55 protein-coding genes and 1 pseudogene (1 of these 56 running past the window's edge) are annotated in these 57,671 nt (G+C 54.4%); 14 read left to right on the forward strand and 42 right to left on the reverse strand.

Annotated elements, in window-relative coordinates:
* Positions 1-413: 413 nt before the first annotated feature.
* The 14 genes from EV700_RS15915 to EV700_RS15980 all read right to left on the reverse strand — a co-directional run bounded on the left by EV700_RS15915 (position 414) and on the right by EV700_RS15980 (position 14,688).
* Entirely contained in the window at positions 414-1,601 is a 1,188-nt protein-coding gene (locus tag EV700_RS15915) for a hypothetical protein (protein ID WP_130415646.1), read from the reverse strand.
* A gap of 256 nt (positions 1,602-1,857) precedes the next feature.
* Entirely contained in the window at positions 1,858-2,403 is a 546-nt protein-coding gene (locus EV700_RS15920) for a JAB domain-containing protein (RefSeq protein ID WP_207224705.1), read from the reverse strand.
* A gap of 57 nt (positions 2,404-2,460) precedes the next feature.
* Positions 2,461-3,045: a hypothetical protein gene (locus tag EV700_RS15925; protein ID WP_130415648.1), complete on the reverse strand. Its 585-nt coding sequence runs from the start codon at positions 3,043-3,045 to the stop codon at positions 2,461-2,463.
* 2 nt (positions 3,046-3,047) lie between these two features.
* Positions 3,048-6,275, reverse strand: a complete 3,228-nt coding sequence (locus EV700_RS15930; protein ID WP_130415650.1) for a conjugal transfer protein TraG N-terminal domain-containing protein — start codon at positions 6,273-6,275, stop codon at positions 3,048-3,050.
* A gap of 22 nt (positions 6,276-6,297) precedes the next feature.
* The gene (locus tag EV700_RS15935; RefSeq protein WP_130415652.1) at positions 6,298-6,636 is read right to left on the reverse strand and encodes a hypothetical protein; all 339 of its coding nucleotides are present in this window, start codon (positions 6,634-6,636) and stop codon (positions 6,298-6,300) included.
* Positions 6,633-7,994: a conjugal transfer protein TraN gene (gene traN, locus EV700_RS15940; RefSeq protein ID WP_130415654.1), complete on the reverse strand. Its 1,362-nt coding sequence runs from the start codon at positions 7,992-7,994 to the stop codon at positions 6,633-6,635. Before traN ends, EV700_RS15935 begins: the two co-directional genes overlap by 4 nt.
* Positions 7,991-9,193 (reverse strand): hypothetical protein, encoded by a 1,203-nt coding sequence (locus tag EV700_RS15945; RefSeq protein WP_130415656.1) that lies wholly within the window; start codon positions 9,191-9,193, stop codon positions 7,991-7,993. The genes traN and EV700_RS15945 overlap by 4 nt, the downstream gene beginning before the upstream one ends.
* 188 nt (positions 9,194-9,381) lie before the next feature.
* On the reverse strand, positions 9,382-10,092 hold the full coding sequence (gene trbC / locus EV700_RS15950; RefSeq protein ID WP_130415658.1) for a type-F conjugative transfer system pilin assembly protein TrbC: 711 nt from the start codon (positions 10,090-10,092) through the stop codon (positions 9,382-9,384).
* 8 nt (positions 10,093-10,100) lie between these two features.
* A complete protein-coding gene (locus EV700_RS15955) occupies positions 10,101-11,117 on the reverse strand; it encodes a TraU family protein (protein WP_130415810.1) in 1,017 nt (338 codons plus the stop codon).
* Entirely contained in the window at positions 11,101-11,718 is a 618-nt protein-coding gene (gene traW, locus EV700_RS15960) for a type-F conjugative transfer system protein TraW (RefSeq protein ID WP_130415661.1), read from the reverse strand. The genes EV700_RS15955 and traW overlap by 17 nt, the downstream gene beginning before the upstream one ends.
* Complete coding sequence (locus EV700_RS15965) at positions 11,715-12,410, reverse strand: DsbC family protein (RefSeq protein ID WP_242610296.1); 696 nt, start codon at positions 12,408-12,410, stop codon at positions 11,715-11,717. The genes traW and EV700_RS15965 overlap by 4 nt, the downstream gene beginning before the upstream one ends.
* A 97-nt stretch (positions 12,411-12,507) precedes the next feature.
* The gene (locus EV700_RS15970) at positions 12,508-12,864 is read right to left on the reverse strand and encodes a hypothetical protein (protein ID WP_130415665.1); all 357 of its coding nucleotides are present in this window, start codon (positions 12,862-12,864) and stop codon (positions 12,508-12,510) included.
* A 13-nt stretch (positions 12,865-12,877) separates the two neighbouring features.
* On the reverse strand, positions 12,878-13,903 hold the full coding sequence (locus EV700_RS15975; protein WP_130415667.1) for a ParM/StbA family protein: 1,026 nt from the start codon (positions 13,901-13,903) through the stop codon (positions 12,878-12,880).
* Entirely contained in the window at positions 13,900-14,688 is a 789-nt protein-coding gene (locus tag EV700_RS15980) for a hypothetical protein (RefSeq protein WP_130415669.1), read from the reverse strand. The genes EV700_RS15975 and EV700_RS15980 overlap by 4 nt, the downstream gene beginning before the upstream one ends.
* Positions 14,689-16,005: 1,317 nt before the next feature.
* On the opposite strand from EV700_RS15980, the gene EV700_RS15985 reads away from it, so the two are divergent.
* Genes EV700_RS15985 through EV700_RS16005 form a run of 5 tightly spaced genes read left to right on the forward strand, consistent with a single transcriptional unit; the run spans position 16,006 to position 19,346 of the window.
* Positions 16,006-16,512 (forward strand): lytic transglycosylase domain-containing protein, encoded by a 507-nt coding sequence (locus EV700_RS15985; RefSeq protein ID WP_242610297.1) that lies wholly within the window; start codon positions 16,006-16,008, stop codon positions 16,510-16,512.
* Positions 16,509-16,796, forward strand: a complete 288-nt coding sequence (locus EV700_RS15990) for a hypothetical protein (protein ID WP_130415671.1) — start codon at positions 16,509-16,511, stop codon at positions 16,794-16,796. Before EV700_RS15985 ends, EV700_RS15990 begins: the two co-directional genes overlap by 4 nt.
* Entirely contained in the window at positions 16,783-18,144 is a 1,362-nt protein-coding gene (locus EV700_RS15995; RefSeq protein ID WP_130415673.1) for a GspE/PulE family protein, read from the forward strand. Before EV700_RS15990 ends, EV700_RS15995 begins: the two co-directional genes overlap by 14 nt.
* The gene (locus tag EV700_RS16000; RefSeq protein WP_130415675.1) at positions 18,122-18,727 is read left to right on the forward strand and encodes a DsbA family protein; all 606 of its coding nucleotides are present in this window, start codon (positions 18,122-18,124) and stop codon (positions 18,725-18,727) included. Before EV700_RS15995 ends, EV700_RS16000 begins: the two co-directional genes overlap by 23 nt.
* A 4-nt stretch (positions 18,728-18,731) precedes the next feature.
* Positions 18,732-19,346, forward strand: coding sequence for a 3'-5' exonuclease (locus EV700_RS16005; protein ID WP_165391522.1), 615 nt, complete (start codon positions 18,732-18,734; stop codon positions 19,344-19,346).
* Positions 19,347-19,749: 403 nt separating this feature from the next.
* On the opposite strand, the gene EV700_RS16010 is transcribed toward EV700_RS16005, so the two are convergent.
* The 25 genes and pseudogenes from EV700_RS16010 to EV700_RS16125 form a co-directional block, all read right to left on the reverse strand.
* Positions 19,750-19,974, reverse strand: a complete 225-nt coding sequence (locus EV700_RS16010; RefSeq protein WP_130415679.1) for a hypothetical protein — start codon at positions 19,972-19,974, stop codon at positions 19,750-19,752.
* Positions 19,971-20,909 carry a ParB/RepB/Spo0J family partition protein gene (locus EV700_RS16015; protein WP_130415681.1) on the reverse strand — a complete coding sequence of 313 codons (939 nt, stop codon included), beginning with the start codon at positions 20,907-20,909 and terminating at the stop codon, positions 19,971-19,973. The genes EV700_RS16010 and EV700_RS16015 overlap by 4 nt, the downstream gene beginning before the upstream one ends.
* A complete protein-coding gene (locus EV700_RS16020) occupies positions 20,906-21,625 on the reverse strand; it encodes a ParA family protein (RefSeq protein WP_165391523.1) in 720 nt (239 codons plus the stop codon). The genes EV700_RS16015 and EV700_RS16020 overlap by 4 nt, the downstream gene beginning before the upstream one ends.
* Before the next feature lie 240 nt (positions 21,626-21,865).
* A complete protein-coding gene (locus EV700_RS16025) occupies positions 21,866-23,152 on the reverse strand; it encodes a replication initiation protein (protein WP_130415685.1) in 1,287 nt (428 codons plus the stop codon).
* A gap of 1,257 nt (positions 23,153-24,409) precedes the next feature.
* Complete coding sequence (locus tag EV700_RS16030) at positions 24,410-25,339, reverse strand: ArdC family protein (protein ID WP_130415687.1); 930 nt, start codon at positions 25,337-25,339, stop codon at positions 24,410-24,412.
* Positions 25,340-25,495: 156 nt separating this feature from the next.
* On the reverse strand, positions 25,496-25,786 hold the full coding sequence (locus tag EV700_RS16035) for a hypothetical protein (protein WP_130415689.1): 291 nt from the start codon (positions 25,784-25,786) through the stop codon (positions 25,496-25,498).
* A 228-nt stretch (positions 25,787-26,014) separates the two neighbouring features.
* Entirely contained in the window at positions 26,015-27,685 is a 1,671-nt protein-coding gene (locus EV700_RS16040; protein ID WP_130415691.1) for an ATP-binding protein, read from the reverse strand.
* A gap of 166 nt (positions 27,686-27,851) precedes the next feature.
* Complete coding sequence (locus EV700_RS16895; protein WP_165391524.1) at positions 27,852-27,989, reverse strand: hypothetical protein; 138 nt, start codon at positions 27,987-27,989, stop codon at positions 27,852-27,854.
* Between the two features lie 75 nt (positions 27,990-28,064).
* Positions 28,065-28,301: a WGR domain-containing protein gene (locus EV700_RS16045; protein ID WP_165391525.1), complete on the reverse strand. Its 237-nt coding sequence runs from the start codon at positions 28,299-28,301 to the stop codon at positions 28,065-28,067.
* Positions 28,276-30,420 carry a DNA topoisomerase 3 gene (locus EV700_RS16050; protein ID WP_130415696.1) on the reverse strand — a complete coding sequence of 715 codons (2,145 nt, stop codon included), beginning with the start codon at positions 30,418-30,420 and terminating at the stop codon, positions 28,276-28,278. Before EV700_RS16050 ends, EV700_RS16045 begins: the two co-directional genes overlap by 26 nt.
* Positions 30,421-31,986, reverse strand: coding sequence for a conjugal transfer protein TraH (locus EV700_RS16055; protein WP_130415698.1), 1,566 nt, complete (start codon positions 31,984-31,986; stop codon positions 30,421-30,423).
* A complete protein-coding gene (locus EV700_RS16060; RefSeq protein WP_165391526.1) occupies positions 31,986-32,855 on the reverse strand; it encodes a conjugal transfer protein TraF in 870 nt (289 codons plus the stop codon). The genes EV700_RS16055 and EV700_RS16060 overlap by 1 nt, the downstream gene beginning before the upstream one ends.
* Positions 32,856-32,892: 37 nt before the next feature.
* Positions 32,893-33,453 (reverse strand): signal peptidase I, encoded by a 561-nt coding sequence (gene lepB / locus EV700_RS16065; protein ID WP_130415703.1) that lies wholly within the window; start codon positions 33,451-33,453, stop codon positions 32,893-32,895.
* A complete protein-coding gene (locus tag EV700_RS16070; protein WP_130415705.1) occupies positions 33,450-33,788 on the reverse strand; it encodes a hypothetical protein in 339 nt (112 codons plus the stop codon). The genes lepB and EV700_RS16070 overlap by 4 nt, the downstream gene beginning before the upstream one ends.
* 64 nt (positions 33,789-33,852) lie before the next feature.
* Complete coding sequence (traC, locus tag EV700_RS16075) at positions 33,853-36,285, reverse strand: type IV secretion system protein TraC (RefSeq protein ID WP_165391528.1); 2,433 nt, start codon at positions 36,283-36,285, stop codon at positions 33,853-33,855.
* Between the two features lie 13 nt (positions 36,286-36,298).
* Positions 36,299-36,700 (reverse strand): hypothetical protein, encoded by a 402-nt coding sequence (locus tag EV700_RS16080; RefSeq protein ID WP_130415709.1) that lies wholly within the window; start codon positions 36,698-36,700, stop codon positions 36,299-36,301.
* A 13-nt stretch (positions 36,701-36,713) separates the two neighbouring features.
* Complete coding sequence (locus EV700_RS16085; RefSeq protein ID WP_130415711.1) at positions 36,714-37,271, reverse strand: TraV family lipoprotein; 558 nt, start codon at positions 37,269-37,271, stop codon at positions 36,714-36,716.
* Positions 37,268-38,536 (reverse strand): TraB/VirB10 family protein, encoded by a 1,269-nt coding sequence (locus EV700_RS16090; RefSeq protein WP_130415713.1) that lies wholly within the window; start codon positions 38,534-38,536, stop codon positions 37,268-37,270. The genes EV700_RS16085 and EV700_RS16090 overlap by 4 nt, the downstream gene beginning before the upstream one ends.
* 2 nt (positions 38,537-38,538) lie before the next feature.
* Positions 38,539-39,432 carry a TraK domain-containing protein gene (locus EV700_RS16095; protein WP_130415715.1) on the reverse strand — a complete coding sequence of 298 codons (894 nt, stop codon included), beginning with the start codon at positions 39,430-39,432 and terminating at the stop codon, positions 38,539-38,541.
* Positions 39,429-40,034 carry a TraE/TraK family type IV conjugative transfer system protein gene (locus EV700_RS16100; RefSeq protein WP_130415717.1) on the reverse strand — a complete coding sequence of 202 codons (606 nt, stop codon included), beginning with the start codon at positions 40,032-40,034 and terminating at the stop codon, positions 39,429-39,431. Before EV700_RS16100 ends, EV700_RS16095 begins: the two co-directional genes overlap by 4 nt.
* Positions 40,031-40,312: a type IV conjugative transfer system protein TraL gene (gene traL, locus EV700_RS16105; RefSeq protein WP_130415719.1), complete on the reverse strand. Its 282-nt coding sequence runs from the start codon at positions 40,310-40,312 to the stop codon at positions 40,031-40,033. The genes EV700_RS16100 and traL overlap by 4 nt, the downstream gene beginning before the upstream one ends.
* Positions 40,312-40,953: an OmpA family protein gene (locus EV700_RS16110; protein WP_130415721.1), complete on the reverse strand. Its 642-nt coding sequence runs from the start codon at positions 40,951-40,953 to the stop codon at positions 40,312-40,314. Before EV700_RS16110 ends, traL begins: the two co-directional genes overlap by 1 nt.
* Positions 40,954-41,216: 263 nt before the next feature.
* Positions 41,217-41,476: pseudogene (locus EV700_RS16115) on the reverse strand (DDE-type integrase/transposase/recombinase); the annotation flags it as partial.
* A 333-nt stretch (positions 41,477-41,809) separates the two neighbouring features.
* Entirely contained in the window at positions 41,810-42,508 is a 699-nt protein-coding gene (locus EV700_RS16120) for an SRPBCC family protein (RefSeq protein WP_130415723.1), read from the reverse strand.
* 210 nt (positions 42,509-42,718) lie between these two features.
* Complete coding sequence (locus EV700_RS16125; protein ID WP_207224707.1) at positions 42,719-44,326, reverse strand: GMC family oxidoreductase; 1,608 nt, start codon at positions 44,324-44,326, stop codon at positions 42,719-42,721.
* A gap of 318 nt (positions 44,327-44,644) precedes the next feature.
* Between EV700_RS16125 and EV700_RS16130 the strand changes: the two genes are divergently transcribed.
* From EV700_RS16130 to EV700_RS16155, 6 genes are all read left to right on the forward strand, one after another.
* Entirely contained in the window at positions 44,645-45,613 is a 969-nt protein-coding gene (locus EV700_RS16130; protein ID WP_165391529.1) for an alpha/beta fold hydrolase, read from the forward strand.
* Between the two features lie 17 nt (positions 45,614-45,630).
* The gene (locus tag EV700_RS16135) at positions 45,631-46,500 is read left to right on the forward strand and encodes a metal-dependent hydrolase (protein WP_130415727.1); all 870 of its coding nucleotides are present in this window, start codon (positions 45,631-45,633) and stop codon (positions 46,498-46,500) included.
* An 88-nt stretch (positions 46,501-46,588) separates the two neighbouring features.
* Positions 46,589-47,209: a TetR/AcrR family transcriptional regulator gene (locus EV700_RS16140; RefSeq protein ID WP_130415729.1), complete on the forward strand. Its 621-nt coding sequence runs from the start codon at positions 46,589-46,591 to the stop codon at positions 47,207-47,209.
* Positions 47,206-48,204 (forward strand): BtrH N-terminal domain-containing protein, encoded by a 999-nt coding sequence (locus EV700_RS16145; RefSeq protein WP_242610298.1) that lies wholly within the window; start codon positions 47,206-47,208, stop codon positions 48,202-48,204. The genes EV700_RS16140 and EV700_RS16145 overlap by 4 nt, the downstream gene beginning before the upstream one ends.
* 40 nt (positions 48,205-48,244) lie before the next feature.
* A complete protein-coding gene (locus EV700_RS16150; RefSeq protein WP_130415731.1) occupies positions 48,245-48,706 on the forward strand; it encodes a PaaI family thioesterase in 462 nt (153 codons plus the stop codon).
* The gene (locus EV700_RS16155; protein WP_130415733.1) at positions 48,703-49,110 is read left to right on the forward strand and encodes a PaaI family thioesterase; all 408 of its coding nucleotides are present in this window, start codon (positions 48,703-48,705) and stop codon (positions 49,108-49,110) included. Before EV700_RS16150 ends, EV700_RS16155 begins: the two co-directional genes overlap by 4 nt.
* A 130-nt stretch (positions 49,111-49,240) precedes the next feature.
* Here the strand turns inward: EV700_RS16155 and cypR are convergent, their stop codons facing one another.
* Positions 49,241-50,344: a transcriptional regulator CypR gene (gene cypR / locus EV700_RS16160; RefSeq protein WP_242610299.1), complete on the reverse strand. Its 1,104-nt coding sequence runs from the start codon at positions 50,342-50,344 to the stop codon at positions 49,241-49,243.
* A gap of 180 nt (positions 50,345-50,524) precedes the next feature.
* Here cypR and EV700_RS16165 point away from each other — a divergent pair, with 180 nt between their 5' ends.
* The 3 genes from EV700_RS16165 (at position 50,525) to EV700_RS16175 (ending at position 53,606) form a co-directional block, all read left to right on the forward strand.
* Positions 50,525-50,845 (forward strand): 2Fe-2S iron-sulfur cluster-binding protein, encoded by a 321-nt coding sequence (locus EV700_RS16165; protein WP_130415735.1) that lies wholly within the window; start codon positions 50,525-50,527, stop codon positions 50,843-50,845.
* Between the two features lie 61 nt (positions 50,846-50,906).
* On the forward strand, positions 50,907-52,373 hold the full coding sequence (locus EV700_RS16170; RefSeq protein WP_130415737.1) for a cytochrome P450: 1,467 nt from the start codon (positions 50,907-50,909) through the stop codon (positions 52,371-52,373).
* 6 nt (positions 52,374-52,379) lie between these two features.
* Positions 52,380-53,606: an NAD(P)/FAD-dependent oxidoreductase gene (locus EV700_RS16175; protein ID WP_130415739.1), complete on the forward strand. Its 1,227-nt coding sequence runs from the start codon at positions 52,380-52,382 to the stop codon at positions 53,604-53,606.
* A gap of 754 nt (positions 53,607-54,360) precedes the next feature.
* On the opposite strand, the gene EV700_RS16180 is transcribed toward EV700_RS16175, so the two are convergent.
* Together EV700_RS16180 and EV700_RS16185 are read right to left on the reverse strand one after the other, a co-directional pair.
* Positions 54,361-57,660, reverse strand: coding sequence for an efflux RND transporter permease subunit (locus EV700_RS16180; protein WP_130415741.1), 3,300 nt, complete (start codon positions 57,658-57,660; stop codon positions 54,361-54,363).
* A 9-nt stretch (positions 57,661-57,669) separates the two neighbouring features.
* On the reverse strand, positions 57,670-57,671 hold a 2-nt sliver of the coding sequence (locus EV700_RS16185; protein WP_130415743.1) for an efflux RND transporter periplasmic adaptor subunit. Its footprint extends 1,081 nt past the window's final position; only 2 of the gene's 1,083 nt are visible here; the start codon falls outside the window, past its right edge; only part of the stop codon is in view: it crosses the right edge, with 2 bases visible at positions 57,670-57,671.

Below are 57,671 nucleotides of genomic sequence, written 5' to 3' on the forward strand. Positions count from 1 at the left end.
TCATTCATCGTTGGGCTACCAGACGCCTGTCGAAAAACGAGAACAGGCCTTGGGGACTCACTTTGTCGGTGGTATCAAAAAACACTAGCAGGTCAACCCCTCTCATTTCACACCGCAACATTCGAAGTTGTTACAGGAGGGGGCGTTGAAGCCATTAGGGAGGACTCATGCAGCCCCATAGGGCTTTAGCATGCTAAAGCCCTATGTCATCTTCATCGGTTCTATTGTGGTCACCGGGGACAGGGACTCCTTGGTGATTTCCAAGCGCTTTGACACCAGCGGCATACCAACAAACCAATTCTCCAGGGCGTGAGGGATTAAAACGAGTCCACGGGGCTGATCCACAGGCTGATGGACAATGATCGTTTCGCTCTGTTTCACATCCGCCTGCGAATGGACATTGAGTTGGACGGTTAATTAAAGCTGCGGTGGAAACAGCGGAGCCGGCGGCGGTAATATGGAGCTGACTGAAATGCATCGCCGATTGAAGAGCGCCAAGGCAAACTCATCGATCTGTCGTCTTTTGCAATCTGCCCTGGACCAATCCAGTACATTTCCAGCAATTTACCTGGCTTACTCTGGATAACAAGGCAATCAAGCATCCCTCCTATGCAATTTCTAAACTCTTCAGAACTCATCGTTCGAGACAAAAAAGCGAACTCAGGAGCTGATGAATTTTGACGCAATTGCACGCCAGCTTCAGCTAGCCTCATATACTCACCCATGGCAGTCCAGATGACGTCACCTTTGCTCAGATCGTCACGTTGTTTGCGCAGCAAGGCAAGCACTTGCTTAGACTCGTCAAGGCAACTTTTATTAGCCATAGCTAATACACTATCAAGGGATCGAGCTGTGTTTTTAAGTTCGCCACAGATTGTTACCAACAAACGGCCTGAGAACTGGCTGGCCAACGCAGCGACTCCAATCGCGATTCTGTCATGAGCATCCAAATCGCGGCCAGACCAACTCCGAATAAGTACACGGTAGGCAAGGTAAGGAAAAATTCTGGTTTCTGAATCTAATTCGCTTTCAGCCATCCCATTTAGATGACGTATCTCGCGATCCACTTCATAAGCAATGCCCTCTGTTATAAAGCCCAGCCCAATGTTCACGCTTTGGCTTCGAGACTCATTTCTCCCATTTCGGGCGCTGAAGGTTGCCACTACAGAAGGGATACCATCATATTCGCTTATATCTGGAGGACTACACTCCCAATTCGAAACATCCTTGCAATCTTGTAGTTCTCTCGCAAATGTCGCCCCAAGTTGTTCGCACATCACGGCAGCAACATAGCGTAGAGAATTGCGGCCCTCCTCAGGCATGCTATCCATGCCTAGAAAGTAGCCCTGATCGTCACAGCCGCCTGCCATTACCCGCAGTAACATGAGATTCGATAACAAGTACGCTTGACCTGCTGTGGTTGATGCATTGTGCAAAAAATGAACGTACTCGTGAGCATGCATTGCCACTGCTCCCGACAATGGAGCTCCTTCAATGGGATCCAGATCGAACAAGCTAGACATTCGAATGTAAAAGGCATTTTGTCGATAGATACCTGCGGCATCACTGCTAGGACTATCAAACTCTGGTGAGGACGTCATTTCACTGTATCTCTAATTCATCAGCTAAAATCATACCCTGTAGAAGCACAGCAACATTACGGGAGAATACATCTGGCGCCAGACCAACTAGTTGAACAGTGGCAATTTCGACCACTATGCAAAGTCCGAAACTCCAGCATACGATTTCTTCCGTTTCGTGAGCCGATCCCTGAACGAGCAAACACACGAACCTACAACTTTTCGTAGATGAAAAAAGGGAGACCCGCAAGGCGGGCCTCCCTCAGTTTTCCCGTAATCAGATCAATCCCCGCTCGGCCAGGCTCACGATGTTATCGCGGCGCCCTTCCCCAACGATCAAATGATCCAACACCCGGACATCGAGCAACTTCAAAGCCTCCACCAATCGCTTGGTGATCGCTATGTCCGCCGCTGAAGGTTCCGGATGTCCCGAAGGGTGGTTATGAGCAAAGATGACGGCAGCAGCATTGACCTCCATCGCCTTGGTAGCCACTTCACGGGGATGCACGGCACAGGAATCGATAGTCCCCAGAAACATGGGCTCACAGTAGAGCACCTGGTTCTGGGTATTCAGCAATATCACCAGAAAGACTTCCCTTTCCAGCCCCTGCAACCTTGCAAACGCCAACGCCCGTGCATCTTTAGGGCTATTGATCGCATCCCGCCTGATTACCACATACTCGGAGGCTTTTTCCGCCGCCCTCATCAATGCCCAACGTTCCTCAACGGTCAACCGGGCGACATTCAACTGCGCAAGCTCCTGAAGAAGCATAATGACTCCATACCCCAGAACCCCGAGGTGCGGGTCGATGGCGAAGGCCACCGAATCCAAAGATCCAGCGGCCGAATCGCCATTACCCTTTCTGCGTTTTCTCCTTCTTTACTGGCAATGCTCGTTGTAATAGGCTGAACGTGCCTCAGGATTGATCCCGGTATAAAGGCGTAATGCCAGATAGTCGGCTTCGTCGAGGTTCTGCTCCCGGAGCAAGTACCAACGCGCTGCTAAATCCTTGCCCTCAGTGGATAGAGTTCGCCATCGACTGCGTTCAAGCATCCTTATCAACCCGTCGTATCGTCGCGGGCTACCGCTCACCAATCCTTCCGACTTCTGGCGTAGTTCCTCTCGCAACTCGGGTTGGCGGGATGCAAGATCAGCAATATCGTGTCCATCCAGCCGGACGCCGGACAACGCAGCGGCCGTCTGCCTGAACTTCTGCGTTTGCTGAGCCCATTCCGCTGAAGCCAACGTGCCGCATGCGCGCATATGTTGAACCGGATCTTGATTCCAAACGGGGTTTTCAAGAACTTCCCTGGCCATCCTTATTTCTGCACTCAAACCGGTATTTGATGGTGGCTGTTCTAGTGACCACGCCTGCGTCGACAACCATGTCGTTCCGACAAAAACCGCTATTGTCGTGCGAGAGCTACGACCAATCGCCTGAAGGCTGGCTGGTTTGCTGCTCAAGGTTATCTGCCCTCCGGTTTTGAATGATCATTGACCTGTATCCGCCCCAAGGCACCCGTCAAATGCCGCGCCTGACTTAGATTCACAATTTGCTGATCCAAATCCTTGCCCGTGCTCTCATTGAAAAGCTTCAACTCACCGGGAAAGAGCGTTTGCCGATAGAGATCTGCTTGCAAGCGGATACGTTCTGCAACCTCCTGCCGCCGGCGATCCGCGGCGGGTGATCGATCCGGAGAGGTGTCTTTAGCCGTCAGCCCCTCCAGATACTGCTTTCCACCCGACAACTCATCCAACAAGAATCTGGCTCTGGGATCATCCTTGAGGCGTTGATGAACATCAGTGAGCCCCTGTTGCACGTCCCGGTAATAACGATCCTCCGAAGGAATCGACTTGATATTTCTATCACCCTGATCTCCGACTGCGTTCATCCCCGCCTGATGCAGGCCGCGAACCTGATGATCCCCCTGATGTACGGCGCGATCAGCTTTCCGGCTGATGTCCTCATAATGCGCTACAACATCCTCATGCGAGTACTTTGGTCCGGAGAGATGGCCAACCTCACCAGACCGCTCTCCCACCTGATTCTGGAGTGATTCCGGCATCAATACTGTCGGTTTGCGCGCATCCAGATCCACCCCGAAATATCGAGCGTCAAAGCGGAATGCCGAATCCCGGTCTGTGGCATGCAAGGCTTGCCAACGTGCAACGAGATCCTTCTGCTCATCGGAGTACCCACGCCCGGCAAAGCCATTCAACCGGTTTTGCCAGAACAAGTAATTCGGGTCGCCGTGGTCTACCAGGTCTTGAGTCTGGTCCATCAGCGCTTGCCGATAATCCGGATCCTCCTGCAGGCGGCTGACCATATTGTTCGCTGAAATCTGCCCTCCTTGTTGCACTTGCTGCTGCAATTGCCTGGCGCGTTCGGCTTGCTCACTCGCCTGCCATGTCTGTGTGGCCGCCTCCCGCAGGGTTTTATCCTGACGAAAACTCTCGCTTTGCAGTACTGACTCCGAAACTGCTTTCGCTTCCGAGTTGCTTAAGCTGTTTGTCAGGGAGCTTCCGGTGCGGGCGCCCGAATCCGCCTGGGTATTGAGCGTCTGCTTTTCCCCTGTGATATTGCGGTCCCCCTGCTGATTCTGGGACATGAAATCGGAGGAACTCTGGTGGCCGCTACTGACACGGTCCGCTTCACGGATATTGCGGGTGGTGCTGCGTTCAACACCTGCATCAAGTCCGGCAGACGCGCCAATTCCGGGAATCACCGGAACTTTGCCGCTCAAGCCCGCCCGCAACCCGATTGAGGCGCGAAGTGATTTATCCATCGAAGTCTCATCTACATGGTCAACCCCTTGGGTATCCCGTTCAGCATGAGACCGGTTACTACCGTCGCTCTGATCACTGGTGGTGCTGACTTCAGCCTGAGCGCCTTTTGCGGTAGCCAGGGCGGAATAGATTTGCGACCCCCGCTCCGCTCCCAGTGCTCGGGTCAGAACGTTTTTCACCTCAGCACCCTTCCCATGGCGGATTTCTTCCCCCAAACCCTCCATCAGCTGAAACTCACGGGTGTCTGCCATAGTCTGGGTACTCCCGACTGAATATCTCTCCATGGCCTGCACACCTCTACTGACGTCAACCGACGGGATGTCCGCCAATCCGCGTGACTCGATTGCGGAACTGAATCCTTCCAAGACAAAGAATCCGCCAGCATTGGCCACGGCATCCATCTTTACCGGTTCGGGAGAATTGACCTTTTCGTCGTAATAGTCACGACCGCCCCACCGTTCGGCAATCTTGGTCGTGGCAAACATGCTGCCGGTAAAGATGCTCATGCAGAGCAAGGGAATGGCGCCGATCATGTCGCTTGCCAAGGCCAATTTGGTCGAGACCTTTTCATAAAACAAAGGGGCGTTATAGGCGTTCAGCAATAAATCTTGGCTGCCAAAAGCCGAGATTTCATTCATCACCTGGAGCTGTATGAAGTAATTGATGACTGCCGCCACCGGCAACCACATCTGCGTGCTGATCGTGAACATCGCATAGGCACCCGCTGCCTGTACGCCCTTCGTGCCCAACAACATGATGGCAATCACCATCATCGGAAACAGCACATACGACAGGAAAATCATGATATTCATGCCGTTCACCATGATCTTCGAGAAGAAGGTTCCGCTGGCCGCCGCGTCCTCCCGCCATTGCTCGGTGGCCGACGCAAAGGGCATGCACCGGGCCAGGTCGGCGACATTCGCTGCTTCGGGAGCGCAATAGGCTGCCGCGCTGATATGCGGCTCCAGAGTGCTGAGCAGAACGAAATTTTTGGCCTGAACTGCCGTGGAATGTACAAGTGCGGTATAGGCTTTTTCATAATCCTCATACAGGAACGGCTCCTTGCCGTTCGCGCCTTTTCCGGCCCCGATACCCGCGTTCATGAAGATCTCTATTGTTTTCAGACCTTTGGGGTTACTTATTCCTGCGCTACTCGGAAATGGCTTAAAGAGTGACTCCGCATCTACCTTGATCAGGTCAGCTGCGTCAGCACAGGACTTGGCGACACCCGATGGAGTGCTATTACTGTAGTAGACTGTGAGACCGGCTACAGCTCCAGCGGCATTCAGGGCATAACTGACCGGACTCGTACTCTGCCGATATTCGTTTTCCTTGAACTCATCCCGTCCGACCAGGCAATTGATCGTCAATTCCTGCAAAGAGCGTGTCAAATAAGGGAAGGCGCCATTCACGCTGCCCGGTGCACTGCGCAAGGAGTTAAGTAGCTTCAACGGCGTAACAAAGCCGTTATCGCTGGTCATCGATGAATAATTACCATCGACTGACGCGAAAACTGTTTCAAAGCTCTGCGTGACTTGCCAAGCGATACTACTGATGACACTGCCGGGGATGGCGATGCCGATCGGGACATGATCGACCTTGGCCACCTTTCCTTCATAGACATCCTCAATTTGCACATCGGCCTTGGGCACCACCATCAGGGTATATACCAGCAAGGGCATCAGCACCGGTTTGAGATCAACCCGGCCGCTCATGGCGGCCTGATACAACGCCACTAGCAGGGCCATTAACATCCCCAGATAAACCCCGGTTCCCACGCCAAAGCTGTTGCCGGCGGACACCCATAGCCCCGCATCCGGATTTGCCGGATTGAACAGCATAGCTACCGCATTGAGCGCCGATTGGAAGACAGCCAGGTCTCCCAGCGAGTAGATCGTGAAGCTCATTGGCCGATACTCATGATTATGCTTAGGGAGGATTGCCGTCACGGCAAAGACTGATCTGGAAGTCCATCCAGAAATCACCGGTCAGACCATCACGGCGCGGAACCTGTTGCACCAGAACCCGCGTGCGGATCTGACTGCACTCCGGATTGATCGGGTGAATCAGAAAGGTTTGGATATTCACCGGACCACGGCCATGAGTAAGTCTCAAGAAATGATCCGCCTGTTCGCCTTCCAGTCTTGCCTCATGAGGCGCACTTTGCCCAACCTGCTGCCTGGCCAGCTCCATGAGTGAGTGAACAGTGGCCGCTTTTGCTGCCATCGGCAGCCCAATCATCAGCACCCCCAGCCGCCAGATTGTCATGGCTGCAGCGACCCCTGCGCGGCCGGGTCGGTGCTGACATCCGGCGTCTGATATTCACGGGCCTTCTCAAAGCGGTCCTCTGCACGCTGCTGCCAATAGCCGGCATCCTCGACAACGCCTTCCCGGGTGGTGTTCCCCGGCATGATGTCCGCGTAGAACTCGGACAGGTCCATCTTGCTGAGGTCCAGTTGCTGGAACTCTTCCAGAGAAAATCCGCCGCAGTTTGGTTCTTCGGGAGTACCTAAACCCTGATGCAACTGCCCCTTGCCCTGATAGTTGATCAATTTCGCCAATTTGGAGTTGTAGCAACAAAAAGCGGTTTTGCTCTCCAGGCAGCCGGTCACAGAATCCTTCGAACAGTATGTGCCTACCTGATAGCACAGCCCCTTGCCCCGCTTGATCCCCAACTGCTGTTCTTCCGGTTCACAACTGCTCAACTCCATGACCACCATAATGGCGGCCGCCAGGGCAAACGCCATGGGATTGAAATAGAACCCGTTACCCAGTGACGTGGACTGAACCCCCATGGTGGACGTCTCCGCAACCGCGCCCGAGGTCCAGCCAAAGCCCATGAAAGAAAAATTGAAAGCAGGCGCCGTGGCGGATGATGCCGCAGCCGAGGTGCCAGATGCCGACGTCGATGCGGCGGTCGCTGCCTGAGCACCGCTGAGCATGGCCTTACCCTGCGCCAGAATATCGTGCACATAGGGCGTTGCCTTGAATTTGGCGTAGTCATAGCCATATTCGGCAACACTCATGACGGCGGCAAAGGCTACCTGATTGGTGGTATCACCTCGTCCGGCACTCGCCTGGGTATCGACATCACAACAACCCCGCAAGCCGCCCCACCCCTCACGGCAGTCATTCCCCGTCCCGTTAAAGAATCGTCCGCTGGCCGGATCGTAATAGCGCCCCGCCTCACGCAGCGCTTCCAGATTGGCTATCGCAGAAGCTACATCGCCATCGGGCGTGTATCCGGTGTCAAAACAAGCTCCATCTGTGCAAAAGGATTGCACAGTACAGGCTGTCTCCTTGGTTCCTGCCGCTCCGCCCGAGTCACAGCGGTAGCGTTTTTCAACCGCCTGACATTGCCCGTCAGCATCCGGAAGGCAGGTGGACGCCAACTCGTAACAGCCTTGCGCTCTCAATCCGGCGCAGGCATTGTCGGCAGAAGATGATTCGCATTCATATTGCTTTTCCCACTGCCAACAATCACGCGCCACAGCATAATCACCGATCTGCTTGGTAGACGGACCGTCCACGCAGCGCTTCGACAGTAACTTGCAAGCACCTGCATGCACCATGAGGGGATGCAATACCAGTAAGGCTAAAAACATTGCCCCGCAATGGCGGCTCATGGCTTTGCCTCCGGTAAATCGGGGCACTGGCTGTTCCAGTTATCCACCATCTCCACGGTAGTACCAAACATTCGTAACGTCAGTTTGTTGGTCCAGCGCGCGCCCCAACCATTGTGTAAATAGTGAAAATCCCCCCCTGACTTCCCAAAAAGCAGTTTGACCTTACAGTGCTGGTAATCGACCTCCGCGACGGAGGCCGCGCCCACGGTGCATCCTCGCCCGCTTTCGCAGGCACCTCCGGAAGCATTCGCCAATATCCGGATATTGCTGGGTTTGACATGGGCGCATTGGAAGTCCTGGGGGGCGTCAAGCACCGACATTTCCGTTTTGCCCTGCATCTGAAGCGGATCTGCCGACCAGGACATGATGACGCCGCCATTGTCGAGCAACTGCGCATCATTGATTTCAGCGGTCTTATGTTCCAGGTCGACGGTCACCCAAATATCGGCATCGTCCTCCTCCCCCCACCACGTCATCACATGGAGAAACTCGTTACGTGGCACGATCACTCCGGAAGGAGAGGGATTGATACAGTAACAATTGCCGCTGCGGTCGCACGAAGTCCGCTCGCAACTCATTTCCTCCATCAGGCAGGAGGCTTCATATCCCCATTGGTGGCTGGCTTCCAGTCCGATGTAGCGATAGGTTTTCCCGTTTGACTGGACAATTTTATGCAGCGGGAAGTTGTAGGCACTGAAACGACCGGACTCATTATCATTGCAGAAGGCCCTCCACTTGCGGAGGTCGGTATTGAGGGTAAAGCTATAGTCAAAATCCCTATCCCGCTCCTGGGCGCTGACGGAGAGTTTATCCCGGCAGGTCTGACGGGACTTCACCAGGCTCTCCCTACACGTCAGCTCTTTGTGGGATGGATCTCCGGAAGGCTGGCCCGGTAACTGGCAGTCCATATTTCCCAGGCTGGCCGATATCGTTTCAGCCTCGTGATAGGTTTTGAAAAGCGGGTCAGTTTGACGGTCCAGCGTGAACTTCGCGGTATTCACCCGTTTAGTCAGATAGTTGATAGCTTCGCACTCCCGCCGGTCCGTTTCGGGCAATTTGCTTAGGTCGGCCTTTGCACAAGCCTGCTGGCGGGCGGTTCCCTGTGCCTTTGGCAACTGGAACGGGTCAAAGGCTCCTGCCAGCGCCGGCGTCTGGTCGTATCCCGGCAATGCGTATTCCGCAGACCGGATATTGATCATCCCCCCGGCAGCCTCCCGCGTATCGGCTGCAAAATTCTTTCCCGCCTGAAATGCCGAGTCCGATGTCAGAGGTTGTGCTGGTAGCCCCGTAGCCGGGAGTGGAGCATAGGGAAAAGCCGCTGCTGAATCTGCTCCTGGAGCCGCGCAAGCCATACCGCAAAACAAGCTGGTCAGGAGTAGTCCGGCTTTCAAGGTTGTGACCCTTTTATCAGATAACCTTTCGCCACAGCCGCCAGTTCAGGCTCCCCCTCACTGACGATCCGCTCCAGGGAAAATTGCACCGGGACATCTCCATAGACGATGGCAGATCGACCTACGACCTGGCAGCCGGAGTCTTCCGCCCCTTCCGATGGCAGGCTGACAATCAAGGCCGGAACTTCTCTGACCTGAAATCGTTCAAATGCCACCGGATTGATGTCGATTTCCGGATAGCGGTTTAATCCCAGACCTGTCAGGAATCGGCGAAAATGGCTAAAGCTCAACGGGTTGTCCCCTGTTACGCCGCGAAACACCACCTTGATGTTCCTATCCCTTGCCTGTTCCAGCAGGTTGGTCAGCGTCTTCTCAGGAATGCTGGCACTGACAAACAGCAGCACCACCGCTTCATTCCGCACTCTGACGGCATCGGCATTCTCAAAGGTATCGACCCACCGGTCGATATCGATGCCAGCGTGCTGGGTATCGGATATGGCTGGAGAGATCTCTATCTTGGGGAATGCTGTCCGGAGATACGCCTCATCAATAGATTGTGCCGCTGATGGCGATTGCTGCAGATCGCGGCGAATGATCGGCTGCAACTCACGTTGCTTTTGCTCCAGCGCAGTAAGGGTGGGGAAATCCTCTGGCCGATCAGCCGCCATCAATGGCCCCGAAGCCACTCCCAGGACAGCCAGAGTCATGAGTGCCTTCAAAACTTAATGGCTCCCTGACAACAGTCACGTTTGCGGAAGATCAGGTAACTGAAGTCTTCACCTTTCACCGGAAACTCTTTCCCGGCCTCCCAGAGAATGGTGCTACGCCCAAAGGGCTGGCAGCACTGCCCGGCAATCTTGGTGGTCTGGGGCACCGGATAGGTCATCTGGTATTTGTACTGCGTCTTGTCCATGAGGATTTGTGGGTAGTAACCGCACATACCGGCTTTGCCGGATGCCGACCACATGATCCCCTCACGGTGCATCTTGGCCAGCAGTCGTTGCGTCAGCAAAGATGAGGTTTTCACTCCGCCGGTGTGGTAAAGGTTTCTGCCCACCAAGGGGTACACCTGCCCGTTGCAACCGCCACACCAGTACAGGGCGCTGAGCGGCTTGCCCACGGTCGCTGCAATGCAATCCGCGCTACACGCGGTCACGGCGGCGATATTGCCGTAGAGAAAGGCATCGGGATTGAACAGATTGTTGAGTTCGTCATCCACCCAGGTGGGATCCGCCTCGGTCAAATAGGCCAGATCAAATCCCTTCCGCTCAATGCAGGCGTCATCCAGCAATAACTCCATGTAGTACATAACGGGGTTGATGTAGTAGTGGGCGTGGAAGAAGGCTTCCCTCTGCTCGGACTCGACCAGTGGTTTACTGACATAGCCGGGTGTATCAGCCGGTAACCCTCCGCTACCCCCACCGACTTCCACTCCGCCCAGTCCCACCAGGCAATAGGGTTTACGCGTAATGTCCACCTGCCGCACCGGCTCCCAGAATCCGATTGGAATACCGATGTTCGCGTTACAAGCGCACACCCCGGTCGGCCCACTCGCCGTATCCAACTGGCCGCCCTTATCGATTGCCTTGCCAAATAGCGTGATCGGAAAGACACAAGACCAGCAAATATCCGTAATCGGGTTCATGAACTTCCCGGCACAGCCCACGGCACTTGCTGTGGAGGACAGCGAGATCAGGCCCGCAAACACTCCGGCCCTACAGAGCGACTTCATCAATCCTGATTCTCCGGTCTTCCTGATATACCCGGCTCGGCACTGCCCTGACACCCAACCGTCCGGTCATGAATCCCTGCTGATCGAAATACACCGGGCGCTCAAGGCGTTGCCTTAACTGCAGCCAGGAACCGGCCACCAATACGGGTACTGCCCGGGGTTCCAGCTTCAGGCGCTGCTGAAGCCAAGCCACCTGTGCTGCATCTTCACCATCGATGAACAGAAGACTCTTGGTTAGTGGCATCTGGTCCAGCGGATTGATTGCTTGACCGGCGGGAATGACCAATTCCCCATCTGCACCACGGATGTCTTCTGTTGTGATGATGGTGGGGTCAAAGTAATGGCTGGCCGCTTGCTGAGCCTTGGGGATCAAAAGCCCTGAAGGATGATTGATGGACGCGATGACCCTAGATCGATACTCGTCCTCCATTTGGGCCAGCCTGTCCCCCTCAGCCCATCCTTTCAGCTTCTCCTGAATGGCCTCCAGCATGGATGGCTCCTGTACTGGATAAACGCGGCCAAAGGTTCCAAGCGAGTCGGCCCTGACCGAACCATGCAGCATAAGCGCCAGCATCAGCGAATGGGACAACTTGAGGGTCATTGCATTCTATCCAGCCAGTCATCCAATTCGCTGGCCTTGAGAGCGCCCGACGTCTGACGTCCGTCCGCACTGATAATGGTTGGAGTGCCAAAAATGCCCAGTTTCTCGGCAAGCTGACGATTCATAGCAACTGGGTTGTCGCACATGCCACCCGCTGGCTGAATATGATGAATAAGCAGATCACGCCAGGATTGCGCCCGTTCCGAGCTACACCATACCGAGATGGCCTTCTTCATGGCGTCTGGATGTAGACCGTCCAAGGGATAGGGATAGAGATAAATGGTCACGTTGTCGAGTTTGGCCAATTCCACTTCCAACTGGCGGCAGTAAGGACAATCTGGATCTGAAAACACAGCCATCTTTCGCTGGCCATTCCCCTGCACATAAGTAATCGCCGAATCGGTGGGCAGTGCATTGAAGTCGATTCGCTGGAGCGCCTTTTTTCGATCAGCAGTGATGTCTCGCTGGTTTGCCATATCCATGACATGACCAAAGAGGAAAAAATCTCCCTTGGCATCGGTATAGGCAATGTTCTTGCCCATAACGACTTCGTATATCCCATCTAGCGGTGAGGCATTCACGGCGGTGAACCGGGTTTTGGGATACCGGCTCTGAAGACGGGTCAGTAGATTATCTGAAGCGATGTCCTGAGCCTGCACGCTGCTCAAGCTGCCAGCCAGCAGCGCGAGCAACCATAATCTTGGTTTCCGCATTAGCCTTCTTCAATGTATCAAAGTGTAATAATTATATAGGCCGCAAAAACATAAATAAACTGATATTGTTACATTGTCATGCAGGCTTGTAGCGCCGGATGACGAATGGCTCATGAGCGACAACCGTAGCCTGGGATTCCCTTGCCTCAACTTGCGCTGATGAGGCCGCTACCTCGCGCGCCGGCACGACATCTGCCGCCCCCTTCGGAAGTGCGAACGCCGCACCACCACCCCTGACCAGATCCAATCCGTTTTCCGTCAGAACGCCCTGAGAATGTGCCAATTCCAGCAGATCCTTCACCACCTTCGGGAATGCACCCCAAGGCAAACCGGCAGCCCACGGAAAGAGCGGATCGTGCGGTTTGAATATCAACTGGAAGGTAATCTTCTTCGATTGCAGGACGCTGTCCTTGTTGGATAGCCATCGACTCATCGCCCAGACACCTCTATTTGCGGGGTAAGCGGGTCAGCCCCCATCGACGCATCCCTTCAGCTATCGCCATGCGGGGATCATCCGACGTCATGGTGTGAGGCCAACGCTCTTTGAGCGTCGGGTAAATAATGTCTGCACCGCCTCCGGCAAGTAAAACCGCATCCAAGCGCCGGACAACTCCTCCAAACAGTCGGGTGCCTGTGTCGACAATTTCATTCACGACAACAGCTACAGCCTCCTCAATCTCGACCTGTACAGACAACCGGTCATTAAAGTTTCGGATGTAGCCGGCACGCAGTGCCTCTTCGCACTCCAACTGGGAAGTTTGCAAGCCACGGGCATGCAGCAGTTTTTTCAGCTGTTCCACTGCCTTGTAAATACCGGCACACGACCCCGAAGCCACTTCGATCCATCGCCCTTTCTCCATCAACATGAAGTCCGTCGTGAAATGACCAACGTCAATCACAGCCCAACTGGCCAGCAATGTTCCCTTGCTGGTCAGGTGCTCGCCGTTCTCGTTGAGAACACCATGCTGATAGGCGCCCCATGGCTGCGGCACAACGACCACATCCGTTTTGAAGATATCCAGCCCTTGCATGGAGAGAGCCTCCTGCTGTTGAGCAAAAGTCACCACCGGCAGCCCCAACACGACCAGATCCGGCACGACTTGATGACTGACGAGATAACGCTGAGCCCGCTCCATCAGTACCAGATGCTCGGGTGTATTGATCCAGTCCATGGAAAGCCCTGAAGCTGCCTGCGCCCCTTGGCTGACAGCAGTCAGCCCGACGAAGTAGCGGCGGCCCATGACCTCCACCGTATCTCCCTGGGTGACGTCGGGCTGTGGATCAAAGGACAAGGGGATGGCCGGGGTAACGACCGAGGGGTACTGACGATGCCTAAGCGAACCATCAGGAGTTCTAAAGGCTAGTTTGACGGCGCTATGGCCGATGTCGATGCCTGCCACTGTCATGTGTCTGCTTCCATAATGCAAATTCGAGGTTAAAAGTGAGTCATGAAACTGGATTTCATGATTCATGATTCATGATTCATGCGTAATGCTTCAGCAATGGCCTGTCTGGCGTGGCTGTTGATGCACTGTTGAAGAAATGTCGCGGCATCCTGGATTTCCGCCTTGATCCGACTGACATAGCCGAGACCGGGGGTATCCGGAAAATCCGCATTGCTGTAGCGACTTTTCCATTGACGCCTTGCATCACCAACCAGCAGCCCTACCTGCTGGCGGATTCCCCGGAATCCGGGCATCCGGTAAAGGCTGTACAGCGACTGTGAAAGCCGCGAGGGATTTTTCGGATAGACATTGACCGAACGCTCCAGCCGGTGACGCCACTGCTCAAAACTGGCGGTATCAAGGCGCCAGGTCCAACTCTCATCACCCCCTGAGGCGCTGGAGCGACTCAGCAGCAGCAACTCGTAATCGCCGTTGATCTTGAGGCGACTACCGCGATCACTGAGCGCCAAGGGTGTTTCCAGACGCCAGATCGCGCCGCGGCCGGGCGTGATCAACAACCAGAATCGCACCTCGATCTTGTTCCACCACCACACGACATAGGTCACTGCACAACCGCCCTCCTTCCGCCGGCGGATCTGGTGGCGGGTCAGACCAGTCTCATAACTGTCCGCGAACTTCGCCCGGACAGCCTGAAACCGGGCGAGTGTCACCGTGCCGGCGACGTAGAACCGGCAGCCGCCGCGACTGACGCAATCCTGGATGCGCTGCATCGCTTCGGTTTTGGTTGTGCAATAAAACTCCACCATTTTTCCCTGACTGACGCTTTGATAAAGCACAAACCTCATTGTCATGAGGTTTGCGGGGCTTTTGAAGCATCTCCGGAAAATATTATGACGCTTTGATAAAAAGAGGTTCCTAGTTTTCGTTTCAGGCAACGAGGCACCATCGTAAGATGCGGTCTGTTGAACAGAGGTTGCCAGCCTATCCGTTGCTCGGGGGCTGCCACCCCCGTACTCAACACATGCGCTCCACCCCGGCGCCAACCGGGGAAGCGTGGCGAAGCTGCATGCCGGAGAAATTTGGCTGGTGCGGCACGCGAGGGGCGCTTGGGGGTGAAACTCCCCCAATCGATCCCATCCCTACACCCGGAAACGGGGGGTTGGGCGACGTCGAAACGGGCCTCCGGGTGACCGGAGTAACCCTGTACGTCGGGAGACGGTGAGCGTCAGCCAGGAAGGTGACGACGCGTTAAGCACCGCATGTGGCGGCTCGATCCTCTCGTAGGGTCGCCTCATTGCCAGGCAGGTGGGCTGCTGAGATCACGGTGACGTGATAGGGGTCTGAGGAGAAATCTGGATGACCCGGTACTACGGGGCGCAAGCTCGGTAGATCGCTGGATAGCTCAAGCCTGTAATTGCACCGACTGAGGCCAGTCAACGGTGCATCCTGGAGAGCAAGTACTGTAAACCCGTTGAGGCATTACCCATCCATAACCCGGTTACTTCAAGGAACCTCGACCGGGGGAAAACGGAGGCGGTGGATGATGCTGAGGGAGCAGGGTTCTGCTCGTGTAGATCCGACGTACTAAGACGGGAAGCTGTCGCGGTCGCTGGTGGGTGGCACCCCAGTCATGACCGAAACGGTGAAACCTGCCCTAGAGGCAGCGATAAGCCGTTGTACGACAGTGGGAGATCAGGTCAGTAGTGATGATGTTTTTTCGAGCGAATAAAAACGTGAGCGAAAACGGAGTGAAAGCCTGAGCTGCGCGACAGCGCATGTTGTTGAGTACGTGCAACGTTTGGCCGAGTGGCATCGGCCTCGGGGGGAGTGGCATCCCCCCACGCATTCTGTACAGCAACTTCCGTCAGGAAGTGTCAATACCGCTTGTGACAGCAAGCGTTTCCTATTTTTGAATGTCTCTGCACCTGTCAGTTCAGAGCGCGCATCCCATGGAGTCACCATGAACGCCAACTTCGTTAAGCCCGCCAGGGCAACGAATAGCTTTCCCGAGCCTGTCGATCGTTGTTGCGATAGCGGGTAAGGGTCAGCAAGCCTTCGGCGAAAGCCGATGTTGTCAACAGCAACCCAAGCAACTTCGGTTGCACAACTTGAAGCCCCCCGATCCTTGATCGGGGGGCTTTCCATCTTCATCGCCGGAAAAAGGCAAAATGAAGTACTCCAAAAGTCGGGAAAACCGGCTTGTTTTTATCAAATATCATCTCATAATAATATCTATGCGAAAAACCTTGGTTATGGCCTTGTTTGCCTGTGACGCCTGCATGGCAGCACCCTCTGCTCACATCAATGGATGCCTTACTGCATCGGCCGGTAAATATGGCATCCATCCCCAAGTACTCTGGGCCATCGCGGCTACGGAGTCGAACTTCAACCCTACTGCCATAGGCCGCAATGACGACTCACTGGATATTGGACTGATGCAGATAAATAGTGGCTGGCTGCCGCGCTTGGCCACCTTCGGCATCACCCAGCAGGACTTGCTGAATCCCTGCATCAACATCGAGGTTGGTGCCTGGATACTCGCGCATAACATCCGGCAGTACGGCTACGGTTGGAAGGCCATCGGCGCCTACAACGCCGTCACACCCGCCAAGCGGGACCGTTACGCCAGGCGTGTATGGCGAAAACTGCAACAGGCTCGACTGACTCAAACATGAAGTCCTTTTTCACTCCTGTCTTGATGACGTTGATCATCACGTATTTCGCCTATGTCATGGTGACTCCGATCGCCTGTTTGCGCGTGGAGCGCAGCACCCTCCCCGTCCGCCTCATGGGCGACCTGATCGAAGCCGCCGCCCGCCCATGGGCGACAGAAGCTACCGTACTACGCATCCGTCTCTTTACCCTTCGTGGACAATTAAAAATGGCCAACTTCATCCAGCATCAGTTCTACTTCCAACCCGCCATCACTTGTCCGTGGAATCGACATGAATCAGCCTGATCTGTTCATCTCGACAGGACGGGGTGATCAAGAGTCGGTTGAACTACTGAACGATCTCTTCGCAAAAGCCGCCGAACATGGCGCAAGCGATATCCACTTCGAGGACCATCAGGAAGGCGCCGCCATTCGCTGGAGATGCCGGGGAAGCATGGAATTAATCGGGCACGTCTCCCGTCACGTAGCGCGTAACATCCAAGACAAGATTCGGGCACGGTGCAACCTCTCGATTGTCGACAAAAAGCTTGCCCAGGACGGCCGGACATCACTTCAGTTTGCTAGCTTCGGGCTGGATCTCCGGGTCTCCATTCAGCCAACGGTCCAAGGTCATTCCGTAGTCTGCAGGTTGCTTGATCAGCGGAATGCCGGCCGCCCGCTCAACGATATCCCCATGACGGATATCGTACGATCCAGTCTGATGTCCGTTATTCATGAGCCCAACGGGCTCTTCCTCGTCACTGGCCCAACCGGATCCGGCAAGACCTCGACCCTGTACAGCATTATCAACGCCCTCAACTCCGTCGAACGGAAAATCATGACCATTGAGGATCCTGTTGAGTATCGGTTGCCATGGCTTCAGCAGGTAAATGTCGAGCAGGACAACCCTTTTGCATCGGCACTGCGTGCCGCTCTGCGTCAGGATCCCGATGTCATTCTGGTCGGAGAGATTCGAGACCGGGAGACAGCCAATATCGCCATACAGGCAGCACTAACTGGGCATCTCGTATTATCAACACTGCATGCCAACGACTCCGTCAGCACAATCAGTCGACTACTCGACCTAGACGTGGATCCGGTTGCTCTGGCGGCATCACTGCGGGGCGTACTCGCGCAACGCTTGGTCAAGCGCCTGCCCGTCTCGTCGCCCAATCGACCGGCAACACGCCTCGAACGGGATTGGCTCCTCGCCAACCGACTTCACAGCTATGTGGACCAGCAATTTGGCTCTCCCGAGGAACACGTCGCATATCAAGGAATGCTGCCAGTCATGGAGCTATTGTTGATGTCCCCCGCCATTCAGGAGGCCATGGTCCGCCGCCAGGACAAACGAATCCGTCAGATTGCGGGTACCCAGCCACAATTCGAAACCTTGGCCAGAGCCGGCACCCGGCTAGCCGCCAGCGGGATGACCAGCTTGGAAGAGATTATTGCCATATCAGGGCAATCATTGCAGCCAACAGACATGCCGTTAGGTGAGCGTCTGATTTCGCTAGGACACCTGACGAGCTTTCAATTAAGGAAGGCTCTAAACCATCAAATTTCCGGCTCGCAATGCTTGCTGGGAGAAATCTTGATAGACATGCAGTTATGCGACAAGGAGGCCATTGATGAAGCCATGGCGATTATTTAGTGCCGGCATGCTGGCTGCAACGATCGTTCACGCTGAGCCCCAGCCCTACCAGAACCTGCCCGACACACCTTCCGATCACAGCATGGTCAGAACCTTTTTTCTGTTTTCCTGCCCGCATTGCCGAGAATATGACGCCTTGCTTTCGCGCTGGGGAAAAAGCCTGCCTGCGCCATTGAGCTATGTCAAAACTCCGGTGGTTGTGCAAAGCGGAGAGTCCGTAGTCGGCGCTATTGCCTACTATACGGCGTTGGTAACGAACCCTGAACGTATCCAGACCTTCAGCGACACAAGCTATCGCATGATTCAGCAGGATGGCTATTCCGCTCAGGACCGGAAAACGTATGATTTGGCCGCACGGCAAGCGGGATATGACCCTGAACAATTCAGAGCGCATTGGGGAAATCCGGAGGTAAAACGCCTGTTCATGCAGGCTGCCATGTTGACAGCGACGTATAACATACGGATGACTCCGACACTGACGATTGGCGGACGCTATAGCCTCTCGCCCGAGGTTGTTGCAGGCAACGTAGCCTCGTTTGTGCAACTTTCCAATGCCATGGTGTCGAAGTATTTGCAGGAATAGACGCTTGGTCATTTTACCAACGCCCTCCCCCACTCGGACATGGAAATTTGATGTGAGCGTCAATAAATCAGCTCCACCGCTTCTCACAAAGGTTCTTTACCTGGATACCGAAACAACAGGACTGGACGAAGGAGCGGAGATCATTGAAATTGCCATTCTGGATGTTACAGGCAACGTCCTGTTGGACTCACTGGTCAAACCCACTTCTCCGATCTCTGACGCTGCCTCCAAGGTACATGGCATCATGATGCCCATGCTTGATGACGCTCCAAGCTGGAAGCAACTGGCTTGCAAAGTCAAAACTCTCTTAGACGGACAAATCGTTGTCGCTCATAACGCAGAATTTGATGCACGGATGATACTGCAAAGTTGCCTGAAGTACGGCGTTACCGGACCCGCCAATGTGCAGTGGATCTGTACCATGAAAATACTTACAACAACCAATGGTGGAAAATGGCCGTCTCTCAGTCAGGCAAGGGCTTTACTGAGAGACCCAATCTTGGAGTCGAATCCAGACAATCTTCACCGCGCTCGACACGACGCGGAGGTATGTCGGAAGATTCACCAAGCGCTATTGCTGGAACAGCCTGAGTTGAGTGGACTGCATCATCATTGCTAATTATCCATACAGAGGCACCAGTCCATCATCTTTAATTGATGATCTCGTCAATGACCTGTGGATGCCGCAAGGAATCATCGGTCATCAATGGTCTGCCAATAATGGTAAGGGCCTCGTGTACTGATCGCTGGCCAGATCCTGAGTGCCGCTATCTGGATTCTTTTCAGGATTTAATGAAGCCGTCACTTCCTCAGCAGATCCTAGTTATGTCCGTTGAATCACCTGCAACGTTGTCACCGGCTTCACAACACACTGTCGAAATTCGAGGCCTCCTAAAATGACGACAGCGAACTTTGTTTCCCATATTTAATTGAGCATGCTCAATTCATCAAACTCTCCTGGAAACAATGATTTTTCGGAGTCAAATGGCTATGATTTGAGGCCACATCTCAATTGAGCATGCTCAATTCGGAGAATTTTGCCTTTCTTGAATGATTTGTTCTAAATTTTCCAAAACCCAAGCCGGGCACTCCCGGGAACTCGCCCTGCCTTCATTGGCAACCCATGCCTGAACCGTTCTCAGGCTGTATTTACGCATGGTCCTCTTTTCCAACAACAAGGCAACCTGCATAGTGTCCAGTTCGGCTTTCGCCATGAGTTGGCGCAATCTTTCCTTGCTACCACTCATTTACCTGACTTCCCGGTCAAGGATTGAATCATCGCGCTGAGATCTTTAAGTCCTACAGGCAGTTCAATGTCATAACTGGCTTTACGGGATTTGAACCTGAACAAGAGGTTTTCACCCTCGTGAACAAGCTCAACACTGTCGGCTTTGATGCGATGGTGTTTATCTTGAGCATGCTCAATTTTACCTTTGCTCTTCTGAAGGGTGCTATTTACCTGCTTCCGGATACTGCCCGGCTCAATACGCCCCTCAACAATGGCTTCAACAACCCTTTTTGCTTCAGTCGGGTTTTGTTCATGCAAGCGATTGACCATGTTCAACGTCGTGATATCGCGAATCTTTCCGCCTTTAGCCAGTTCTTGAATTAACTCGGGTGACTTGAGCAAGCCCAGGGTAATGGACATCTGGCTTTCCGAAACACCGAGTTTGGTTGCTGCCTGCTTTTGAGAACCTCCCGTCAGCTCCTTGACTCGCTGATAGGCACGCGCAATGTCCATCGGGGTCATTGACTGACGATGATTATTCTCTGCAATTTGCAGGAGTAAAATGGTCAGCGGATCTACATCATTGCGGATGACCACATCCACCCGAAGGATACTGCCGATAAGCTGGCAAGCGCGCCAACGACGTTCTCCAGCAATAATTTGATAACGATCACCGACCTGACGCACGACGATGGGCTGAATCAGTCCGTTCTGTTCGATACTCGCCTTCAGCTCATTCATGGCCTCAAGGTCGAACTCACTGCGCGGCTGATTGGGATCCGGATCAATCTGATCTTTGTCTATTTGCCGAATTTCATTATTGGCGCGGGCCTCGGAAACCACCTTCCGCTCAAACGCATCCAGGTCAAAACGTTCATCAATTGCCGCAACAGCTGTCGGTGTGGATACGGGAGTAGGTTTTCGCGTTGCAAATGAAGGCTTCTTCGTGCTCATTTCGATGCCACCTTCTTTTTCCTGGATGCCTTGGTCGGTTTAAGCCCGCTCAATTCCAGCACTTCTTCAACAAAAGCATTAGCGTTCGACTTGGTTTGGGTATCACCCACATGGAAGATGCTGCTGCCATCAAATACACACTGCCGATAAGCCTGCCTAAGCTGCAATTTGGTATTCAGAACTGGTAGTTGATAGGTATTCGAAACATACTCGCCCACCTCACGCCCCAGAGTGGTTCCCGGCTGAACGCCGTTAATCAAGAAGTACACGGGCGGTTTCTGTTCGCCAAATCTTTCCCAGATGTCACGTAAAAGACTGATGAAGTCCTCGCTGCCGTCCACATCAAACGGCGATGGACCAACGGGCGTCAGGATGAGGTCGGCAGACTTAATCGCGCCCAAGATGATCTTCTGTGTGGCATCGCCCTTTTGCCCAAGGTTGCTGGCGCTGTCGATGATGATGAAGTCATAACGATCGCGTTCCTTGGCAATCTTCTCCGCAATCAGCGGAGAGTCCCATCGCTCCACCCAAGGAATATCCTGCTCATGAGGCAAACCCTCGGCACTGGCCCGCCACTTGGAAAGTGACTGCTGTGTATCCGCATCCAGCATCAACACCGAATACCCCAGCCGTTTCAGGCCGGACCCCAGTGTTGTGGCTATCGTGGATTTACCGACGCCTCCCTTCTGGTTGGCGATCAGTATGACCTTTGCCATCAGAGCTTCTCCTTTCATGTGAGCATGCCAAAATCGAGGCTCACTATAAAACGCACAAAGTGCGTCAGTCAACGCAAACTTGAGCATGCTCAAGTTTGCGATCAAAAGATGATTGATTAATGTTTCTCCGACAGCGAGTCGCCAAGGACGTATCGGGTTTGAGTCAGATATCTTGATCAGAGCTTTAGAAATTGAGCATGCTCAATTTCAATGCATGCAGGCAAATGCAAGCCGTAAACGTCAGGAGGGCATTGAATCCGGTACAAGCAGTTTTTCAATTTCGATGCGGAGGAGGGGGCGTTCCATAGCGTTTGCTAGAGTCGCATTCTTCGTTTCCAACGATTTGGCCCCCCTTGGAACATTGTTGAGAGCACGCTTAAGGTACTCCGCTTTAATGTCATCAGGAAGTTCGTTCCATATCGAGCGCAATTTCGATTCGCTAGACTTGTCTTGAGCATGCTCAATTAACGATGGCGCCTTCTGTTTGGCTGCGACAGTTCGCTTCTTTTTCTCCTGTGCATTCTTGGCCAGCAATGCTTTTTGCTCAAGATATTGCACGCCCCATTTGTTGGCGAATGCACTCTTGTAAATGGCTCCCAGGTTCACAGGCTCGTTTTTCGCCAGCTTTTCATCTGCAAAATTGTTCGCACGCTCAATGGTTGCTTGGATCAATTCGGGACTCAAGCTCTCAAGATACACATACTGCTCAGAAACCGGAATTGTAATGCGTGCTTCTGAAAAGGCAGGATGCGGCATGTCCGACAAGTCCGTCAGCGCGCCAACCGACATGGCATGCTGCTTGGGAACAACTTTGAAGTATACCCCTTCGACTTTGCGGCCCTTACGATCAAACTCCGCTGTCACGGTAATGTCGGAAAGTTCACTCCCATTGATCACACTGATCGGCTTGGAGATAGTCCATCGGTTCAACTCAGCAAACTGTAAATACTCAGTCTCCTGAAGGCCAATGTATTGACGAAAGTCAGAAATGCTCATGTATGGAGTTCGCTGAACTCCGACATAGTCTTTGCACAATTTGTAGATGATTGCTTCATACTTACCATTAAAGCTGCTGAAAATCTCCCAATGCATCAAGTGAAAAATAGCCTTGGCATCATCCAATCCCTTCATTACATCTTCCAGAAAAGTTGGCAAGCGCACATACACAGTCTTGCTGCTGACTTCCCATTCCGAGATAAAACCCATGCCACGCTGTGCCTTATGCCCATCCTTTGACAAGATGTTGATAACAATCGGCTCTTTTCGCAGTACTTCGAAATCACCTCTCAATTCCGCTTTGACAGGCTCATATCCCATGTATTCAGAAATCTTGGAAATGGGAATCTGTATCGCACCATCATGTTCGGAGTGAAGAGACTGTTTGTAGGTCTCGCGATAGAAGTGAAGTAAGAGGATCCAGTACTTGTACTGGCGAAGGGTAATACCATGACTGATGTGTACAACCGCTTGGGACGTTTTCAGCAAGGATAGACTGTTGTTGTTAGATGTTTTTTTGCTGATTGCCATAGCCAATTCACCAGACTGCGTTTACGCCAAAAGCTTTACGATAATTGCTGAAGAATAGTCCGCAATCATGTAGCTTGTCAAAGCTTGTCTCTACATGTTTGTTTCGAAAGTTAAAGCTCATTTATACCCAAGGCCAAAGCCTGATAGGCCCCCCAGGAACAAGTAACTCTTCGATGGTATGGCACTGCATTCTTAAAAATTTCAATCGTTACTGCTACAAAATTCAGGCAACGGGAAGAGGAATGACTTTGTTAAACAGGGAGGTGGATTTCTACAGGATGTCCCAGACCATCGACAAGGCAGGGGTGGATTTCTACAGGATAACCCCCAGAGCATCGGCAAGGCAGGGGGGTGGATTTCTACAGGATCCCCTAGACCATCGGCTAGACAGGGGGTGGATTTCTACAGGATCGCCCAAACCATCGGCAAGACAGGGGGGGGGGGGTGGATTTCTACAGGATCGCCAAAACCATCGGCTAGACAGGGGGGTGGATTTCTACAGGATACCCCAAACCATCGGCTAGACAGAGGGGAGGTGGATTTCTACAGGATGCCCCAGACCATCGGCAAGACAGGGGGGTGGATTTCTACAGGATCGCCAAAACCATCGGCTAGACAGGGGGGTGGATTTCTACAGGATCGCCAAAACCATCGGCTAGACAGGGGGGTGGATTTCTACAGGATACCCCAGACCATCGACAAGACAGGGAGGGGGTGGATTTCTACAGGATACCCCAAACCATCGGCAAGACAGGGGGGTGGATTTCTACAGGATACCCCAGACCATCGGCTAGACAGGGGGGTGGATTTCTACAGGATACCCCAGACCATCGGCAAGACAGGGGGGGGTGGATTTCTACAGGATACCTCAGACCATCGGCAAGACAGGGAGGGGGTGGATTCTTACAGGATACCCCAGATGATCGACAGGACAAGGGGGAGGTGAATTTCTCCATATATAGGGGGTGAATCTCTACAGGATAGGGAGGTGGATTCCTACAGGATGTTCCAGAATCTCTACAGGATTGGGGGGTGGATTTCTCCATGCAAAGGGGGTGAATCTCTACATGTTGAGGGGGTGAATCCCTACATGATTATTCCCTGTATCCATTGCGCTGCAATCGTTTCAACACTGCTAAATTCTTTAAATTTGCTAAATTCATTAAATAAAAGCAGCGCTGCCGCAATTTTTTGATGGAGACGATATAGGAAGGCTGCCCTGCAAGAGCAGGGCAGCCTTATCAAAAGTTACATGGTTCAAGCAGCAACGGCCAGGGGAAGAGTAACCGATGGCTCCGGGATACGCGCCACAAAGTGGTGAGCATCCGAAGCCAGCTTTGCGGCTTTGAAGATCAAGGTTTTATCCCGCTTCAAAGAGTGCAGCCAAGAATCGATATACGTCTCATGCTGTAGATGCTCTCCAACAATCCCATGTTCAGCACACAAGAATGCAGATCCCAGTTCTGCGACCAGTTCTTCAAATGCATAACTTGCACGAGAGTCCTGAGGGAACATGCTATCGATCTTGGCATGACGATCCAACCGCCGTACATGACCGGTCGCATGGATCAGCTCATGTGCCAGCGTCGCTGCATAGTTATCACCTGTTCTGAAGTCACCCTCAGGCATCCTGATCAGATCAAGACCAGGTGAATAACAAGCATGATTCCCGGAATGACGGAAGGTCAGCTGAGTCTGTTCGCACTGGCGGTTAACCAATGTGGAGATCGCACTAGACCTGAAGTCAGCGGAGGTAACAGCCGGCTTCTCCATGGCCGACAGATCCAGTCCGTCCACTTGGTCGACATTGAACAGGTAGAACGGAATACGGGGGCAAAAGACTTTGATGTCTTCCTCACCCGTTGACTCATTGAGTTGTCTTTTCTCCTCAACCTTGAAGAAAACACACAACTGAGACCTGGAACCCTTCCTGACTTGTCCACCAAGCTGTTGGGCTTGCTTGTATGTCAGCCAGGCATTGTGCCGAAAGCCATTCTCACAGGCTCCCAAAGCCAGGATCAGTACATTGATGCCCCGGTATTCATTACCAGTCAGGAAGTTGTAGGGAATACCCCTGTCCATCGCGGCTATGTCTGCCCAGGGCTTGATCCAGGCAGCCATGCCGCCTTTCTCAATGGCTTGAATGATGCGGTCCGTCACAACACGTTGAATATCCTGCTTGTCCATGATGTAAAACCTGCCCCGATACGTTGGGGCGCACGCGACGATGAGTGAGCATCGTCGTTATCCAAAGGAAAACGACGGCTCACTCCGTCACGCGTATTATCTCACGTCAAGAAAAGCATTGTGCGCGGCAGGTCGGCCGGTTGATGGCGAAACAGGCTAGCGGAGGCTGGGAGGGAGTTGATAGAGGCGCGGCGCGCGCGGTTGAGTGGATGCTTGAGGTCTGTTGGCATGTGTCAGTCGTTTGACGAATACCTTTACACCTTCAATTTCCTGAATTTCGCCCGTGATGACTTCGCCAAGCAATCCCAGATTTTCTTTCGATTTGTCGCGGAAGGCGGCAAAGCGGGGATCTTCCCGGTTAATCCAAGGCATTAGGATTAACCCGATAACGAAGTCGCCGGAGACGGCTGCCCAATATTTGCCATAGCTCTTGTTGGCGGATTCCATAGTCCATGCTCCTTGATGAGTGGGGAGGGGAGGGCGATTAGGGACATAGAAGTACAGCGGCAAGCAGACCTGCGGCAGTTATTACTGTTTCATCCTGACCCCGTTTCGCCAGAGGTGCTCGTGAGCATCAAACATGATGACTCAGCAATGTATCATAATGTAATAACTGAAGCAGTAAAAGAACAAAGGCTCTGCAAGAGCAGAGCCTTTGTGACGCCAAGGGCGTAGTTATTGAGCGATGGATGCGGTCATGAGACCGTCCACGAGTTGATTGACATCCTGGAATTGCTGCTCGGACAATTCCAGGACATTCGGCCGCAGTTGGGCATCAAGCCTGACAATAAAAGCGCAGTCCTTGAGGACACTGAATGCGGCAAGATTGCCCGCTTCCAGAACCTTGGCCAACGTGTCGGCCTGACCTTCTCCCCGGAGATTGGCAAACTCCGCCAATACCCGGTCGGACAGTAGCTTGGTGTCAGCCTGCAGTGCGTTGTCATCCAGAGAGGACTTGTCGTCGTACTCCGCATAGGTTGATACCTGTCGCAGGGCCTCAACGCCAACACTACCGGATGGGATCAGCAACTCCCTGCTTTCCAGAAACACTGCCTGATTCCGCACCTCTACTTGATGTTTGCCGCTCCGTAACGTGTAGCTGTCACAGAGAATTACATCACACCAGACACGCTCGCCGTTAAAACGGAACGTGGATAGACGCTCGAAATCCACAGATACCTTCAATGAGGCCAGACTCAAGGTATGGGCCTCTGACCAGTGGCCAACCGGAATATGCCTCACAACCTTCCAGCCGGACAAATCAGCCAAAGTGGCAGCCGGCCAGTGGTGGTCATCTTCATCGTCAGGCAAATGATCGCATAGCACGACATCGCCATTAAGCACCTGTTCCTGCGAAACACCTTGCTCCTGATGGGTGAGATACTCTTCATCCTCCATGACGGTGTGAGGCGTCTCGCTGATACAGAAAAGCGAGGCGGCAGGCAGATAGGGTACATCCGTGAAAACATCGGAGAGTCCCCAAGACCTCGCCAGGCGCCAGTAGAGACTGGTGAAGTCTTGTGCCGACATCTGCGCCTTATCCTCCGTCAGCAACCGGACCCAAAGCTCCTTCAGACAGAATCGAATCCTTTCGATCGCCATGGGCTCATCCACCAGACTGTCACGATCCGGCATTCGACCCCGGAAGGTATTGTCCAGATGGATGATGGTGTCTATCGCCTTTCCAAAGTGTAGATAATGGTTAGAACGATGCACCTGGATACCTTGAAGGTAGACCGTGTAACTCGCCGAACGCGTCAGATGCACTTGCCCGATGGAGCAGGGTTGGAAATCACCCTGATCCAATGCGTGCGGCCGGGATTGTTGCTGGCCGTTGTACGATACCGGAATGGGGAATCCCATCGCGTATCGCTTAACTGCGCCGGCGATCTGTGACTCCGACATTGACAACCCGATCAGCCGGATCCTGGCGCCTCGGATGTACTCATCAGCCTCTTGAACCTCTAAGGTCTCGAAGGCCAATGCATCAGCTGTCACGAAGTCCATCTGTTTTCCAAGACTACTGATCTCAACCCGGCAGGCGTTGAACAGAGCTGAGAAGAATCCCATCCCGAAAGGATGTTCTTCAGCCTTGGTGGCCTCATCCCAACCGCTTTCGGCAACAGTCAGCATCCGCTGGAAATCACGGATCCCACAACCGTTGTCTTCCACGGTCAGTATCTGGCTAGGGACGTCATACAGGATACTGACCTGCGTGGCCCCGGCCCGACGTGCGTTTTGCATCAGTTCGGCAATTAAGGTTTCCTTCCGCGTGAACGAATAGCGCAGGTTGCGAACCAAACGCTGATTGTTGACGGCGAGAACGACTTGCTGCGACTGCGACATGGTGTTACTCCATACCCCGATACGTTGGGGTGCACGCGACGATGGGCAAGCATCGTCGTTATATCAAAAGATAACAACGGCTTGCCCCGCCGGGCGCGGAGTATGCCAGAACCTGCTGGATTTTCTAGAGGTGAAGGGGGCTTTCATACGTGTGACGGCGCGAGACTCAGATCACCCCGTAATGGATTTCCAAGACCAATGCGAAGGCCTGATAGAAAACGCACATCAGAGCGATGATGATCAGGAAGGCTTTGGTCAGAAGTACAGAATAGGGAGTGTCGTCGAGCTGGGGCTCGTGATCCATGATGTCATTCCTTGACGGTTTTGGAGAGCAACAACTCTACGGCGAAGACACTGCTATGCCAATAGCTGAGAAACATCATCCAGGAACAAGGAGGTAACCGCGTCGAGCTCTCTTTCTTTCCTGCTGTTCTAAGAACGCCATAGCAGTGGATTCGTTCTCAAAAATCTTGATCTGCTGTTGCCTTTTCTTTGCGTTGATGCGCCCCCACTCAAGCCGTATCCGCCAGTCAGCAAAAAGGTCTGGCTCCATACTGATCTGGTAGAAGCGATACCGACGCTTGATGGGATCAATTTGAGTCCAGGTTGAAATCATCGAGTCTCTCCATCTGACACAAAGTCGAGGCATCCCTAAGTATATGGGTATGAGTGAAGGCCTGGCCGTCAGACTTTCGGTGGCGCAATTGCATGGGCTTGCCGCAGGCTGGGCAACACTTGGCGGATGGAGCTTCAGTGTTACTGGATTGTCGGGCCTCGTTTACAGCAGTCGACTTCCGGGGACGGCTATTGGATTTTCCAGACTTCCCTTTATCGCGTCGTTCTATTGAGGAGCCGTCATTGTCCCTCTTCTCTAAAATGATTGGCGTCTCGGCGGCTAAGACGACGAGTCGTGTCAGAGCCTCACGCTGTTTCTGAAGAAAGCTTTGGCTGTCATGGCCTTCCTTTTCAATGGCTGACAACTCCTGCTCCATCATCGCGGTGGCGATAGGGCTTTTCACTTCCTTCGGCAGCGCTTGAATCAAGGAACGGCCGGTAGCGGTGGCAATCAGGTTCTTGCCGGCGCGAGTCAGAAATCCTCGCTCCAAGAGCACGGTAATGATCCGTGCTCGCGTGGCTTCGGTTCCCAGACCCGCATTTTCTTTCAACAGCTTTAGCCACTTGTTGTCCACAGTCTGGGTCTTGGCAGCGACAACCCGGTGCACACTCTCCATATCGGCAATCAACGTCCCATCCGTATAGGGCTTGGGAGGCGAGGTTTGCTTTTGGCGCGCTTCAACCGCCAGATTATGAGCGGGCTCACCCAAATCGATTGCCGGTATCACCGTTTCTACATCAGAGTCTTCTTCCGAGTTGTCCTTGGTCTTCCCCTTTGGAGGAAACAATACCTTCCAGCCTGGCAGCAATGGCCGGTGGCCACTGGCACGGAAAACATCGGCGGCAACCGTGGCCTCCACAACCGTTTTCTCATATTCATAGGGAGGATAAAACTGTGCCACATAGGTTCGAACGATCAGGTCGTAAACCTTCATCTCTTTGTCGCTCAGGCTGGCGACAGTGGCGCCGTCACCGCGGACCGGGATGATTGCATGGTGGGCTGTCACCTTTTTGTCGTTCCAGGCAGCCGATTTAAGAGCAGGATCGGCTTTCTGCAACAGGTCTGACAACCCGGGATAAATGGTCGTCAGCACACTCAGAATCGAACCGGCCTCGGCATGTTGCGACTCAGGCAGATAATCGCAATCCGTGCGAGGGTAAGACGTCAGCTTGTGCTTTTCATACAGGCTCTGGCAGATCGCCAACACCTCGTCAGCCTTGAGTCCGAAGCGGGCGCTGGCATCTTTTTGCAATCGTGACAAACGGTAGGGCAGAGGCGGCGCTGTGTGCAAGCGCTGCTGATCCAGGAGAGAAATACGGCCTAGTTCTGGAAGTTGAAGGAGTGATTCTGCGTATCCTTTGTCAGTGATCTTGCCATCTGGAAAACGCTCCCTCAGGCTGTCCGGTGCCACCCAAGTCGCCCAAAAACTCCCGCCTGACACGCCGACATGCATCATCGGCACATAATATGTTTTGCTGACGAAGTTCTCGATATCCAGATCACGCATGACCACCAGGGCCAGTGTGGGCGTCTGGACCCGTCCGATACTGACGACGCCTTGATAGCCCTTTTGCTGGGCGGCAAGCGTGAACGCGCGTGACAGATTCATCCCGACCAGCCAGTCAGCGACTGCCCGTGTTTGCGCCGCCTGGAATAGCGGCAGGTAAAGCTGATTGCTCTTGAGTTGTTGGAATGCCTTCTGGATAGAGGCGCTGTCCTGCGCCGCCAGCCAGATCCGTTGAACCGGTTTCCGGTTCTTGCAGTGAAGCAGTACCCAGTCCACCAGGAGTTGGCCTTCGCGGTCAGGGTCTCCGGCATGAATGACGGTATCAACGTCTTTCAGCAAGCTGCCAATGACTTTTAATTGCGCCCGCGAGCCCTTGTCGGACTTCGGCAGCACCTTAACCTGTTCTGGCAGTATCGGAAGATCGGCGGCATTCCATTTCTTGAAACGGGCGTCATAAACATGGGGCTCAGCCAACTCCATTAAGTGACCGAAACACCAGGTGATGAGGTATTGGCCAGTGCTGAGGTAGCCTTCATGACGTTTCACCTGTCCTAGGTGCTTGGCCAAACCCTGCGCCACAGAGGGTTTTTCGGCAATAACTAGAGTTGTCATTCAGCGGCCTCCACCAACCCTCAGCGGGGAGGTCCGGATGAAAGAAGCCGTTGGCAATCCTTGGTATATCTCGGTGGTATAGGTGTTGAGGGCGATGACCGTATTGGCGCGTTCCGTAAACGATCCCTCTTTCTGCATGATTTCCCGCCGAAAGCTTTCCAGATTGCCGTCCACAAACTCAGGCTTGTTCACTTTTACGTCCTTTCCATTCCAAGCGCTTTCTGCTGCCGTGACCATGGCCTTGGCCATCTGGATAGCCATATCTTGAGAGATGATTCGGGCCGAATCCTGCGCCACCTTGCGGACGGCGGCAGGGTCGCGTTGCACCTTGACCAGAAAGCGTAACAGCGGGATATGGATATTGCTCAGGAAATTCAGTTGCGGCTGAGTGAGTGCTTGATTGTGCGTCAGTCGGTAAAGGATGCCGTCAGTGGCCCCATCAATTTCAGCTTCCGAGATGGATGCCTTGTCGATTCCGAAGAGCATCTTGTTGACCAGTCTGTCGGTACCGCCGAACAAAGCGGACATGGGCTTGCGGACAATATCCTGACAGCCCAGTTCGGTTTCCAGATCGAGATTGGCGCTGCCGCAGCCGTTGATATCGAGTCCGTCCGGGTTCATCAGGTTATCGAGGTTGATCAACCTGGCGGTTTCCGGCCGGGCAGCCTGAGTACAGGACACATTTCCGGAGCCTGAGCTTTTTCCACCACAGACCGGCTGACCGTCATTGCCCAAATTTGCAGCCTCCGAGGTGCTGACTACCAGTGTCCCTGTCAGATTCATCAGCAACTCGATTACCTTGCGATTGCTGTTGCTGCCGTTAAATCCGGTTACCGGTGAGTTGGCGTCTCCGATACGGTCGGCGGCGCCAGAGCGGAAGAATGCACGCCAGGCGAGGTTGCCGATGGCCGGATTCTGGCTGGCTTCCTTGAGCGCCGCAGCAGAAAGCGTGGACGGATTGCCTATCAGGGTGGCGGCATCCGGCTTGGTAAACTCATTGAACCAGGCCGATGCGGAGTCCTCGAACGTGCCGAGGTTGGTGCCAATGGCCTTGCCGGCTTCAGTAGCGGTTTTCTTGGGATCGTTAAAAAAATCCTTGGTGACGGACAAAGTCTTCTGGGCAATTTCACAGGTGTTGCGCAGGGACTGGTTCATCTTCTGCATGGCATCCATGAAATGGGTGATCTTTGAGCCGAGGAAGCTGTTGATGGCTTCTAGTGCCATCTGAAACAGCAACCCCTTGGCATTCTGGCCGACCGCACGCAGCGTAGCGACGATCTGGTCGGAATTGATGTACGAGAAGGAGCCCATGTACATGTCGATGCCGCCGCAGCCGGCGTTGACACGCGGAGGATCTACGCTAAGCAAATTAACCGAACGGATCGGCGCACGGGCGACAATGCTGCCACCGACGATGCCGCCGCGTGTCTGCGAATGATAGACACTGGGATTGGTGGTATTGACGTACATGCCGTCGAGAAGGCTGTCGAGGCTATCGGCGTGGGCGGCGCCGTTCAGCAGCGTCGCGGCAATCAGTATCGCCATAGACTTGGGGGGGAGGCGCATCAGTAGTCTCCGCGCAGATTCTTTTGCAGATAGTCCACCCAGGCGTCCGGATTGTCCGGGTTCAGCTGTCGGGGAGAAGTGGATTGCAGTTGATCCGTCGTCAGCACCCCTTTGTCATAGGGGCGGGCGGCCTTCAACTGATCGGGCGGTAACAATTTCTGGCTATCAGCGACCAGCAGAATTTTCCGTGCCAGCGTTTCTTCCGGTGACAGACCCTGGCTGATGACATAGAAATGGTTGGGGGGTCGGATCAAGACCACGGTCGGGGTGATCTTCAATTGCAGCAATTTGGCCTGACCCTGATCCGGTGACCAGCTTGTCATGCCGGGTAGCGGTTTATGGTCGAGGGATATGTAACGTACCCGGAAGGGATGTTTGCGGGTGAAGCGCTGCAGCACTTCAAACTGAGCCGAGCAAAAGGTGCAGCGGGAATCAAAAAAGAACCAAAGGCCGGTTTGCCGGGTCAAAGCGTTCAATGCTCCTTTCTTGTCCTGATCCAGCGTCCGGTTAAAAAGGCCGGCCGCTGCTGTGCCGAAGGGAATCCGGTTGTTTTCATCCAACAGCGGGTCAGCCTGCACTGCTCGTTCGGCCGCATTGGCAAAGTTTTGGGCCTTGTCCATGGCAACCCGTTGCAGGTACATGTAGGCGATAACTGCCTTCGAAGGATTGCCTTGGGCATCCGTGGGGTGATCAATGGCTTCATCCCTCAGTCGATCCATATTGGCGCGCATCCAGGTCGTCGAAAAAACTGGCGGTGCGGCAGGTGGGGTCGACGGTGCCGGGGCCACACGCCCAGATTCCTTGGGGTCTTGATACCAGAACCACCCTTCTGCCTTAGTGTCGTAATAGCCACGGCTGTCGCTAGCCATAGTGCACTTGCTAAGCGCCAGCAGGCAGACCATCCACTTAGAAGAGAATCGGCGTGGCACGGGCAAAGACCTCGCGAACATGCAGCACTCCCCAATAGCGGCTGTCATAGGAGCGGGGGTGACTGCCGAGCACAAAAATATGATTGGCCGGAACACGATAGGTTTGGTCGTATGCACCGGACGGCTTTTGCAGGCGAGTCAGCAAGTTCAAGTTTCCGCTGAACAAGCCGTTGATGTAGAGCTTGTCCCGCGCAATCCGGATTTCATCACCCGGAAGCCCGCGGACCTGCTTCGTGATGACGGCATCACGGCTGATATAGGGCTCAAGCCTGCCGCTGTGGAAGGAAACATAGTCCCCCGGTTTCAGGGTGTGGATGTCGATGGACTCCTTGTGGAGCACGAAAAGATAGTGATTGTTGGAAGGGTTTTTCCCGGCCTCGATAGCCAGTTGATAGTGATCGGTGAGTGTAGTGAAAGCCGCGCGGCCCAAGAGCATGGCCGCAAAGTAGCCGACAATTACCCATGCGACCTGATGTCCTTTTCCCCGGGTCGCTTCGACCAATTTCATCCATCGGGATTGCACGGCAGTAAGGATCATGGCGTCTCCGGCAAGTTGATATGCAGGTTTCGGGCGATATCAGGAGTGATGTCCTGTGCCGCCGGCCAGGCCATAACCTGACTGGCATTGAGTACGATGAATCCACGATCCTGGTACAGCCGAAGTTCCTGCTTGATACCGGCGATTACCGAAGCGGCATCCGTCTGGATGGTTTCCGGTCGCGCTACAGGACTGTGGGCGACCTGGGCGGCTTTCGCGGTAAACAGTTTCTCAGCATCAAAAATGACGACCTTCGGGGTGAAGGGATTTGTCACGACTCGGAACTTGTAAAGTCCGTATCCGGCGGCGCCGATCAACAGCAGGCTGCAGGTCACGAACCATAGGTCAAAACGAGACCGACCGCCGGTCTCGGTGGGGATTAGAGGTGTCGTCATGGAGTTAACCGTGTTCTTTGATAAAGGTGCGGATGGCCTGATCCACCGAAACACCCTGATGAAGCGCTTCGAAGATTGTCGTTCGTTCCAGTCCTCGCGTGGAAAACAGGATTTGCAGATAGCGGGGTAAGGTCAGTCGAACAATGCCCCAGGCATTGCCTTGCATGACCATGATTTCAGAGTACAGGCCGGGGACGGTCTGCACCGACTTCATCTGGCGCAGGGTGTAGGGGTCGAGCGGCAGCAGCTTGCTGTCCGCCAGCCGCTCGACCTCCGAGGCCTCCTGCGGCAGGATGATTTTGAAGGCCGCGTTGCTGACAATCGCATTCATGCCGGGGCTGCTATCGACATCCTTTAGAGACTGGGTGACCAGCCAGGCGGAGCCGTTCAGCTTCCGGAAACGTCTGTAGCCGTCCGCCAGAAATCGGGCGGTGATGGGATCTTCGAGGTATTCCTTCGCCTCATCGAAGATAGCCAGTTTCCGTTCCAGTCGGGTGTGGTTGTACATCTCGTACTGAATGCGGGATACCAGCAACATCAAGACAACTTTTTGCAGCACTTCCTGCTGCTTCAGATCGTCCAGTTCGAGGACAACAAAATTCTTCTGAAACCGCAGGTTGTTTCGGCCATCGAACCAGTAACCGAACTGCCCCTGTCGAGTGAACGGGAAGAGTTGAACGGCAATGTCACGGACCCGGTCTTCCTTCTGTGCGTAGAGGTACTCCTGAACATCGGTAATGGTCATCTCACAGCCGCGACTGCTCCAGACCGCCTTGATCGCTTCGGTGAGGCGCGCCCGGCGATAGTCATCCAGGCCTTCGCGCGGAGCGGACATTTTCTCCAAGAAAATGGTCAGCATTTCCACCTCGTCGTCGATATCGACCACATGGGTGAAAGGGTTGAGGCAGATCCGGCTGTTGTGATGAAAGGCGATGAACTCACCGTCGATGGCCTTGGCCAATTTCTCATAGGATCGCCCCTGATCGACCACCCACACCTTGGCGCCCTGCGCCAATTCGTCAAGGATGAACGACTGGGTCAGGAATGACTTGCCGCCGCCCGAGCCGCCAAAAATCAGCCCGTTGTAGTTGGTTCGGCTGCTGAAGATGTCGAGCCCGAACAATTCTCCCCGGCGGGTCGTGAACATCTGGCAGGGTGACTCCGCTGTCCCGGTCCAGTCACTGAAGAGAGGCAGGAACTGCACCGCCTGATTGACGGTCAGTGTGCGCTGCCGGCAAAGATTCATGGTCGAGGTGGGCGAGGGGAACAAGGGCAGATTGTTCCAGAGCAACGGCCACAGAATCTGGGAGTCGGTCACCATTTCTAGCCCGTAGGAGGCATAGAAGGTCTCCAACTGGGCCGCCAGGCGATTGAGATGAGAAGGCTCTTCGCCCATTAGTGTCATGGTGAGCGTGGCCTTGGCCAACACCCCGCCGGTCTCCAATTCATTGAACAGCAGTTCGTAGCCTTTCTTCTTGAAGGCCAGTCGCGGGGAGAACTTGATAGTGAAACCGGTGGTCTGGTGGTTGATCCAGGCATGCTCTTTTTTAACTGTCCCCCGGCCGCTGATCTGGTCGGGGTAGTGCAGTATCAGGGACAACATATAAGGCGACGTTAGCTGGTTGTTCAGCCCGCCAGGTTCGCCGATCAGTTGGTTCATCAAGGCTAGCGAGGTTGATTTGGGCAGCCGTTTCACGCTGAGCATCTTGTAGTAGGTGTCGTCGACTTTCAGCGTGCGGCTGTCCATCGTACTGATCAGCGTACCGGGGGTGAGCATCTGGTTGCGCAGCTCATCATCCCCATCATAACCGTCATCAAAACGGGCAAAAGGATAGAAGATGGAACGGCACTGCTTCAGGTAGTCGGCTGCCAAGGCTCTGCGGGCATGAATGCCCGCAGAGCGCAGACTTTCCTGAAGTTTGATGGCGTACTCCTCTGCCTGGGCGACATTGTCTTCAGTCGGTTTGATCGAGGAAGGGATCTTTATGCTGATCAGCAGCCGGTTCAGCCGGCAGGGAACGCCGACGGAGCGGATATGTGGCTCTATTCGTCCCTTGAAAAGATAGTCTGCACGTTGGCGGGTCAACTCCAGCAGGGCATCACGCTGCCCGGCAGTGAGTTGAGGGTTCCCCATGGTTCGTTTTACTTTAGGTGTATGGTACCCATCGATCACTTCGTGGATGTGGGGCGTGGAAAGCAGGTTGATCTGGATATAGGTGTCTGGCGGATAGTTCTGGGACAAAGCGGCGCGAAGCTTGTCAACGACTGACTGGTCAACCCCCGTCATGGGACGCCCGACAAAAAAGGCGCCGATGAAGGACTGCTTTTCCGTGTCATGACACAGGAACAAATGGTCATTGATCGTTGCCACAACGGGGAAGGACTCTTCGGCACGATGCCGCTTGAGTATCCGATTGATGCGCTCCGCGCCTAACATGCCGTGCCTTTCCTTACAGGGTCGCGCCGAAGAAAGTGCCGAGCACGGTCGGGCCATAGATGGCGATCAGGCCGACGCCAATGGCGACACCCGCGCCTTTGACATCCTTACTGACGAAGGCTTCATAAAGAGTCCACATCAGGGCCAGCAAAGCCGCCAGCAAACCACCGGTGCCTTTCATGAACTGTTGCAGCCAGAGAACGGGGGCGGCGAGCAAGTTACCGGAGCCGGTGGTCCCGGTCGCGGAAACCGCTCCACCAGTGCCTGAAGTAACTGTCACCGCATGGGCATCGGCCCCGGCAAAGACAACAATCGCGAGCGCGATGAGGGCCAGTCCGAGGGTGGACAGCTTGCGAAGGTTTTCAGGCTTGCGGAAGACAGGCAGGGTGGGCATGGGAATAGACAGACTGGTCATGGCAAATTTTCCTTTAAGGATTGCTGGGAAGTTGAAAGTCGCGTGAGCCTTCCATCGCGGAAGAACTGGAAGAGGTTTTTGTCGGGTTGGGGGCATCCTCCTTGAGCGTGGATTGGCCGGATTTAAAGTCGGCGACCATGGGGGTTAAGGGTTTCTGGGCATGGAACTCGACACCGCCGAATGACCATTTGCGAGGTGTGATTTCCGTGAAGACATAAGAGGGCCAATTCAGGGTCTGGCGTGCATCGACCCAGGGCGCAATCCAGATTCTCAGAACTTGAGCATGCTCAAGAACGGGCATAGGGCCTGACTCGGTCTTCCAGACGGGGCGTGAAAATGAGCTCTCGCCCGCTGCTGTGGTGTTTCCGGTTCCATTAGTTGAGGGGCTGACTTTGAGGTTGTCGTTGCTGTTTGTGGCCTCATAGACTTCGCGCGGTGTTTTGCAGACAAAACCGCTGGGCATGCCGGGGCAGACAAATTCGGTCTTGCCGATGCCCAGTGTTGAGCATCCGGGAAGTGTCGCGGCCATGCCGCCGGCCAAAACCAGCAGACGGATAGGGAAGTGGTTCATGAGGACAGTCCGACTCCTTCAATCAGGATGATGCTGACGTGGCGTCCGGCATCAATTTCAATGACCGGAAACATTTGCTTGGCAAGGTCCAGATAAAACTGGGCCACTTCGTTCATCGCGTTGGCAGCGCCACGGTATCCGCCGGAAGTGGCCAGGTCTTTGAGGTTGGGCTGTTGAAACTGGGTTGTCCCGGAGCCGGAGAGGTTCAGCGAAGAAACCGGGGAGGGCGCCAGGCCCTCGCCCAGTTGCCCCAAGAAGCTGGCAAGGATGGTCTTCCCGATTAACGCCCCTTGTTTGGTGACGACACGGCCGCGTACGCCAACTTTGCCGTCTTCGCCGATTACATACCCGGACAGCTTACTGTCCATAACCTTGCCGTCCTTGCTGATACAGGCGATGCGTTCGGTGCGAAGCCGCGCCCGCTCGGTGCTCAACTCACCAAAGCCCGAGGCGGTGATAAAGCATTCACGGATGTCCTGACGGTACCGATTCGGCAAGATGGCCTCCGCCTTGACCCGGATCGTGGTGGGGACCGGATTCTTCTGCCCCTGCAATTCCGCCGGGGCGTCCATACCGTTCAGCAGTACACCTTCGATAATGGAGCCGGTGGTCAGATAATTGGCGAACGCAGGTGCTTCGGATGCTGCAGGGACAGGCTTCAACAACTCGGGGGATAAGGAAGAGGGATTGCCGTTGGCGTTCTCCTCCTTGCGAATGTAGGTCAAAGTGTTGACCGGTTTCGTCGGCTTAGTGGCTGCATCCGAACCCGAAGGACTGCCAGGGAAGTCGGGGAGCGTGCTGTCGCCCAACTCTGGCAAGGGCGGCAAGGCAATGCTATTGCTTTCGCTGGTACGGCCATTGGACATTTTCAGCAGCCGGAGTTCCTGCTGCATTGTGTCAAGCTGGGTGGCAAGATCCGAGTTTTGCTGTTGAAGCAGTCGTGCTGCTTCTTCCTGCGTCTGTTGGGCGGCTACCTTGGCATCGGTCAGTTCTTTCTGCTGTTTGTTGAAGTCGCTGGTCATCGCCTGTTGAAGTGCGGCGTTTTCTGCCCGCAAATCATCAATCGTCGGCTCTGGCGGTGTGCCGGTGACCAATTGGGTTGTCTGGATTTGACGTTCTTTCTCCTCCTGGGCGACCTTTTTGTCGGCACTCGGCCCGGCGATCAGCACGAAGCCGACGGCCCCGGCTGCGATCCCTGCGAATAACAATTTGCGGCGGGTTTCAGGCTCAAAACTGTTCCATTTGTCCTTCAGGGCATTGGCCATCGTCAGTGCTCCGCCGTATCGGCCATGATGTAGGCGGTTGTCGAGGCCTTGGGTGTCAGCCGAACCGACGGAAAGAAGGCGACAGCCCTGACCCCATCATGGAAAAAACTAGGCTCATTCAGGTCAATGACGGCATCCGAAATGTTCTCGACAGCGTACTGATAGATATTGCGGTCAGCTCCCGAATAGACCTTGACCGGTGTCAGCATCAGACCTCCCAGCCGTGCGATACCGGTACTCAGGCTGCCTTCGGCGTAGCCGTCCGGGATGTTGCCCATGACGATGTCGGTCAAAGCGATACGGATACCATCCTGATAGCTGTTGGGCTCCTCCGGTTTATGCTCCCGTGGCGCGGTCGGCGTCTTGTCAAAAAGCAACGCAATGTTCTGACCGGGAACCGGCTTGGGCACCAGCGTCAGCGATGCAACCGGGCTGTTCGGATTGACGGACTCATCCTCACGTACGAAGACGCCAATCGGCTGGTCGGCATGAAAAACCACATAGATGTCCTGACCTACTACCTTGTAGTCGATCCCCTCCGAGCCCAGAAGGCTTGGGGATTTGAAGGGGGTAGCAATCCGGTTCACCAATGTATTGCTGACAGTCACCACATGGTTGTCGTTGCCGGACACCTTGATGACCTGTTGGCGCAGCGCAGCCCCGTCCTCCAGTTTCAACGGTGGCTTGTCTACAGGCGGTTGGGTCAATGAGCGCTTGTTCTTTTGGGATTGCGTTACCGGGGTACGGCTGACAGTCGGTGCAACTGCGGGGACGACAGCCGCGACCGGCTTACCGGGTGGAGGAATGTCATCGGCATTCTTGAATGGTGTAGCGCCTTCAGCGTGCAAGCCGGAAGACATCAATATTAGGCTCAAGGCCGTGGCATGACGAATCATGGTGTCTCCTCATCCTTTTTGCGTTGCCAGGTCAGGGTATGGGGTGTGTCCTCGTAGCTGGTGAACGCCGTCACCAGTGGCTTTCCCCCAACCATTTGCATGGTGTACTCATAGGTCACGTCCTTGGAGGCGGAACGGTTGCCAGTGGATTGCGAGAACAAACTGCCGGAGACAAAGACCCGGTTGGTCGGTGGCTCCCAGACAATGCTTTTCGCTTCGAACCAGGACATGGTGCTATTGAGTGCGACACTGGGGTTGCTGGCGTAGGTTCGCAGTGACTCGGATACCGTCTTGCTGATCGCCGGATCCATGAAGCGCGTAACAACCGTGACGACGTAATCGGCGTTGTTCTTGTTGATGGTGCCAATGGTCCCGGTCAGCCACAGGGCGATGTCCTTGAAATAGTCGGAAGTGGCGCCGTCCCAATCAATCTCATAGCGTGTGTTTACAGTAGGGGGGACGATGATGATGCGTTCATGGGTCTGGGCCAACTTGAGTCCCATCACCAGGACCAAGCCGGTCAGACCGACATTGCTGATCATGAGCAGTCGGTTGTTGGCGACCGCGGATTGCCAGGTGCTATTGAGCTTGGACCACTTCACGAGTGGTACTCCAGAATCCCGCCGTTCGGAAATCGGGCATTGAGGGGTATCAGACCGAGACGGTAAGGCGCATGCAGGTGAAACCCGGCTAATCGCTCTCCCTTGAAACGGCTGTAAAAGCGGGTGAACAGATAGATGGCACCGAGCGAATAAAGCAGTTCATGTGCAATCAATCCGGCATAAAAGAGAACAACAACAATACCGAACTCATCCAGTTCCCACATCAGGACTTGGGGAAGACTGTCAATGTCTTCAGGGATTTCGACGGCTTGCAGCATCAGGGCATCACCATGACAGTGAGTGTGACCTCCGCACGACGATTGGCGGCACGACCTTCTGAAGTCTTGTTGGAAGCGATCGGCGTGTTTTCACCTTCTCCGGAGACAGCAATGCGTTCCGCGTTGATGCCGTGTGCTATCAGCCAGTCGGCAATTTCCTGTGCGCGTTTTCGGGAAAGTTTCAGGTTGTAGCCGGCGGACCCAAGGTTGTCCGTGTGGCCAATGATGCGGATTGGCATAACAGATTGCCGGGCCGCATCCAGGATGGCTTGCAGGGGACTCAGGTCGCCATTGAGTTGGTACTGGTTAAAGCCGAAGTTCTTTGCCTGAAGCATCGCCTTAAGGGTGGACTTCGGGTTTTCTTCGACAGTGATGTTATCCGGGGTGCTGGGTTTGAAACGGATCCAGAACACCGTATCGCCAGATGTGAAGCCGGCGTTTCCTTCGCAGCCGGCGCAGAGCATGGTTTCATAGCCAGCTTCGATGGTGGCGATATCGGATGGTGTGAAGTTCTTCAGGGTGACGAAAGAAGGAGGTTCCAGATTGCGGATTTCGGCCGGGACAGGCTCAGGAAGTGAATGGCAGCCGGCAAGTACGGAGCTGAAAGTTACTAGGGTGGTGCGAAATGTCACGGTAGGCATGTATCAAATCATAATATTACAACATGATACATTGTTATTTTTATTGTATCAATAAGTAATAATTTGGCTGTGTCGATAGAGGTTTTGCATTCGCAATGCTTGTCGTTGACCTCACTCTCCGGACTGCGCCGATATGGAGTAAGGCTAGGAAAATCGCGTGGCAACCCAGGAGATCAGGAGTCTTTTTCAACAAGAGCTCAGATTCAGTGGTAGGTTTGAAATAGCAAATTTTTCGGTGGTCTAGCGAAGATAAATATGTATGCCTCCACCTTCAACGAATGAAAGAAGCTTTCCGCACAGGCGTTGTCGTAGCAGTTGCCCTTGGCGCTCATGCTGCCCCGCAGTTGATGCCGGGAAATCAGGGATTGGTAAGCGCCGGAGCAATATTGGCTGCCTCGATCACTGTGGACAATCCACCGCGTGGCTGCTTTCGCTTCCACAAGGCCATCTGCAAGGCGTCGCAGACTAGGTCCGCCGTCATGCGTTCCGACATCGCCCAGCAGATTACCTTGCGGGAATACAGCATTCGTCTTTGGACATCGACACTGAGATTGCAGTCAAGCAATTGGCTCAAAAATTTGATTTGACTGCTTATTATTAACCGCCAGAATGACTGATATTTCCTGCCGTCAAAAACGGCAAGCAGAAGTATGTGTCATGAAAGATAGTCCTGAGGCCAGCGCAACGATAGTCGGCACTGAGTAATTAAATTTATCCATGTTATTTCTCCAATTTTTCGGCATCGTGTCTAAAGTCAGTCAAGCAGACCTTCTGCGAAGGAGGCCATGCAGCTGTGCTGGTTGGCTTCACGAGCGAGTTCTCGCTCACGTTACACGCTTTGACCTTTTGTCCGACATTAATCCGCATAAACCTTGAACGGCGACGGCGTTGAGGGCGTCAGGTATTGCGGCAGCTTGACCATGCGTTGCAGGCCGAGCATGGTGTAATACGGCGCCTGGCGCTGAACGGCAGTAATCGCCCACGACGGAGCCAACCCGCCCGGATCTATATAGCCTTCGGTTTCCAGATGGGTCGATTTTTTGTCGATGGGTGTCCATTTCCATACCATATCCTCGGCGAGCATCCGCACCAGCGGCGGTTTAGCTGGAATAAATTCTGGTATCGCCTTCAGTCTGAACTCGATGTAGGGATGTGACGCCGAATAGGGAGTAATCTGGGCGTGAATAATGACGTCACGGTTAGGCAGGCCGATCGGCGCGCCGTGTTCCAGATAATAATAAAACTCGGTATCGGAAACTTTTCTCAGGATTTTGGGATTGCTGACCTGCCAGAACCATTTGTGATAGTTGTCGATGTCGTAGTAAACCCTAGCCACACTTTCCAGCGGTGCATCAATGATGACATCAAGCTTGAACGAACGCATGCGTTTGCCATATTCCTTCTTGTCGTACGCCTTGATATTGCGTTTAATGTCGTGTTTGATCAGCGACCAGTCGGTAGATTCGCCGTCGCGCAGATCGTCAATATCGTTTTCAGCGTGACCTATCGTTGTCATCGCCAGCAACAGGCCGGCGCACAGCAGCTTCGGCAGCATAGTATTCCCCATGTATCGCCATTGTTGATGTAAAAGTTGATCGAATCCATGATCCGATTTTAAGGAGTCTGTAATATTTGCAACTGGCAATAAGCCAGTTGCAAGGCCTTAAGGAGTCACCTCATCCGCAAAGCGCAAGGATTGAGCTTGTGCTTCATTTTCAAGCATCCCAGCGTGAGCACATGATTATCTTGTGTGAGCACGTCATCCCTAAGTGCCGCGTCCTGCCAGAATAAACCGAGCGCACTGCTCGCCGATCATCATGCACGGGGCGTTGGTATTACCGCCGATCAGGGTGGGCATAATGGAGGCATCGGCAACGCGCAACCCTTGCACACCATACACCCGGAGTTGCGGATCGACCACGGCCATAGCATCTCGACCCATGCGACAGGTACCAACAGGGTGGTAGATGGTTTCGGCACGCTGTCGGATATCAGCAACGATCTCCTCATCTGTTTGTACCTGCTCACCAGGCGTGTCTTCGCCGCCGTTGACGGGCGCAAAGGCTCGCGACTGGAACAGTCGTCGCGCCCACTTGGTTGCCTGTAACAGGGCTGCCACATCATCGGGATGCGATAAATAATTGGGCTGGATGCGGGGCGGGGCGAGCGGATCGGAACTGCTCAGGCCGATTTCGCCGCGACTGCGGGGGCGCAGTTGGCAGGCGTGAATCGTGCAGCCATGGCCAAGGGTAAACTGGCGTCCATGATCTCGCAAATACGAGGGGAGGAAATGCAACTGGAGTCCAGGGCGGCCAGGCGGATCCGTTGGCAGAGGGATGAAAGCCCCCGTTTCCGCCGCATTGGACGCCAGAAAGCCGCGCCGCGAAAACCAGAACCGGAACATATCGGCAATCATGCGGGGCAGCGCCAGCAACGACAAGCCGATTGACTGCGCGGTGGTGTCGTGGATGATCACCGTGGTGTCCAGATGATCTTGAAGATTCTGGCCGACTCCTGGCAACTCATGCCGGACCGGGATCTGGCACTTTTCCAGTTCCGCACGCGGCCCGATACCAGACAGCATCAGTAGTTGCGGCGAATTGATCGCGCCGCCGCACAGGATGATTTCCTCCTTGCAGTGCAGAACCTGCTTTTTGCCACGTTGAACCACATCGAGACTCACGGCTCTGCCGTTGGCAAGGCCAATGCCGGTCGCTTGTGTTTGTGTCATGACGGTCAGGTTCGTTCGATTGAGCACCGGTGTCAGAAAGGCTTTTGCACTGCTATATCGCATCCCGTCCTTTTGAGTGACCTGATAGTAGCCAACGCCTTCCTGTTTATCACCATTGAAGTCGGGATTGAGCGGTAAGTCGCATTCGCGACCGGCCTCAAGGAAGACTTTCGATAGGGGATTGATGTGGCGGCCATCGGCGACGTTCAATTCTCCGCGTGTGCCGTGCAAGGCAGAGTTTACCCAGGTTTCGTTATGCTCCAGGTCGCGGAAGATCGGTAGTACATCCCGCCATCCCCAGCCGTCGCATCCGCTTGCCGCCCAGTCGTCATAGTCGGCGGGATTGCCGCGGATGTAGACCATCGCATTGATCGAGCTGCTGCCGCCCAGGGTTTTGCCGCGTGGCCAATAAAGGCGGCGATTGCCGAGGTGGGGTTCGGGCTCGGTGTAGTAGCCCCAATTGTGCCGCCCCTCACGAATCAGGCCAATAATGCCAAAGGGAATGTGAATGAACGGGGATTTATCCGCCGGACCCGCCTCAATCAGGCATACCGTTGTTTTTCCGTCAGCACTCAGCCGGTTGGCCAGTACACAGCCGGCGGAGCCGGCACCCACCACAATATAGTCATAGGTATTGTTCATTATGCTCAATGCTCACCTTGCAATCAGCCATGGCTTCCGCTGCGAGAGTTCGTTCCCAAATACAGGAGAACGGCCTCTGCAAAGGCCCTGCTGTTCACATGTTGTTAATGCGGCGGCGCCGCCGGGTTTCGGGTGGTTTTGTCGGGGTTAATGACTCTGTACTTGACATTTGGTCATCCGACCAAGTAAATTTACCACAACTTGGGCGTTTGACCAAATATGCCGCCAAAAAGTGGTCTTGAGAGTGTGAGGTAGCCAATGTCGACCAGCTATTCCTGCAATGACAGAGTGCCCCAGACCCCTGCCGGATTTTCCGGGATGGCGGTTTCCTACCGGCGCAATGCGGTCGTGGATGTAACAACTGCCAAATTCCAGCGCCGTTTACGGCGCTGGCGGCCTCGCGCTGATCTCGTATCGACAGCGTTCCGTCGCCTTTCACCGGCGCTCACGGGGATGACCCGCCAGCACGTTTGGGTATTGGATCATCGATTGGCTTTTATCGAAGGTGGTCGCACGGAGGGAGAACCGGTACTGCTATTGCATGGTTTTGGCTCAAGCAAGGAAAACTGGCTCACGCTTGCGCCGTTGATCGGTCGCCGCTATCGCGTCATCGCCCCTGACCTGCCAGGTTTCGGAGAAAGCCGCTTTAACAGTAACGTGCGTTACGGTCTGGCGGAACAAGCGGAGCGTATCGCCCGTTTCATTGATCGCCACATCGGTGAGCCGGTGCATCTGGTGGGAAGCTCGATGGGGGGCGGTATCGCAGGTGTCGTCGCCGCGCGGCACCCCGAAGTTCTGCGCTCGGTCACGTTGATGAATGCCGCAGGCATCCCGGGGGCCCGCCCCAGCCTATTCGAGCAGGCCGTCGCCAGCGGACACAACGCACTGATTCCGCGCACGCTAGGTGAAACGACCAAGCTGATTTCTCTGGTAATGTCGCGTGGGGGGCGTCTGAATGCCTTGGCAACGCCCCTGCTGCACGCGGAATTGGCGCATCGCTATCACGTCAATCATCGCCTCTTCTGGGACATGTTGGATGTCGACGTTGATCCTGCACAGGAATTTGCCCGCATCCGCATACCGGCACTTGTGCTGTGGGGCGAACAGGATCGTGTGCTCGATGTTTCATCGGCAGCGACCATGGCCCGGGTCATTCCGGGGGCAACACAGACGATCCTGCCGGGGGTAGGGCACCTGCCGATGATTGAGGCGCCTTTCATGACGGCGCGCGCCCTGCAGGCATTCTGGACCATCGCCCCTACTACGGGGCGGTCCGCCGGTGGTTAACACACGAGGAGACTTTCATGACCGCTAGAATCGATCACATCATTCCCCGCAAGATGAACTTCGATGTCCATGACGTTCCGGTATGGTGGTATGGCGGCGACCCCGTCGTCACCCGCTTCTTCGACGCGCTCTCCGTACATTTTCCCGACGGCGAACGTTTCTTCATCCAATCGGTGCGCAACTATCAGGACCGGATTACGGACCCGAAACTGAAGGACGATGTAAAAGCCTTCTTTCGTCAGGAGGCTCAGCACGGCATCGTCCACGACCGCTACAACGCGGTCATGGCCTCGCAGGGCGTCAAGGTCGACAAGGTGATCGACCGCATGAAGGCTCTGCTCGGCCTGACGCAGAAACACTTGCCCATTAAGTACCAGTTGGCCTTAACGGCGGCGTTCGAGCACATCACTGCAACCCTGGGTGAGGGCTTCTTGGACGGGAAGTCTGAGATGTTCCGGGATGCGGACCCGGTAATGAGGGCGATGTTTCTCTGGCATGGTGTGGAGGAGGTCGAGCACAAGGCAGTGGCCTATGATGTCTATGATCAAGTGGCCGGCGGTGGTTACTTTACCCGGACCTCGGCACTGATTGTCGGAACCGCATTGGTGCATGTGGTGGTGGGACGTGTGCTCTGGCACATGCTGAAGGTGGATGGGGTCACGGGCCGTCCGCTGCTGCTCGCCCGCGGACTGTATCGGCTCTATGGCCACAACGGCATACTGACTCGCCTGCTGGTGCCCTATCTGGCCTGGTTCCGGCCCGGTTTCCATCCTTGGGACAGCGAGATGCCCGAAAGGGTCAGTGCGTGGCTGGCCGAGTATGAGCGCCACGCGGATCCGCTGGAGGCATCAAGGCGCGTCTTTGGCGACGCTTCGGTGGCCCGCTGACATAACCGATGATGACGGGGAAGCGTGGATTGCGCTGGGCGGCGAAGGATGTAACACTTTTGCCAACCCTAAACCTGTGAGTCACCCTATGACCCGTCATGAACCCTTATGCGCTGACACAGAACGCGAGCGCATCCTTTTCACCGCTGCCCGTTTGTTCCGGGAATACGGATTCGAAAAGACCACCGTCCGAGAGATCGCCAAGGCTTGCGACCTGTTGCCAGGTAGCCTGCATTACCGCTACCGCGCCAAGGAAGACATCCTCGTGGACATGATGGGGGTGGCCATTGAGAAGACCATCCAAGGCATCACCGAGGCGATCAGTGGGACACAGGATCCGTTGCAACAGGTGCGTGCGGCGCTACAGGCGCACATCAATGTGCTCCTCTCTGGCGACGACCTGACTTACGTACTGCTCTTCGAGTGGCGGTCTTTGCGCGGCGATGCCCGCAAGGAAATCATCCGCGAGCGGGATCGCTATGAGCGTTGTTGGGCCACCATGCTGGATGCGTTAAAGGAACAAAGGCTTATCAGGCTGGATGTCGATACGCATTTGTTTCGCCTGATCGGACTGGGTGCGATTAACTGGATGGCGACTTGGTACAAGAAAGGGGGGGAGTATTCGCTGGACGAAATAGGCGAATCTCTCTGGTCAGTCATCTCCCGGGGCATCCTTGCCCCGACACACGCAGACATGAGGAAAATTTGAGTATCCCACTCGCGCCGCCGGAAACCGGCATCCGGTTTATTCATCGTACCGGTCATCATTGCGGCAGTTCGGCCTTACGCGACCTGCTCGAGTTCCACGGCATCGTGCTCAGTGAGGCTTTCTGTTTCGGGCTCGGTTCCGGGCTTGGCATCAGCTATCTGGCCCCTTCGGGGGCGCCTGTTCCATATATGGTGCATGTACGTTCACTCGGGTTCGAGGAACGGGTATTGCGGACGTTCACGCCATCCATGTCCTGGTCGACTTTCGCCAGCGGCAACGCAGCGATGCTGGCGCTAGATGAGCGTCTGGATGCCGGTTTTCCCGCTCTGTTGCTCACCGATATTTTTCACCTGCCCTATTACGGCAGCAGCACCCATTTCCCAGGTCACGCGATCATGGCCTGGGGGCGTTCGCGCGAATCTGGCGACGTTTTCGTGACTGATACCGAGCGGCCGGAGTTGCTCGCGGTTCCGCGCGACAAACTGGCGCTGGCGCGTTTTTCCAACCAGGAGCCGTTCCCGCACCAAGGCAATATGTATTCCCCGGATTCACTGCCACTGACGGGCTCACTGCGTGAAGCGGCGCGCGCTGCTGTTCGCTGCAATGCTGGGTTGCTATTGAACGGGTCGCAATGCAGCGGCATCGCTGCGCTCGGGCATTGGCGGGAGCAGCTGCCGCTGTGGGCGAGTGAAGTCGATTGGCGCTGGACCACGCGCTTTGCGTATCAATTAATCGAGAAGCGCGGTACTGGCGGCGGCGGCTTCCGGAAAATGTATGCGGATTTCCTGGACGAGCTTGCCCTGCTGGATAACGAAATTCGCAATTCCCCCTTGCCTGCACTGATGCGCAAGTCCGCGTCCGCCTGGACACAGCTGGCGCTAACCTTGAAGGTGGCGTCGGAAGGTGAGCGTTTTCCTCTGACCGAGCTTGAGGCGGCCATCACCGCTGTCGAGCACGCGGAGATCCATTACGCACAGGCCGCATTGCAAGCCTGAGCCTGTGCGCCCATCCAAATATTGCGAGGAGTATGTTGGGATGATCAATTTTGAAGCCGCAAGAGTGTTCTTCGGCAGTGACCATCCGCTATTCAAGATGATGGGGATCGATATCACCCTCATTGATACCGGGAAAGCTGAAATGACTATGCCTTTTTCGATGCAGCTATCCGATCAGCGCGGCGCACTGCATCGCGGGGCGCTCGTCACGCTGCTGGACACGACCTGCGGTCTGGCCATTTTCTCGGCATTACAGTCCATGCAGCCGATTGCCACCATCGACTTGCGGGTCGATTACCTGCGACCGCTACCGTCCGGAGTTGGTATACGGGCCATCGTGGACTGCGTAGCCACCACAGCAACGGTCGCCTTTATCGTAGGCAAGGCATTGGCTGAGGGTCAGGAGGAGCCCGTTGCCACGGTAGCAGGGTCCTTCGCTATCGGCACCATGGGGCCGTCTTTCGACAGCCCTCACTTGGCGCAGGCGGGAGTTGGAAAATGAAAATAGACTCGTTGAGCTCTTTGGAGAAGCTGGCGCCTTATGCGCACTTCCTTGGCCTGCGCGAAGGCGAGGTCGATGGTGAGCATCGTTATTTCCTGGATTTCAAGGAGGAGCACGTCGGTAATCCGCTGATTCGCACCTTCCATGGGGGCATCCTGGCCAGCTTTGGAGAGCTGGTGGCCGCGCTTCACCTCGCACGTTATCGTGGCGATACCACGCTGCCGGAGTGCGCCACCCTAACGTTCGATTATCTGCGCCCGGCCTTTGCGGGGACACTGATGGCCATTCCCAATATCGTGCGGGCAGGGCGGCGTATTACTACCGTATCTGTCCAATTGCGGCACGAAGGGAAGCTGGTTTGTATTGGGCGGTTTCTCTTTCCTGTTAGTGAGCAGATGCCATGAGGAGTCGCTATGTATCGTGATGACGGTCTAGGCAGGTTTTTTTACGAAACGCTATTGACGTAACTCCAGTTATATCGTTTTTGTTAAACGAAACTTACCCTCATTAGTGAAAGATTTGGGCGGGTAAACATCATGCCGGGCGCGAATGCAGCGCTGGCTGACCGACAGTCGCGGCTTCGCTGGCTACTTGCAGGCGATATTGGCGTGGTGATACATTAAACCAGCGCTTGAAAGCACGGCGAAAATTGGCGCTGTCATGGTAATTCAGCAAGGAGGCAATCGCGTCAACTGACATATTACTGTGGCGCAGATAGCTGCTGGCTTGTTGCGACAGCACCGTATCGCGAATCTGGCTATAACTACTGCCCTCTTTGAGCAAGCGACGAGCCAGAGTACGTTTATTGATAAACAAAGCGGCTGCCGCTTCTTCTTCGCTCAACTGCCCTAGCGGATGCGACAACATCATTTTCTGGATCTGGTAGCTGCAACTGGACCGGTGAGATGTCACACCTGCGAGCATGGCCTCGCATTGCTGCATCGCCAGCAGATAATTTTCCAAGTTGGCCGAGGCGTTGGGAATACGGCACACTTCCATCGGGATGGTGACCCTGAGGCGCGGCGCAGAAAACTCACAAGTTCCGGCAAGGAACTGGCCATAGCGCTCAAGGTAGTCCGGCTGGTCATGGGTAAAACAGATATGGGCCTCGGTTAAGGGCCGATCAATAATGAATTCGGCGCACTCAGACAACACAATCATGCAACATTCTGACAAGGCGCGGTGCACCTCGGGATTGAGGGGGATATCAAAATCAATATAACACTCGACCCGCTCCGGACTGGTTATAAGGCTTAAATGGACAAAACTGAGGCGGGTCGGGACAAAGCTCTGAAAGGCCGTCAGTGCCCGCAACAAATCGGGGCTGCTATTGGCCAGAAAGCCCATCACGCCGTGTGTTGCCGGGATCAGCCGCCGACCCAGACGCAAACTAAAGTCGGCATGGCTGGATAACTGCAATCCGTTTTGCAGGATCTGGATTTGCTGGCGCGCCGTCAGCAGCGTGTCGTCGCGCATAAACTGCTCGACGCTTAACCCAGTGAACTTCAATAGTTTGGGCAAATCCTTGATTTGCAACTCCAGCTCTCGACCAATCAGACGCGAATAGTTGGACGGAATATTCGCCACCTCTTCACCCGGCATAAGCTGGCCTGCCGCACTTACCTGACTGTCGATCACCCGCCTTCTCCGCTTTAACCGCCTGTTGTCATGGACAGTAGTGTCTTTTAATAACCCCTTCGTTGTCAATAAATGACCTATTATAACGCACGTTATCTGCATATTCTCGACTGACTGATCGACATATCGACAATTTGGGGCGGCATGTCTGTTGCAATCAATATAAGTGGAGAGCGATTCATGGGCAACATTACCTTTATCGAGCATGACGGCACGCAACATCCGGTTGAGTTGGAAGCGGGCAAATCGCTGATGCAGATCGCGATGGACAACGGCGTACCGGGCATTGACGCGGATTGCGGCGGCGAATGCGCCTGCGGCACCTGCCATGTCATCGTGGACAGCGCTTGGCTGAACGTGGCGGGCAAGGCTGGCGACGACGAGTTGCAGATGCTGGAAATGACCCCCGAGAAAAAGCCGGCCTCGCGCTTGTCCTGCCAGATCAAGGCCACCGACGCCATGGACGGAATGGTCATCCATCTGCCGGAATTTCAGATGTAGCGGCGCTTCGCCCCGCGAGATCTGTCCCCGTAAGCCAACACTATGCCTGGGTTGAGAAATCATGAGCCTACTGAAAACCGCCTTCGACAAAGCGTCTACGACCTTCGCCGAGCTGAACGAAAAAGTACCCGCCATCCAGAAGGCCTCCGACTTTGTGGTCGAGACGGTCTCGGCCAATGTCCCGGCACCCATTTTGATCAAGGGTGTCAAGACCTTTCAAACCGTCAAGCATGCGGTATTGCAAACCAAACCCTTTGACGAGTTTATCGAGCAGCCTATCCCCGATGTCATGAGCCTGAAGCTTGAAGATATCGATGTCAGCAACCCCTTCCTGTACAAGCAGAAGAAGTGGCAGTCCTACTTCAAGCGCCTGCGCGACGAGTGCCCGGTACATTACCAAAAGAGCAGCCCCTTTGGCCCGTTCTGGTCCGTCACTCGCTATGAAGACATTGTTTTTGTCGACAAGAACCATGACTTATTCTCGGCCGAACCGGCCATCATCATCGGCCAGACCCCGGAAGGCTTGCCGGCAAAGATGTTCATTGCCATGGACCCGCCGAAACACGACAAGCAACGGCAGGCGGTGCAGGATGTGGTGGCGCCCAAGAACCTGAAAGAGTTGGAGTCGTTGATTCGCTCCCGGACGCAGAGTGTGCTGGACGAACTGCCGGTCAACCAGCCCTTTGACTGGGTGCAGAAAGTCTCCATTGAGCTGACCACACGCATGCTGGCCACCCTGTTCGATTTCCCTTATGAGAAACGCCAAAATCTGGTTTACTGGTCCGACGCCATGGCCTCATTCCCGCAAGCGACCGGCGGTCCGGGACTCAGTATTGATGAGTTTTTTGATACGGCGATTGATATGACCAGGCAGTTCTCTGAGCTTTGGCACCAGAAGGCCGCCCAGAAAGCCGCCGGTATGCCGATGGGCTACGACGTGATGAGCATGCTGGTCTATTCCAAGGACACCGAGGACATGATTCGCAAACCCATGGAATTCATGGGCAATCTGGCGCTGCTGATTATCGGGGGCAACGACACCACGCGTAACTCCATGTCGGGCGGATTATATGCCCTGAACCTGTTCCCCAACGAGTTCGTCAAGCTGAAACAAAACCCCGGCCTGATACCCAACATGGTGTCGGAGATCATCCGCTGGCAGACCCCGCTGGCATATATGCGTCGCATTGCCAAGCAGGACGTGGAGCTGAACGGCCAGTTGATTAAAAAAGGCGACAAGGTGGTGATGTGGTATGTCTCGGGCAACCGCGATGAACGCGCCATCGAGCAGCCGGATGAATTCATCATTGACCGCAAGGGCGCGCGCAACCATATGTCCTTCGGCTTCGGCGTCCATCGCTGCATGGGCAATCGTCTGGCGGAACTGCAGCTGCGCATCCTGTGGGAAGAGTTGCTGGCCCGTTTCGAGCATATTGAAGTCATTGGCGAACCGCAAATTGTCCAGTCCAACTTTGTGCGGGGCTACAGCAAAATGATGGTCAAGCTCACCGCCAAGACCCCGGGCTGAGCCGCCATGACCGCCCAAACCGCCGTAATCATTGGTGCCAGCCATGCCGCCGCCCAGCTCTCCGCCAGCCTGCGTCTGGAGGGCTGGGGCGGCGATATTCTGGTAGTAGGCGACGAGCCGTATCTGCCGTACCAGCATCCGCCCTTGTCGAAGACCTTTTTGTCGGGGGACAAGACCGTGGCAGACCTGTACATTCGGCCCGCCGCCTTCTATGAGAAGAACAACATCCACTTCCGTCAGGCCCGGGTCACGGCCATCGACCGCGCGCGGCAGCAGCTGACGCTGGACGATGGCGCGTCACTGGCCTACGACAAGCTGGCGTTGTGCCTGGGCGCGCGCGTGCGCAAGGCCGGTCTGCCCGGCGAGGCACTGGCCGGGGTTCATTACCTGCGCACCATTGCCGATGTGCAGGGCATCCAGCCGGAGGTGGTCGCGGGCAGGCGGGCGGTGATCATCGGCGGCGGCTATATCGGCCTGGAAACCGCCGCCTCGCTGCGCAAGCAGGGCATGGCGGTGGTGGTGCTGGAAATGGCCGACCGCATCCTGCAACGGGTGACCGCTCCGGAACTGTCGGAATTCTACAGCCGTATTCATCGTGAAGAAGGCGTCCACATCCAGACCGGCATCTCGGTGACGGCGCTGGCGGGTGACGCGCGGGTGGAGCGGGTGGAATGCGCCAACGGCGTCGTGTTCCCGGCCGATCTGGTGATCATCGGCGTGGGCGTGGTGCCCAATGTCGAACTGGCGCAGGCCGCCGGGCTGGCGGTGGATAACGGCATCACGGTGGATGAATTCGCCTGCACCAACGATCCGAACATCGTGGCGGCGGGCGATTGCGCCAACCACTTCAACGCCATTTACCAGCGCCGGATGCGCCTGGAGTCGGTGCCCAATGCCGGCGACCAGGCGAAGGCGGCGGCAGCCTCGCTGTGCGGCGTGAAAAAGGCTTATCAGAGCCTGCCGTGGTTCTGGTCGGACCAGTACGACCTGAAGCTGCAAATTGCCGGTCTAAGTCAAGGATACGATCAAGTAGTCATGCGCGGTGATCCAGACAACAGCCGCAGTTTTGCTGCTTTTTACCTAAAAAGCGGCCAGTTAATTGCGGCGGACTGCATCAATCGACCACAGGAATTTCTGCTGGCGAAAAAAATTATCACGGATAAATTAGCCGTGAATGCCAACTGCTTGGCTGACGAAACGATTGCTGTAAAAACTCTGCTCTCGGTGGTCTGAAGACCTGTTCAGAATCTCGCGAGCTAACCCGAATGGCTCAAAACAAGCCAGGGTTGAAGTTGATGACTCATTAGCAGGTTTTGACAATCCCTGCAAGCAACCATCTGACTGATGCGACAATAGCCCATCCGCAGCTAGAGGCAATTGAATTATAATTTAATAATACGCTGGTTTGCTGGACTTGGAGTCGATGATCCAGTCTGGCAAGCATTTCTCGTTCACGGCGGTTTCAAGGTAGTTGTCACCTTTTTTCTACGCGGCTTCAGCCATTTCTGGCATTGCATTTTCCGGACTGAGCCAGACACAGCCATCCGGTGGCCAGTTCCTCACGTCTTGTTCCAGCGAGCCGGATTCCTACTCCGTGCGCTTCACCAGCAAGTCCGGGCTGCCTGACTATGGCGCTGATCCGGGGGCACGAACTTCACGCCGCTGTGTTGGTGCTCCAGGTTGTACTGCTACTCAAAGTCCTGCGCCCAGACCCGCGCTGCCGAGACATCGGTCAAGACATCCACCGGGTAGCCCGGCCGGTACTTGTACGTGCGGAACAGACTCTCCGGATATGGGTTGCCGAGCCGCTTTGAGGCAACCGGCGTACTATTGGGTGTAGAGATTGGATTCGCGTCAAAAAGAATGACAGGATATCCCGTGATTTGGGCGTTTAAATGAAACATACAGGCTATTTGAAGGATTTTTCCAACAGCCTGTTTGTGCCCTGATGTCACTAAACATTCAGACAAATTTCTAAGGGGGTGTGTTAAACCGGATAACCTTTGTGCCTTAACAACAAAAACAACAACAAAGGCACAACCACCAAGGTTAACAGTGTAGCGGCTAAGGTGCCAAAAATCAGCGAGATTGCCAAACCACTAAAAAGAGGATCGGTAAGCATAATGCCACTGCCCAAAATAATCGCCAAAGCCGTCAGTAATATTGGGCGTAAGCGCACTGCGCCCGCCTCCAAAATCGCTTCACGCAACAATAGACCTTTTTGGCAATAATCCAAAACAAAATCAATAATTAATAATGAGTTGCGAACAACTACGCCGGCTAAGGCAATGACTCCGACCATCGATGTAGCCGAAAATTGAGCATTCATTAACCAATGTCCGGGGAAAATACCGACTAGCCCTAATGGAATGGCCGCCATCGCTACAATCGGTAAGCTAAATGATTGGTAATAAGCCACCAAAATCAAAAAGATAAAGACAATTGATATACCTAACGCCCCTAACATATCACGGTAGGTATCCAGCATTTGCCGTTGTGCACCATCCCATAACAAGACATAACCTTGTGCATTATCCACTTGTTGCGGACTAAAACGGAGATTGCCGGTATTTAGCAAGCTGCCATCTGGCAAAAGCATCTGATCCAAACGTTTATCCAAGTCCAATACGGCATAGGCGGGCGCACTTTTAGTCATTTCAGCCATCACATAGGTGACCCGCTCACCGTCTTTGTGTTGAATCGGGCGATCTGCTGTTGCCGGTTTAATATGCACCAACTCTGATAAAGGAATGGCTAAGCCCGTACGATTAATAATCGTACTATGACTCAACAACTGAAAATCGGGCTGATCTTGACGCGGAACCCAGAGTTGTACCGGAACGGGATTATGTTCACCACTGACATGGACACGGCCCAAGGTTTCACCTGTCCATAAACGGTTGAGTGCGGTAGCGATCTCGGCGGCACTGACACCCGACAAAGCCGCTTTTTCACGATCAATCACCAGCGTGTGGCGTGTGATGTCCACAGGTTCGGAAGATTTAACTTCGGCAATGTCCCATGTGTGCCGAAATTCTTTTTCTACGTGTTGGGCAATCCAGTGTAACTGCGCCGGATCGTTGCCATAAATTTCGGCCAGTACCGTCGAACGTACGGGTGGGCCTGGCGGATCTTCTAGCAATTGTATGGTAGCCCCGTGATAGTGGCTAACCACCGCCTGTAGTTTGGGTCGCAATTGACGAACAATTGCCATGGAGGTGAGCTGGCGTTGATGTTTATCGCGTAAATTGACCCGAATTTCCGCCACATGCGAACCGGTTTTTTCCGCCGCACCGCGTAATAAGCCACTAAAGTCGATCACACCGGATTGCCCTAACCACAATTGATAGTCGGTGACTTGCGGATCGTGACGTAACACCTCAATCACGGCTCGCGCAACCCGATCGGTTTCTTCCACCGCTGCCGTTTCGGGCAAATCCAAGGTGATGTTAAAGGTGTTTTTGTTATTCGATGGCATCATCGACATTTCAACACCAAACGACGCCTGCGGCCCGCCTACACCTTGTGGACGGATGAATTGCCAGGCGGGTTGTAACAACGATAACAAAATTAATGCTAATACCATTGCAAATGCCAAGCGACGATATCGAGCGTGATCGACCAAGGGAATCAATAATCGGCGATACCACGCTTGAATGCCGTGAGTGGGTGGCTGTGCTGCATCGATGGCTTGCTCTAAGGCATGGCCTTCCCCTGCCTTCAACCAGCGATGGGCCGCCCACGGCACCACGGTATACGCCACTAATAACGAACACGCCATCGCCACGGGCACATTAAAAGCCATGGGATAAAAGTATTCGCCCGCCATTCCTGTCACTGATACCAGAGAACCAAAAACCAGCATTACCGCTAACGTGGCCAAATTGGTTGGGTTGCCGATCTCACGGGCTGCTTCCACGGTTATCCACCGCTTGTTGGCTTGTCCCAAATGGGCATATCGCCGATGCACGTTTTCAATCACAACAATGGCGTCATCCACCAACAATCCCAATGATAAGATCAAGGCAAACAGCGACACCCGATTGATCGATAAGCCCACTATCCACGCAATACCCAAGGTCAACGCCAACACTAACGGCACACTCATGCCCACAATCAAGGCCTCTTTTCGACCTAGAAAGACTAACGTGACCAAAAATACGGCCAACACCGCAATGCCCAAGTGCTCCATCAGACCATTAACGGTATCGTTGGCAATTTCGCCGTCGTTACGTGTCACCACCACATGGACACCGGTGGGAATAAACGCTTTTTGCATCTTGGCCACGCGAGCCAAGACCGCATCGGCCACTTCCACCGCATTACTGCCACGTTGTTTTGCCACGGCCAAAGTGACGGCGGGCATATCGGGTTGTTGGCTCTGATCAAAGCGTCGATCAGCGGCACCAAAACCAAAACGACTGAGCGTGCTTGGTTCTTGGGTTGGACCGTCGATAATTTGTGCCACATCTTGCAAATACACCACCTGCTCGTCATGGCTGGCTAGTACCACATGGCGCACATCGTCTACCGAGGTAAATTCACCTTGCAAAAACAGTTGCTGGTTTTGTCCTTGTAGTACGGACACTCCTAAAGGCATAGCAATATTAGCAGCACCCAATGCCGCTCGAATGCCGTCCATGCTTAGGCCATACGCTTGCAATCGTTCTGGATTAAGAGCGATACGCACCTGACGCTCGCGACCGCCCTGCACATAACTGGCCGATACCGATTTTAACGACAATAAACCATCACGAAGCCGATCAGCTAAACGCTTCAAGGCATAATCATCATAATGCTCTGAGGCCAAGGTCACAGTGACAATCGGCACATCATCGACATTAACACCACGAATCACCGGTACACTGGCTCCGACAGGCAACGAGGTATTGGCAATACGATCATGGAGTTTGACTAATGCGGTTTCTTGATTTTCACCAATGACAAATTGCACCGACAACTGGGCGACCGAATTAGCCGCCGTCGCATAGACATGATCCACCGCTGGAATTTGTTTAATGCTCGCTTCCAAGGGGCGCACCAGTAAACGCTCCACCTCCTCAGCCGAGGCTCCCGCCAACTCAACACGGATAGCCGCCGACGGCACGGTAATTTGTGGATTATCTTCACGCGGGGTATGGCTAATGGCATACAAACCTATGCCTAAACACGCCAGAATAAACAAGTGAGTTAGTTTAGAGGTGATAAAAATATCGGCTAATAACGCCGCCAAACTCCATTTTGGGCTTGAGTTGGCCGAAGTGTCTTTTGATTGTGGAGAGCGCATGTCGATCCCCT

Source organism: Fluviicoccus keumensis (assembly GCF_004217445.1).
In the GTDB taxonomy this organism is placed as follows: domain Bacteria; phylum Pseudomonadota; class Gammaproteobacteria; order Pseudomonadales; family Moraxellaceae; genus Fluviicoccus; species Fluviicoccus keumensis.

Coding starts and splice junctions, on each gene's coding strand:
- EV700_RS16060 (WP_165391526.1), bottom strand. CDS start 32,855: ATGGCTAGCGACAGCCGTGGCTATTACGACACTAAGGCAGAAGGGTGG.
- EV700_RS16030 (WP_130415687.1), bottom strand. CDS start 25,339: ATGGACAAGCAGGATATTCAACGTGTTGTGACGGACCGCATCATTCAA.
- EV700_RS15975 (WP_130415667.1), bottom strand. CDS start 13,903: ATGAATCATGAAATCCAGTTTCATGACTCACTTTTAACCTCGAATTTG.
- EV700_RS16080 (WP_130415709.1), bottom strand. CDS start 36,700: ATGACCAGTCTGTCTATTCCCATGCCCACCCTGCCTGTCTTCCGCAAG.
- EV700_RS15970 (WP_130415665.1), bottom strand. CDS start 12,864: ATGAGTCGATGGCTATCCAACAAGGACAGCGTCCTGCAATCGAAGAAG.
- EV700_RS16025 (WP_130415685.1), bottom strand. CDS start 23,152: ATGGCAATCAGCAAAAAAACATCTAACAACAACAGTCTATCCTTGCTG.
- EV700_RS16130 (WP_165391529.1), top strand. CDS start 44,645: ATGGCGGTTTCCTACCGGCGCAATGCGGTCGTGGATGTAACAACTGCC.
- EV700_RS16170 (WP_130415737.1), top strand. CDS start 50,907: ATGAGCCTACTGAAAACCGCCTTCGACAAAGCGTCTACGACCTTCGCC.
- EV700_RS16175 (WP_130415739.1), top strand. CDS start 52,380: ATGACCGCCCAAACCGCCGTAATCATTGGTGCCAGCCATGCCGCCGCC.
- EV700_RS16150 (WP_130415731.1), top strand. CDS start 48,245: ATGATCAATTTTGAAGCCGCAAGAGTGTTCTTCGGCAGTGACCATCCG.
- EV700_RS16015 (WP_130415681.1), bottom strand. CDS start 20,909: ATGAGCACGAAGAAGCCTTCATTTGCAACGCGAAAACCTACTCCCGTA.
- trbC (WP_130415658.1), bottom strand. CDS start 10,092: ATGACTCTGGCTGTCCTGGGAGTGGCTTCGGGGCCATTGATGGCGGCT.
- EV700_RS16095 (WP_130415715.1), bottom strand. CDS start 39,432: ATGATTCGTCATGCCACGGCCTTGAGCCTAATATTGATGTCTTCCGGC.
- lepB (WP_130415703.1), bottom strand. CDS start 33,453: ATGATCCTTACTGCCGTGCAATCCCGATGGATGAAATTGGTCGAAGCG.
- EV700_RS16045 (WP_165391525.1), bottom strand. CDS start 28,301: ATGATTTCAACCTGGACTCAAATTGATCCCATCAAGCGTCGGTATCGC.
- EV700_RS16010 (WP_130415679.1), bottom strand. CDS start 19,974: ATGAGTGGTAGCAAGGAAAGATTGCGCCAACTCATGGCGAAAGCCGAA.
- EV700_RS16120 (WP_130415723.1), bottom strand. CDS start 42,508: ATGCTGCCGAAGCTGCTGTGCGCCGGCCTGTTGCTGGCGATGACAACG.
- EV700_RS16125 (WP_207224707.1), bottom strand. CDS start 44,326: ATGAACAATACCTATGACTATATTGTGGTGGGTGCCGGCTCCGCCGGC.
- EV700_RS16110 (WP_130415721.1), bottom strand. CDS start 40,953: ATGCCTACCGTGACATTTCGCACCACCCTAGTAACTTTCAGCTCCGTA.
- EV700_RS15995 (WP_130415673.1), top strand. CDS start 16,783: ATGAATCAGCCTGATCTGTTCATCTCGACAGGACGGGGTGATCAAGAG.
- EV700_RS16155 (WP_130415733.1), top strand. CDS start 48,703: ATGAAAATAGACTCGTTGAGCTCTTTGGAGAAGCTGGCGCCTTATGCG.
- traC (WP_165391528.1), bottom strand. CDS start 36,285: ATGTTAGGCGCGGAGCGCATCAATCGGATACTCAAGCGGCATCGTGCC.
- EV700_RS15930 (WP_130415650.1), bottom strand. CDS start 6,275: ATGAGCTTCACGATCTACTCGCTGGGAGACCTGGCTGTCTTCCAATCG.
- EV700_RS15955 (WP_130415810.1), bottom strand. CDS start 11,117: ATGAAGTCGCTCTGTAGGGCCGGAGTGTTTGCGGGCCTGATCTCGCTG.
- EV700_RS16165 (WP_130415735.1), top strand. CDS start 50,525: ATGGGCAACATTACCTTTATCGAGCATGACGGCACGCAACATCCGGTT.
- EV700_RS16000 (WP_130415675.1), top strand. CDS start 18,122: ATGAAGCCATGGCGATTATTTAGTGCCGGCATGCTGGCTGCAACGATC.
- EV700_RS16085 (WP_130415711.1), bottom strand. CDS start 37,271: ATGAACCACTTCCCTATCCGTCTGCTGGTTTTGGCCGGCGGCATGGCC.
- EV700_RS16055 (WP_130415698.1), bottom strand. CDS start 31,986: ATGCGCCTCCCCCCCAAGTCTATGGCGATACTGATTGCCGCGACGCTG.
- EV700_RS15945 (WP_130415656.1), bottom strand. CDS start 9,193: ATGATCAATATCCGGTCTGCGGAATACGCATTGCCGGGATACGACCAG.
- EV700_RS15990 (WP_130415671.1), top strand. CDS start 16,509: ATGAAGTCCTTTTTCACTCCTGTCTTGATGACGTTGATCATCACGTAT.
- traW (WP_130415661.1), bottom strand. CDS start 11,718: ATGACCCTCAAGTTGTCCCATTCGCTGATGCTGGCGCTTATGCTGCAT.
- EV700_RS16050 (WP_130415696.1), bottom strand. CDS start 30,420: ATGACAACTCTAGTTATTGCCGAAAAACCCTCTGTGGCGCAGGGTTTG.
- EV700_RS15935 (WP_130415652.1), bottom strand. CDS start 6,636: ATGACAATCTGGCGGCTGGGGGTGCTGATGATTGGGCTGCCGATGGCA.
- EV700_RS16895 (WP_165391524.1), bottom strand. CDS start 27,989: ATGGATCACGAGCCCCAGCTCGACGACACTCCCTATTCTGTACTTCTG.
- EV700_RS15915 (WP_130415646.1), bottom strand. CDS start 1,601: ATGACGTCCTCACCAGAGTTTGATAGTCCTAGCAGTGATGCCGCAGGT.
- EV700_RS16180 (WP_130415741.1), bottom strand. CDS start 57,660: ATGCGCTCTCCACAATCAAAAGACACTTCGGCCAACTCAAGCCCAAAA.
- traL (WP_130415719.1), bottom strand. CDS start 40,312: ATGCTGCAAGCCGTCGAAATCCCTGAAGACATTGACAGTCTTCCCCAA.
- EV700_RS16020 (WP_165391523.1), bottom strand. CDS start 21,625: ATGGCAAAGGTCATACTGATCGCCAACCAGAAGGGAGGCGTCGGTAAA.
- EV700_RS15985 (WP_242610297.1), top strand. CDS start 16,006: ATGAAGTACTCCAAAAGTCGGGAAAACCGGCTTGTTTTTATCAAATAT.
- EV700_RS16135 (WP_130415727.1), top strand. CDS start 45,631: ATGACCGCTAGAATCGATCACATCATTCCCCGCAAGATGAACTTCGAT.
- EV700_RS16035 (WP_130415689.1), bottom strand. CDS start 25,786: ATGGAATCCGCCAACAAGAGCTATGGCAAATATTGGGCAGCCGTCTCC.
- traN (WP_130415654.1), bottom strand. CDS start 7,994: ATGAGCCGCCATTGCGGGGCAATGTTTTTAGCCTTACTGGTATTGCAT.
- EV700_RS16140 (WP_130415729.1), top strand. CDS start 46,589: ATGACCCGTCATGAACCCTTATGCGCTGACACAGAACGCGAGCGCATC.
- EV700_RS16090 (WP_130415713.1), bottom strand. CDS start 38,536: ATGGCCAATGCCCTGAAGGACAAATGGAACAGTTTTGAGCCTGAAACC.
- EV700_RS15980 (WP_130415669.1), bottom strand. CDS start 14,688: ATGACAATGAGGTTTGTGCTTTATCAAAGCGTCAGTCAGGGAAAAATG.
- EV700_RS16040 (WP_130415691.1), bottom strand. CDS start 27,685: ATGTCGCAGTCGCAGCAAGTCGTTCTCGCCGTCAACAATCAGCGTTTG.